We start from the raw sequence: 43,092 nt of genomic DNA, 5'->3' as shown, positions 1-43,092 counted from the left end.
TTCCCCGGCGACAAGAAGATGCCGGCCATGCTCAGGCAACTCGACGCGCTGCCGGAAGGCTTTGCTGCGGCTGTGCTCGACTTTGGTGGCGAGGACGACAGCGCTCGCTGGCGGGCGCGTTTCGACGCGGTGTTTGCGGCGGGCCAGGGGCTGGCCCGCCAGCTGAACCCTTAGGGATTTTTCGGCGGCACGTCGCGGAGGTGATCGAGAAGATAGGCATGGGTCGCCGCATTGGCGACGACCAGTGTGCCGGTCTTTTCAAAGACCTCAGGACCGCGGCCCCACCAGTCGGTGACCACACCGCCCGCTTCTTCGACCAGCAGGATGCCGGCGGCGGTATCGACGAAGCCGGTTTCTTCAAAATAGCCGGTGAGGCGCCCGCAGGCGACCCAGGCGCAGGAATTGGCGGCGCTGCCGACTATGCGCACGGCCCCGATGGGGGCGCGGATGGCGTCGAGCCTCGTATAAGCGCCCGGGTGCAGCGAGAGATTGGGGGTCGGCAGGCCGGTGCCGACGCACATCATAGCGATATCGGTCGAGCGGCTGACATTGAGGCGCTCGCCATTGAGGAAGGCACCGCCGCCCTTGAGCGCGGTGAACATCTCGTCGGCGACGGGATTGTAGACGAGGCCACACATGGTCTCGTTGCCGCGGCGCAGCGCGATAGTGATCGTATAGTGCTGACCGTTGAGGAAATTGGTGGTGCCGTCGATGGGGTCAACGAGCCAGCGATGGGTCTCGTCGTCGCGTTCGGCCGGGGCGAATTCCTCGCCGGTGAGGCCCCAGGGATAGCGCGTAAGAAGGCGATCGCGGATGAGGGTTTCCGAATCCCGGTCAGCATCGGAGACGAAGTCGCCCGGGCCCTTCACACCGATCTCGATGTCGCGAAAACGCGCGAAATGCTCGAGGGTGAGCGCGCCGGCCTCGCGGGCGACGGCGACCATGTCGGCGAGTATCGTGTTGTAATCGTGCGTCATGATGCGAGGGCCGCCTTCAGCCCCTCTGGGTCGTCGGTGGTGATCTGGTCGACTTTGAGCGCCAGGAGGCGCCCGACTTGGGGCAGTGTGGTGCTATCGAGCGTGCGGATGGTCCAGGCATCGATACGCCGGCCGGCCGCGTGAATGGGCGCGACGATGTCGAAGCCGGCATCCTCGGCCGCCAGCACGATCTCATAGGCGAGATAGATCATCTCGGCATCGGGCGCGGTGGCGAGTGCGTTGTTGATGAACTCGGCATAGTCGCCCGTGGCTTTGAGGCGCGCGAGAGAGCCGCCATAGCAGGGGTCGTAGCCCGATTTGAGGTTCGGCGTTGCCCCGGCAAGGGTGCTGATGGCGTTGAAGTCGCCGCCCGAGAGAATCATCGAGCCCGCAACGGGACCGACAGTGGCACCGAAATTGGCAACGACGTCGGGCGTGAGGGCAGAAGAGTCTTCCTTGAAGTCGAGTTGTAGCAGCGCATCGGGGTGCGGCGCTTCCTTGGCAAGCAGCGCGCAGAGATCTTCGAGAAGCATGACGCGATCGGGCAGCACGGTGCCGTCATTGCGCCTCAGGTGCAACTGGCGGAGCGTCTCGGCCGGGGTTTGGCGCACGAGGCCGGTGCCGGTCGTTTCTTCGTCGAGCGAGAAATTGTGGAGGATCGCGCAGCCATGGTCGGCATGGATGACGAGATCAACCTCGACGCTGGCGCCGAGGCGCATGGCTTCGAGAATGCGGCTGCCGGTGAAGACCGGGTCGGACGCCTTGCGGCGGCCACGGTGCCATTTGAGCCAGGTGCGGTGACCGTTCCGCTCAAGATAAAGCGGATCGCTCATGCTTCGCTCCGGAAAATCTGGGCATTGTTGCGATAGGCCGAGACGGCGCGCGGCGTCAGGTTGACGCCCATGCCGTGACGGTACTGGGCGGGATGGGAGACCATGGCCTTGAGGCGGGTGTCATCGGGCAGGTCGAGATCGAGAAGGCCATGGGTGCCATAGTCGGTCACGCGATGGACCTTTGCAGCGCCGGGTTCGGCTGGCGTCACATCGAGCGCTTCGGGGCGGATGGCAAGGGTCGCCGGGCCATCGGCAACCGCGAGCGGATGACTGAAGCTGGCGCGGGTGAAGATGCCATTGGCCACCGTGCCTTCGAGAAGGTTCATCGTGCCGATGAAGCCGGCGACGAAAGGGGTCTGCGGGTTGCGATAGACGACGTCCGGGCGGTCGATCTGCTCGGTGCCGCCATCGCGCATGACCACGATCCGGTCGGCCATGGAGAGGGCTTCGTCCTGACCGTGGGTCACAAAGAGCGTGGTGATGCCGACACGCTGCTGAATGTCGCGGACTTCTTCGCGCAGACGCTCGCGCAGGTGCTGGTCGAGGCTGGCAAAGGGCTCGTCGAGGAGCAGGATTTTGGGCTCCAGCACCAGCGAACGGGCCAGGGCCACGCGCTGCTGCTGGCCGCCCGAAAGCTGGGTGACGCGGCGCGAGCCATAGCCGCCGAGGCCGACGAGTTCGAGCACCGCCTCGACCTTGCGCTTGATTTCGGTCGCCGGCAGGCGGCGGAGTTTGAGGCCAAAGGCGAGGTTCTTGAACACATCCATATGCGTCCAGAGTGCGTGGCTCTGGAACACCATGCCGGTCGGGCGCTTTTCCGGCGGCATGCGGGTGATGTCTTCGCCATCGATGGCGATAAGGCCAGCGGAGGGCGTTTCAAAACCGCCGACCATGCGCAGCAGCGTGGACTTGCCCGAGCCCGAAGGGCCGAGGAGGCAGACGAGTTCGCCGTCGGCCACTTCGAGGGAGAAGGAATCCACGGCCTTGGTGCCGCCGGGAAAAAGCTTGGTGACGTCTTTTATGGTGAGGACGGACATTTTTACTCCCGGTCCAATTGGATCGGTTGGGATTTTGAACGGGTCGTCATTGCCGGGCTTGTCCCGGCAATCCACGGCAGGCGCTGCGGGTCAGCCATCCTGTGGATGGCTGTGGACCACCGGGACAAGCCCGGTGGTGACGATAGATGGGTGGGATTGGCGGCGCCCATCACGCCCCAAAACCCTTGGCGAAGGAGCCGGAATTGACGACGCGGCGGGCAAAGAGCAGGGCGATGAAGCTTGGGACCCAGAGAAGGACCGAGAGCACCGCGCCATATTGGATGACCGGCTGGTTGTTGATGAAGGAGATCATCAGCACCGGCAGGGTGCGCACCTGCGGCGCGCCGATGAGCCAGGCGCCTTCGGTTTCATAAAAGGTGCCAACAAAGCTCAGCAGAAGGGCCGCGGCGATGGTCGGGCCGGCCTGGGGCAGGGTGATTGACCAGAAGACGCGGAACGGCGAGGCGCCGACATCCCTTGCGGCTTCTTCCATGCGGCGGTCAACCGACTGGAAGGCGGCAACCGGAATCCAGATCATGAAGAGCAGCGTGCCCACGAGCTGGATGAGGACGACGCCCCAGAAGGTGCCGATGAGGTTGAGTTGCAGGAAGATACCGGCAATCGCAACCAGCAGCCCGAATTTGGGGAAGGCGTGGCCGGCGAGGAACGAAAAGAACAGGATATCGCGGCCGGGGAAGTCCATGCGGGCAAAGGCATAGGCGGCTGGCAGGCAGATCACGGCCGAGATCAGCGTGACCGTGGTGGCCAGCGTCAGGCTCATGGTGATCGAGCTCCAGACGTCGGCGCGGGCCAGCGTCTGGTACCAGAACTTGAGGCCGAATTCCTGCGGGATGACCGAAGGAAAGCGCCAGACATTGGTGAAGGCCCAGGTGCCGACGACCAGCAGCGGCACGACGATGACGAGGGTGAGGACGACGGCGAAGAAGATGCCGGTCCAGTCAACCGGGCGGGCGACCTTGATGGTTGTGCTCATGTCAGGGCGTCCTGTTCTTGGCAACGGACCGGACATAGAAGAGCCCGAAGAGGATACAGAAGCCGAAGGTGATGACGGCCTGGGTGATGGCATTGGTGGGATCGAACAGATCGCGGAAGGTGCGCTGCATGAAGGGCCCCATCATTTCCGGCGCCGCAGGGCCCAGAATATAGGGCAGGGTGAAGGCCGAGAAGATGCCGAGCACGGCAAAGGAAATGGCAACCAGAATGGAATTGGACACGCGCGGCAGGATGATGTGCCAGAGGAGCGCGAAACGCCCCGCGCCAACATCGCGTGCCGCTTCGATCGCCTGATTGGACACATTGCCCAGCCCCGAAAGCAGGATCAGCACGGTCAGCGGGATATTATCCCAGACAAGGCCAATGACCGGACCCCAGGGGGTGAGGTAAGGCGACTTGATCTTGGGGAGTCCCACCGAATTGAGCAGGAGATCGACGGTGCCGTTCGGGCCCAGCACGCGGATGAAGGCGAAGCTGAGGATGATCGAGGGCACGAACATCGGGAAGATGGCGAGGCCCTGCACATAGGCGGCGAGCTTTGAATCGGAAAAGCGCAGATAGAGCGCGATGGGCAGACACACGACGAGGAGCAGGACGGCACACACGGCCGTGGTCCAGAGCGTGATCGACAGGTTCGCGCGGCTATAGGGGTCGTTGATGAAGAACTCGTAGCTCGAGACCGAGAGCGAGCGCCCGCCCTCGGGCGTGGGCAGCCAGATGGTCTGGATCATGGCCGAGATGATCGGCCAGATGATGAGCCAGAGAACGAGCAGGACGGGGACGGCCACGAGCAAGAGGCCAATCGGCCTCTTGCGTTGCGTGGGTGCGGGCGCCAGGGCGCCCGCTTCTGTTGCGGTCACGAGGCCGGGTCCACGTTCGGTGCAACGGCGCGGTACCAGCCATCATTGATGGCGGTTTCCCACTTGCCGCTCGGGAAGTTCGGGATCGAGGCCGGGATGATGTCGGCGAACTTGGTACGCAGGTCAGCCGATACATAGTCCCAGGACACGCCGGGGAAGCCACCGAGCTCGGTGAGCACGGCCGACTGGATTTCCTCGGTGAGGAGGAAGTCGGCGAGCTTGAGAGCGGCGTCCTTGTTGGTGCCGTTGGAGAGCACGGCGAGCTTGGTGAAGCCGCCGGGCAGGCCGAGGTCCTGCAGCTGGACGAGGCCGGTGGTCTCGGGCAGCACGCCCTGATCGATGGCCGAAAGGGCCTGGTCGGACCAGGCCGGGATCATGGTGACGGCCGACTGGCCGAGCAGCTGCAGCGACTGGGTGTTACCCGAAGTGTAGGCGCCACCGTCAAAGAGCGACGGAGCGAGGTCCTTGAGCACGTCCCAGGCCGGGTTGAGGGCCGACTCGGCGAATTCAGGGGTAAAGTTGTCGACGGTAAACTTGGACGGATCCTTGCCGTTGACTTCATAGATGGCGCGACGGACGAAGTTGCCACCCGAACCGCCCTTGTTGGGACGGTTGTAGATGAACTGACCCGGGTTTGCCTTGATCCAGGTGACGAGGTCGGCCCAGGTCTTGGGCACAGAGGCCGGATCGAGCTTGGTGGTATCGTAGGCGAGCAGAACCTGGCTGCCGCGATAGGGCAGGTTGGTCGGAATGTCGAAGGCCAGCGGGTTGATCTTGGAATAGTTCGACAGACCAGCCTTTTCGAAGTCGACGTAGAGGCCCTTGGCGATACCGTCGACGGTGACGCGGGTATCAAAGCCTTCGAACAGGTCAGCCTGCGGATCAGCACCGCTGGCGAGCGCTGCGAGAGCGCGGTCACCGATGGCGGCAACGCCGGCGCTGTCGCCACCGTCAACCAGGTTCAGCGTGACGCCAGCATGGGCGGCTTCGAATTTGGGCTTCACCACATTGGTCCAGAAGTCGATGACGTTCTGGTCCGAGGTGAAATAAACGTCGATCACGCCTTCGGCGGCGAAGGACATGCGCGGCATAATGGTGACGCCGGCCGTTACGGCAGCGGCGGAAATCAGGAAGTGGCGGCGTTTCATCAATCTCTCCCGTGTCGGTAGCCCAGGGGTGAGCCACCTTCGCTCTTGCTGGCGACGGAGTCCATGAACCGGCCATCAGGCCGACTGGTAGATGCAAGCCAGCGCGCATCCACCCACTCCATGGGCTCCCCTCCTCGTCTGCGGCAGCATGCGGAGGGCATCCCAATCTATGTCGGGTATGCCCGGGCGCATCACTGCGACACCAGACAACACCGAATGACGATTGCACACAAGTGCATTTGCGTCTCTTTCGGCGAATGTAGATATTTGGCTTGGATAACGCTTTGATGACAGCGTGTTCATTGCGCACGTGTGCAAGGCGGTGCGCATATCGAAATGGCGTGAGCCCGGCGGTCTAGTCCGCTGACGGCCTTACACTTTTTCGCCAGATGGGAACGGGTTCGAAAACCTGCCTGCCGGTCTCGGCCGGGCTCGATTGCGCGAGCAGTTCAACCACATGATCGCCCATGGCGGTGAAGGGCTGGGCAAAGGTCGTAAGCTTGTAGGACTGCCAGTCGCCCTCTTCGATATCGTCGAAGCCGACGACGCAGAGATCGCCCGGAAGCGAGAGGCCGAATTCGTGCCGGGCGGCGTCCATGAAGCCGAGGGCCAGAAGGTCGGTGACGCAGAAAACCCCGTCCGGCCCCTGCGAGCGTCCGAAGAGGCGGCGCGCGCTTTCATAGCCCGATGCATAGGTGGTGGGGCCTGACGCCATGACCGTAACGCTCATGCCGGCGGCGCGGGCGACATCGACAAAGACGCGCTCGCGTTCGAGCAGGCTTGCCGTGCGGGCGGTCGAGGTGACGAGGGCAAGCCGCTTGCAGCCGGCGCGGCGGAGCAGAAAGAAGGCCTCGCGCCCCGCCATTTCGTTGTCGACGCTGAGATTGTGGCAGCCCGAGAGCGGGTCGTCGCGATTGATCAGCACCACCTGCTGGCCGTTGGCGAGGCTGGTTTCGATCAGCTTGGCCGAGGGCGTGCCGGAGAGCACGACTGTGGCATCGGCGCGATAGTTGAGGGTTTGGCGCAGGGCCGAGGCGGTGCTTTCCTCGTCGGTGCCGGTATTGATGATCATGATCACCTTGCCGGCCGCCTGCAGTTTTCGCGTCAGCACATCGACGAGACGAGCGCGGATCGGGGTCGTGATGTCGGCAACCAGCAGGCAGACGATATTGCTGCTTTCGCGTAGGCCCCGGGCGAGGTGATTGACGTGGTAGCCGAGTTCGCCAGCTGCCTCGAGCACCTTGCGGCGGGTCTCTTCGGAGACGCTGGCCCCATCGGTAAAGGTGCGCGACACGGCCGAGCGCGACACGCCGGCGCGTTCGGCCACCATGCGGGCACTGACGAAGGGACGGCGTTCCGGCTCGCTCATGGGGTGGGCCTTTGTTTGACCGCCGCGATAGTGCTTTCTATGCGGCGGTCGTCAAGAGGCGTCAGCTTTTGAGCGCTGCAGCATGATGCGCGATGTGATCGCCGATGAAGCTTGCAATGAAGTAGTAGGAGTGGTCGTAGCCGGGTCGCAGGTTGAGTTTTACCGGGTGATTGTAGCGCGCGGCTTCGGCGGTGAAGATTTCGGGCTTTAGCTGTTCGGCGAGGAAATCGTCGGCTTCGCCCTGGTCGATCAGGATGGGCAGGCGTTCGGTCGCGGAAGCGAGGAGCGCGGTTGCGTCGTGTTGTTTCCAGGTCTCGCGGTCGGGGCCGAGATAGGCGGTGAACGCCTTTTCGCCCCAGGGGACCTGGCTGGGTGCGACGATCGGCGAAAAGGCCGAGACGGCGCGGTAGCGGCCGGGATTTTTCAGCGCGATGGTGATGGCGCCGTGGCCGCCCATGGAGTGGCCCATGATCGAGCGGCTCTCGCTGGCCGGGAAATTGGCTTCGATGAGCGCGGGGAGTTCTTCCACGATGTAGTCGTACATGCGGAAGTGCGCGGCCCAAGGTTCTTCTGTGGCGTTGAGATAGAAGCCGGCGCCCTTGCCGAGATCGTAGGCGGGGTCATCGGCAACGTCATCGCCGCGGGGCGAGGTGTCGGGGGCGACGACGATGACGCCGTGCTCAGCCGCATAAGCCTGCGCGCCGGCCTTGGTGACGAAATTCTGCTCGGTGCAGGTGAGGCCAGAAAGCCAGTAGATTACGGGGAGGCGGGCGCCTTCGGCGTGCTGGGGCACGAAAATGCCGAAGGTCATGTCGCAGTTGAGGGTTTTCGACGTGTGCCGGAAAACGCTCTGCGTGCCGCCGAAGGAGGCGTGCTGTTCGATGAGGTTCATTGGATTGGGGTCCTCTGGGGGAGGGCTGTAATAAGGCCGCCCGTGCCAGCGGCGTCATCCCCGCGAAAGCGGGGATCTCCGGTCGGAAGAGAGATTCCCGCTTTCGCGGGAATGACACCGTGGTTGGGGCAGAAATCAGTACTTGATGACCGAGCGGATCGACTTGCCTTCGTGCATCAGGTCAAAAGCGTGGTTGATGTCGTCGAGACCCATGGTGTGGGTGACAAAGGGCTTCAGGTCGATCTTGCCGCTCATGGCGTCTTCGACCATGCCGGGGAGTTGGGTGCGACCCTTGACGCCGCCGAAGGCGGTGCCCATCCACTTGCGGCCGGTGACCAGCTGGAACGGGCGGGTGGAGATTTCCTGGCCGGCGCCGGCAACGCCGATGATGATCGACTGGCCCCAGCCGCGATGGGCGCATTCGAGCGCGGCGCGCATGACGTTGACATTGCCGATGCACTCGAAGGAGTGGTCGACACCCCAACCGGTCATTTCGACGATGACCTGCTGGATCGGTTTTTCATAATCTTTTGGATTGATGCAGTCGGTCGCGCCAAATTCTTTGGCGAGATCGAATTTCCCCGGGTTGGTGTCAATTGCAAAAATGCGGCCGGCCTTGGCCTGGCGGGCGCCCTGGATGACGGCGAGGCCGATGCCGCCGAGACCGAAGACGGCGACGGTATCGCCTTCCTGAACCTTGGCGGTGTTGTGGACGGCGCCGATGCCGGTGGTGACGCCGCAACCGAGGAGGCACACGTGCTCGTGGTTGGCTTCGGGGTTGATCTTGGCGAGGGAGACTTCGGCGACGACCGTATATTCGGAGAAGGTCGAGCAGCCCATATAGTGGTAGAGCGGCTGGCCGTTATAGGAAAAACGCGTTGTGCCATCGGGCATGACGCCCTTGCCCTGGGTGGCACGGACGGACGTGCAGAGATTGGTCTTGCCCGACTTGCAGAAGAGGCATTCGCCGCATTCGGCGGTGTAGAGCGGGATGACGTGATCGCCCGGCTTGACCGAGGTGACGCCTTCGCCGACTTCGATCACGACGCCAGCGCCTTCATGGCCAAGGACGACGGGAAAAAGGCCTTCTGGGTCATCGCCCGACAGCGTGAATGCGTCGGTGTGGCAGACGCCGGTATCGGTGATCTTGATCAGCACTTCGCCCTTCTTGGGCGGGGCGACGTCGATCTCTACTATTTCCAGGGGCTTTCCGGCTGCGAAGGCAACGGCTGCACGGGATTTCATCTGGGGAGCTCCTTATTGAGGTTTGGGCCCGCGAGGGAGCCAGTCATTTGAGGTAACTGCGAACCAGGGTCAGCAATTCCTGAACCTTTTGCCCGCCGCTGTCATCGGCATGGGCGAATTCTTCGTGCATGTAGGTTTCGAGCACTTCGGCCATGAGGCCGTTTACGGCGCCGCGCACGGCGGCGATCTGCTGCAGGATGGGGCCGCAATCCGTGCCGCCTTCGAGCGCCCGCTCGATGGCTTCGCATTGACCCTTGATCCGCCGCACGCGATTGAGCGCGCGCTGCTTGTCTTCGGGGCTATTGGGCATGGTGGACCCTCCACATACTATACTGGTGTATAGTATCGGCGGATGACAGTGGCAAGGCGGTCGCGGCGCACTTTCCGTGGGGCATTTGGCGACACGCTAGAACCGGGACGACGCTTGCGGCATTGTTCGAGCAAGGCGGATCACGATGGGAGCAGAACCGATGCAGCTTCGGGACGAGACACTTTTTCGGCAGGCGGCGCTTGTGGGCGATCGCTGGATCGAGGCGAATGGCTCCGGCATTGCGGTGACCAATCCGGCGACGGGCGAAGTGATCGGGCATGTGCCCAAGCTCGGCGCCGAGGAAACGCGCGAGGCGATTGAATTTGCCGAGGGCGCGCAGAAGGATTGGGCGAAGCGCACCGCCAAGGAGCGCTCCAATATTCTGCGCCGCTGGTTCGAGCTGATGATCGAGAACAAGGAGGATCTGGGCAAGATTCTCACGCTCGAACAGGGCAAGCCCGTGGCCGAGGCGACGGGGGAAATCGTTTATGGCGCGAGCTTCATCGAGTGGTTCGCGGAAGAAGCGCGGCGGGTTTACGGCGACCTGATCCCCGGGCACCGGGCCGATGCGCGGATCATGGTGATGAAGCAGCCGATCGGGGTCGTGGCGGCGATCACGCCGTGGAATTTTCCCAATGCAATGATTACCCGCAAGGCGGGACCGGCGCTAGCGGCGGGGTGTGCGATGGTGCTGAAGCCCGCGTCGCAAACGCCATTTTCGGCCATTGCCATTGCGGCGCTGGCGGAGCGGGCCGGATTACCCAAAGGGCTTTTCAGTGTCGTGACGGGTTCGGCGCGAGAGATCGGGGCTGAGATGACGGCCAATCCGATCGTGCGGAAGCTGACGTTCACCGGGTCTACCGAGGTTGGTGCCGAGCTCTACAAGCAGAGCGCGCCAACGATCAAGAAACTGGGGCTGGAGCTTGGGGGCAACGCGCCGTTCATCGTCTTTGATGACGCCGATCTCGATGCCGCCGTCGACGGGGCCCTGATCGCGAAGTTTCGGAACAATGGTCAGACCTGCGTCTGTGCCAACCGGCTCTATGTGCAGGACGGGGTTTATGATGCCTTTGTCGAGAAGCTCGGGAAAGCCGTCGGGACGCTGAAGACCGGCAATGGGTTTGACGAGGGCGTTATCCTGGGGCCGCTGATCGATCAGGCAGCGCTCGAAAAGGTGGAAGAGCATGTGGCCGATGCGCTGAGCAAGGGTGCGCGGGTGGTGCGCGGCGGTAAGGCCTCGGCGCTCGGTGGCACATTCTATGAGCCGACGGTTTTGGCCGATGTAACGGCGGATATGGCCGTGGCGCGCGAAGAGACCTTTGGGCCGGTGGCGCCGCTGTTCCGGTTCAAGGACGAAGCCGACGTCATCCGCCAGGCCAATGATACCGAATTTGGCTTGGCCTCCTATTTCTACGCGCGCGACCTGAGCCGGGTGTGGCGGGTGGCCGAGGCGCTTGAATATGGGATGGTCGGGGTAAACACCGGGCTCGTTTCGACGGCCGAGGCACCGTTTGGCGGCGTGAAACTTTCGGGGTTGGGGCGCGAGGGTTCGCGCTATGGCATCGAGGACTTTGTCGAGATCAAATATGTCTGCCTGGGTGGGATTAGCTGAGGCTGCCCTATCCATTGCCAGCGCGAACAGATGGTCCCCGCGAAAGCGGGGATTTTCGTTTCTGGACCGACAATGCTGCAGCGAGAATCCGTCTTGCCAATCCATAACCTCAACCTTATGACATATGACTTATGACATAAGTTGGAGCGATAGATGTCTGACCTTTTCAGCGTCGCTGGCAAAGTGGTGGTCCTGACCGGTGGTCTGGGGCAGCTTGGTCGCGAATTTACCACTTCGCTGGCCAAGGCCGGCGCCAAGGTGGCGGTCTACAGCCGCCGTTCGATCACGCAGGAAAAATTCGACGAGCTGTTTCCCGGGCTCGGCGAAAGCGTCCGCATCTATGAAGCCAGCGTGACCGACAAGGCCGCCATCGAAGCGGCGACCGACAAGGTGATCGCCGATTGGGGCGTGCCGGATGTGCTGGTCAACAATGCCGGCATCGACTCCAAGCCCGATGGCGGCGCCGAGCAGAATGCGCCGTTCGAGGTCTATCCGCAGAAGTTCTGGGACGAGATCATCGACACCAACCTGACCGGCGTGATGCTGTGCAGCCAGGTGGTCGGCGCCAAGATGGCCGAGAAGGGCCGTGGCAGCATCATCAATGTCGGCTCGATCTACGGCCTCGTGTCGCCCAATCAGGCGCTCTATGCCTATCGCGAAAAGCGCGACGGCGTGCCCTTCATCAAGGCGGTTTCGTATGCCGCTTCGAAATCCGGGCTCGTCAACCTGACGCGCTATGTGGCGACCTATTGGGCGGAAAAGAATGTCCGCTGCAACCTGATCTCCTTCGGCGGCGTCAAGACCGGCAGTTTCGATAAGGAATTCGTCGACAACTTCCTCGAGCGCGTGCCAATGCGCCGTCAGGCCGAGAAGGGCGAATATAACGGCGTCATCCAGTTCCTGGCGTCCGATGCCTCGACCTATATGACGGGCTCCAATGTGGTGGTCGATGGCGGGTTTACCGCATGGTGACCCCAGGCGCGTCAGACCGGGAAAAGCTCCACGCTTCGGTGGTTGCCGCCATCGAGGCGGAAATTCTCACGGGCGAATTGAAGGTGGGCGCGCGCCTGCCTTCGGAAGCCGAGCTGGCGCGCCGCTTTTCGATTTCGACGCGCTCGGTGCGCGAGGGGCTGCAGATCCTTGAAACCAAGGGTCTGGTCCGTCGCCGCCATGGCGAGCGCGCCGAGGTTGTCCGCGATGACGTGGACCAGTTCCTCGGCTCGCTCGCAACGAGCGTGAAGACGCTCTTTGCCGAAGAACCGGCCTATCTCGTGCAGCTCATGGATGTGCGGCGCATGTTCGAGCTTGAGGTGGTGGGGCGGCTCGCGGCGGGCGAGGGCGCGGTTTCCGAGGAGGTCGAGACCGCGCTGGCGGATCTCGCAGCGGCCAAGGACTTTGCGCAGTATGCCGAGGCCGACGCCAAGTTCCACCGGGCATTGGTGCAGTCGCTGGGCAATGAAATCCTCTCCAGCGTCTATGCCAATCTTTATGGGCTGATCACCGACATTATACGGCTGACGAGCCGCGTGCCGAGCAAGACGCAGGCCGACGGCGTCGCCGAGCACCAGGCCATTTTCCAATCCATTCGCAGTGGCGATGTCGAAGGCAGCCGCGCGCTGATGCGCGAGCATATCGACAATTCCACCACCTATCTCGAACAGGCGATCGACGCCGCAAAAAAGGGACGCTGAGACAATGGCGGCTTATGACTACAACAATACCGACTGGGCAGCGATCAAGCGGCTTTCCCAGTGGTATTCGGGCGATATCCACGACGTGCTCGATGGCCGCGGCCCCTATGGCTATTTGAAGGGCATTTCGCAGTTTGGCGTGCTGGCGCCTGGCCAGGTGGTGTGTGGCCCCGTCTCGACCGTGCTCTACGAAAAGAGCGCGCGCGTTGGCCAGCCGCAGGACGTCTATCACGGCGCTATTGATGCCGTGGTCAAGGGCGGCATCCTCATGGTGGACAGTTCCTGCGCCGAAGGTTCGGGCACCGGCGAACTGATGTCGAGCGGCGCCAAGACCAAGGGCGCGGCCGCGACCGTCGTCAACGGCACCGTCCGCGATCTCGCTGAAGTCCGTAAGCTCGACTACCCGCTCTTTGCCAAGGGCATGAGCCCGGTGGGTGTCTCGGGCCGCATGGAAGCGACCTATTTCCAGACCGAACTCAATATCGATGGCGTTCGCATCCGTCCCGGCGACGTCATTTTTGCTGATGTGACCGGCGTGGTGGTCATTCCCTCGGAGCTGGTTGGCGTGATTGCCGACGCTGCCGATGAGCTTGGAAAGAACGAGGTCGCCTGCCGCCAGCGCATTCTGGCCGGCGAAGACCTGCAGAAGATCTGGCCGGTCGGCAAGACCGGCGGACCAGTCTGATCTCACGAGCCGAATGAAGAAGCGCCGGCGGCACGACATGCCACCGGCGCAAAGAGCCCAAAACACGCCAACCGGAGGAGGGAGGCGATGGCGCGGTTAGCGCACGTATCCCAGACGCTGGGAAATCAGGTTGGCGTGGTAGATGACGACCTTGTTGAGCTCGTCGACCTCGGCCATTGGCAATTGCCAGGCGGGGGAACTGATGCTGATGCCGGCAAAGACGAGGCCCGACTGGTTGCGGATCGGGGCGCCTATGCACCTGAGGCCCGGCTGGTGCTCGCCATTGTCGATGGCGTAGCCGCGCTGGCGGGTGAGATCGAGTTCGGCGCGGAAGGCGTCGGGCTCGGTGAAAGTCGTCTCAGTGAACCGCTCAAGGCCGGCACCGATGACGCGTGCGATGATGTCTTCGGGCTGATGGGCCAGAATAGCCTTGCCGACGCTGGTGCAGTGGACCGGCGAGTTTTCAACCATGGTATTGCTGAGCATGGGCTCGGCTTCGGTGCGCTGGATGACGACGGCGCGGTGACCGTCGAAAACGGCGAGGTGCACGGCGCGGCTGGTCAGGCGATGGAGCGCATCGACGATGACGCGGCCTTCGCGGTTCAGTTCGAGATTGGCGAGCACGGTATTGCCGAGTTCGAAGAGCCTCAGGCCGAGGCGATAGGCGTCGCGTTCGCGCTCCTGCTCGATGAAGCCGACCTCGCGCATGGCGGCGAGCAGCCGGTGCGTGGTGGAGCGCGGATAGCCGGTTCGGGCGCAGATTTCAGCCAGGGTCAGCGAGCGGTGCGCGGTGTCGAAACAGTCGAGCACGCGCGACACCTTGGTCAGCGACTTGAGGCTTTCGTCGCTGCGGGCCGGCTTGGCTGGGGCCAGAGCTTGATCGGTATCGGTCATCGGCTGGGTCTCAACACTTTGGCTGAACAGTCGCGCACGACCGTAAAGCCTGATCCTCTTATTTCACTTCTTGGCCGCTCTCAAGCAACGGGCGTTGCGCCATGCTGAGTGGTTTTGGCCAGAGTGCGAACGATTTCGGCCAAAGCCAGCATGCCCGGATCGTCGAGACCGACGCTCTTTTCGGCGAACATGCGGGCTCGGCCCATGGCGGATGGACGATTGCGGAATTCGGCGAGGACGGCGTCCATGGCCTGTTCGGCCGCAATGGCGGCGCCGGCAGCGTCCGTCTTGCCTGCGAGGCTAGAGGCAAGCGCGTCGAGACCGTCGATGATGGTTTTGGCGCCCAGCTCGGCCTTGCCGCGGGCCATGGCGGCGTAGCGGATGGCGGCGAGGAGGCCGGAGAGGTCAGGCCAGGCCAGTTCGGTCTTGCCGGTCGTGGCTTTGCCGGCGGTCATCATGGCGGTGATGATGAGGGTGCCAAGGCTGGAGCCGGTCGAAGCGGCGCCGGCCTTGGCGAGGGCCATGAAGCCAGCGCCGAGGTTTTCGGCATTGCGCACGTCAACGGCAGCGAAGGTGCCGATGAGGCGGGCCAGCATGGTGCCGGTATCACCGTCGCCCAGTTTGGCATCGGCGGCGTTGAGCACGTCGGTCAGGCCGGACATGGCGGCGTTGGCGCGGGCGATGGCGTCGGCCAGGGTTGCAAGCGTGATGGCCATGGTTCAGCCAACCTTCCAGAAGGGGCAATCGGCGGGAGCCGCAAGCAGGGGTTCGATTTCGTTGTCGAGGAAGCACAGGCTGATCGAGGCGCCGCCCATTTCCATGGACGTCACATAGGGCCCGATCAGCGGATTGACGATCGTCAGGCCCGCCGCATCGAGCTGCTGGGCAGCTCGACGATAGAGAATGAAAAGCTCTTCGAAGGGCGTAGAGCCGAGGCTGTTGACGAGCACAGCGACGCGGTTTGCGCCGTCCGGCTTTTCGGCGAGGATCAGGGAAATCATCTCGTCGACGAGTTCGTCGGCGGGGCGGATCTTGTGCCGCCAGATGCCGGGTTCGCCATGGATGCCCATGCCGAATTCGATCTCGTCGTCGGCAATGGTGAAATTGGGGCCGGCGGCGCCGGGGATCTGGCAGGAGGAGAGCGCGACGCCGATGGTGCGGGTGCGATCGACGGTCTTCTGCGCGATTGTCGCGACCTCGTCGAGGTTGGCGCCCTGTTCGGCGAGCGCGCCGGCGGCCTTGTAGGCAAAAATCAGGCCGGCGACGCCGCGACGCTTCTGGCTCTCTTCGGGCTTGGCGCTGGCGATGTCGTCGGTGCCGAGCACGGTGCGAGTTTCGACCCCGTCCATGGCGGCGAACTCGCTGGCCATTTCGAAATTCATCTTGTCTCCGCCATAGTTGCCGAAGAGGCAGAGGACGCCCGCGCCACCATTGGCGGCTGCGATCGCGTCCTGGCAGGAATTGATGGTCGGCCCTTCAAAGACATTGCCGATGGCGCAGGCATCGAGCAGGCCTTTGCCGACATAGCCGGTAAAGAGCGGCAGGTGGCCCGAGCCGCCGCCGGAAACGACGCCGACCTTGCCCTGGCGCATCTTGGTGCTGCGGGCGATAGCGCGACGGTCATCGCCGACGCGGACAAGGCCCGGATGGGCGAGGCAGAGACCGTCGAGCATCTCGTCGACATAGTTGGCGGGGTCGTTGATCAGCTTTTTCATGTCGTCCTCCCAGGCGTCGTGGTGGGAGGCGGGCCGCTTCTGTGGCGGCCCGCCTCAGGTCAATCAGGCGGCCGACTTGGCGCGCACGCTGGTCAGTTCGAGAACCGGACCGAGCACGGCATCGATCGCAGCCTTCTGCGCATCGGTGACGCGCTCCATCGGGGCGCGCGGGTGGAAGAGCGGCAGGCCCTGGCGGTGCTGGATGTATTTTACGCAGGCCGGCAGGTTGTCGTGGCGCAGGGCGTTCCAGAGCGCGTTGAGGCGGAAGTGGATGTCCTTGGCGGTCTTGTGGTCGCCAGCCTGAACGGCGTCGAAGAGCTTTACGGTGACGCCCGGAACGGCGCAGGTGAGCGCGCTGATGGCACCGTGGGCGCCGAGGGCGAAGCTCGGATAGAGCAGCGCGTCGATGCCGGTGAGGACGATGTTTTCCGGCTTGGAGCGCAGCATGAGGTCGGACACCGACTTCACGTCGCCCGAGGACTGCTTCATGCCGACAACGCCGGGCACGGCTTCCATGATGGCGAGCATGTCATCGATGGAGAGGTAGTTCCACGGAATGACGTTGTAGATCAGGATCGGAACCTGGGTCTCTTCCCAGATGGCACGGAAGTGCTCGATGGTGGCTTCGCGGCCCGGCTTGAAGAGATAGTGGACCGGAGTGACCTGCAGGGCGTCGATCTTGATGTCGCCCAGCGCCTTGACGCGGTCTATGGCTTCGCGGGTCGACTGCACGATGAGGCCAACGACGAAGGGCACGCGACCGGCATTGGCGTCGTGCGCTTCGATCATGGCTTCGGTGAATTCGGTGGAGGAGAGCGTGTGACCCTCACCGGTCGAGCCGCCAACGACGAGGCCGCGCACGCCGGAATCGATCATGAAGTCGACCTGGGCCTTGAGCGCGCCTTTGACGAGGTTGCCCTTTTCGTCGAACGGCATGGACAGGGGCGGCAGGATGCCCGTCAGGGTGTTGCGCAGCTTGAGCGCGATGGGGTTGCTCATCGAATTCCTCCAAGGCCTGGACGGCCGCCACCATGGCGATCGACGTCCGAAATTTTTCCACCAAGCGGGGCCCGATTTGCACCCCGCATTCATGAAATTCCACAATACGGAACGTCATTCCTGCATTTGATAGGAGTGATCGCACTGTTGTGTCAACATATTTGGGCCTATTTGCGCAGAAATGCAGATTTTCCGGCCGGGGAGTTGACATGTTAGTTCCGGAATGTGGTACAGAAGTTTGCAATACGGCAAGTAATGTTCGTATGTCGGAACACCCGACTTTCCTGGGAGGACAGAAATGACCCATTTGAAGACGCTCGCTGGCGCCCTAGCGCTCTCGGTCCTGGCAATTGCTCCGGCGGCTGCGCAGTATCCTGATCACGCCATCAACCTGATCGTGCCGTGGGCTGCCGGTGGCGGCACCGACGCGACGGGCCGCATCATCGCGACGCTGCTCGAAAAGGAACTGGGCCAGCCGATCAACGTCATCAACCGCACCGGCGGTGGTGGCATCGTCGGCCACACCGAAATTTCCTACTCGCCGCCCGATGGCTATACGCTGGGCGTGATCACCACCGAACTGTCCATGTACCACTGGACCGGTGTCTCCCCGCTCAACTACGAAAACTACGAGCCGATCGCGCTGTTCAACGCCGATCCGGAAGCCGTGTTCGTGCGTGCCGATGGCCCGACGATCGAAGACCTGCTCTCGCAGATCCGCGCCAATCCCGGTTCGGTGAAAGCTTCCGGCGCCAATCTGGGCGGTATGGCGCATCTGGGCTGGGCCGGCGTACTCGTGACCAACGAGATCGATCCGGCAGCTGCTCCCTGGGTTCCCTCGGAAGGGGCTTCGGCTAGCCTTCAGCTCCTGGCTTCTGGCGCCATCAGCGTCGTGACCACCACCATGCCGGATGCCCGTCCGATGGTTGACGCTGGCGAAGTCAAGCCGCTGATCGTTGCCGCCAATGAGCGCGTTGCCGCCGCTCCCGACGTGCCGACCGCCGAAGAAGCGCTGGGGAACAAGTGGGCCGCCTATGCCTGGCGCGGCATTGCCGCTCCCAAGGGCCTGCCGGAAGACGTGAAGGTGCGCCTCTCGGAAGCCATGGAAAAGGTCGTGAACTCGCAGGAGTTCAAGGACTTCATGGCCCAGCGCAATTTCGGCATCGACTACCGTGACGCTGCAGGCTTTGAGGCCTTCCTCAAGGACGCCGACGACTCGATCGGCAAGGCCCTGCAGGCCGTCGGTCTCGCCAAGTAAGAGACCTCACCGCTCCAGGACGGCCGGGATGCACCTCCCGGCTGTCATCGGCCCAGGGCGCCATGCGATCCTCCTCCCTCATGGATCCGGCGCTCTGGTTTTTCGCTTTTCGCACCGGCCCTTTCCAAATTCGGTGCGCATGAGTTCGGTGCTTTCAGGAGAAGCGCATGAGGCAAACATTTCCATTGGACAGCGCGCTCGGCGTCGTTTTCGCCCTGGGTGGCGCAGCGATCCTGCAGCAGGCGCTGACCATGCAGACGCTGCCCGGCATGAATGTCGGTCCAGGCCTGTTTCCGTCCATCGTCGGGGCCGGCATGGCCATCATGGGGGTGGCGCTCACCATTCAGGGCTGGGTCGTGCGCGACACGCCCGAGGATGACGCGCCCCCGCTCGTCACCTGGTTCGCCATCGGCGTCGTGGCGTCGCTCATCGCCGTCATCCTCGCCATGCCCTATCTCGGCTTCCTCGTCGCCGGCACGCTGTTCTCGGTCGGCGTCGTCCTGCTCAGTGGCGGCAAATGGCTTTCGGCAGTGATTTTCAGCCCGATCGCTACGACGACCATCTATTTCGTCTTCACCGCGGCCATGCGCGTTCCGCTGCCGCGCGGTATTCTGGGGTAGCCCGCCATGGAAGCATTCGCCCTTGCGGTTGGCCTCGTTTTCAACGTCGAGACGCTGGTCACCATTTTCCTCGCGGCCGTCTTCGGCCTATTCGTCGGCGCTATTCCGGGCCTGACCGCCACCATGGCGACGGCGCTTCTCGTGCCGATCACCTTCTATATGGCGCCCATTCCCGCCATTGCCGCCATCATCTCGTGTACGGCCATGGCGATCACGGCGGGCGACCTGCCGGGCACGCTGCTGCGCATTCCCGGCACGCCGGCTTCTGCTGCCTATGTGGAAGACTCCTATCGCCTCGCCCAGAACGGCAAGGCGGGTCTTGCCATCGGCATCGGCGTTGTCGGTTCGGTCCTTGGTGGCCTCTTCGGCTTCCTGTTCCTGCTCTTTACTGCGCCCATGCTCGCCAAGGCGGCCCTGGGCTTTTCGAGCTTTGAATATTTCTGGCTCGCGGCCCTGGGTCTTTCCTGTGCGGCGCTGATCTCCTCGGGCGGTCTCGTCAAGGGCGCGCTGGCGCTGTTGCTCGGCCTCTTCATCGCCCAGGTGGGCATGGATCCGCTGACGGCCACGCCGCGCTTTACCTTCGGCAATCTCGAACTGATGGGCGGTATCAGCTTCATCCCGATCATGATCGGCATGTTCGCCGTTTCCGAAGTCATGCGTGCCGGCCGTAGGGCCATGGCCGAAGTGCCGCAGATGAACCTGAAAAACCCCTTCGAGGGGACGATGGCGGCGCTGTGGAAGTATCGCAAGAACCAGGTGCGCGGCTCAGTCATCGGTTCGCTGCTCGGCGCGCTGCCGGGCGTCGGCGGCGACCTTGCCGCCTGGATCACCTATTCGCTGGCCAAGCGCACCTCCAAGGAGCCGGAAAAGTTCGGCAAGGGCCATCCGGAAGGGCTCGTCGAAGCCGGCGCCACCAACAATGCCGCGCTCAGCGCCTCCTGGATCCCGGCCATGGTCTTCGGCATTCCCGGCGACGCGGTGACCGCGATTGCCGTCGGCGTGCTGGTGATGAAGGGGCTTGATCCCGGCCCGACCCTGATGACCATTCACCCGCAGAATTTTTATGCGGTGATGATCGTCTTCGCGATCGCCAATATCCTGATGCTGCCGCTCGGCTGGGTTGCCGCCAAATCGGCCCGCTGGATCTTTGAAGTGCCGCGTGCGCTGCTCAATGCCGCCATCCTGCTCTTCTGCATCGTGGGGTCCTATTCGATCAACAATTCCATGTTCGGCGTCTGGCTGATGCTGGGTGCGGGTGTCGTGGCCTATGTGCTCGAAGCGCGGATGATCGCCATTGCGCCGATCATTCTGGGCATCGTGCTGGGGCCGCTGGTCGAGACCAACTTCACCACCTCGATGATGATCGCCGATGGCAATCTGCTGGGCTTTTTCGGCCGACCGGTGGCCGGTGTGCTCGGTGTCGCAACGCTCCTGATCTGGAGCATTGCCATCATCCGCGCCGTGCAGGGACTGCTCAAGCGCAAGAGTGACACGGGGCTGCCGGACGAGCTGGCGTCCTGACCCCAAAAAACATCGCTGTCTTGAAGACCCCGGAGGCTCCTGTCTCCGGGTTTTTTTGTCACCACGCGAATGTGACAGTGTTTTAACGAATTGTTCACGCGCCAGTCTTTCGCCCCATTTTCCCCTTAGCCAAGCCCCGCCAGCGCGTAACGAAGTGGTGAACAGGGGGGCAAAACCCTGTTCGGCTCCTCTTCAAGGCTATGCGCGAGGCGCATGTCCGCCATGCGACAACTTTCCCGGCTTGGCGGCGTTGCCGGAAATTGATGGAAAGCAGAGAACAAATAGCGTCACAAATGCTTCACGCCCCTTCCAATCGTCTGTCTCGGCGCGCCTTCCTCTCCGGTGCCGCCGCTTCCATCGCTCTGTTGTCCAGTACCTCGCTGACCCAGGTGGTCGCTGCCCTCGAACCCATGTCGGGGGCTTTCGACTATGAGAGCTTTTCCGCGCGCATGAAGGCGCTGGCGGCCCAGCCCTATCAGAGCCCGGTGCTGATCGATTCCGATATCTATGCCGGCCTCAACTATGACGGCTATCGCCGCGTCCAGTTCAATACGGACAAGGCACGCTGGCGGGGCGACGGCCACGGCTTCCAGATTCAGGCCTTTCCTCCCGGCTGGCTCTTCAAGGAAACCGTCTCGGTCTATGAAATCACCGATGGCGACGCCCATCCCTTCGCCTTCGGCAGCGACGATTTCATCTATCACTTCGATGATGACGCAGAGCGCAAGGCGATCGAGACCGCCGAGTTTCCGGGAATTGCCGGCTTTCGCATCAATTATCCGATCAACCGGCCCGACCTTGCCGACGAACTGGTCGCTTTTCTGGGCGCCAGCTATTTCCGCGCCCTCGGCCGCGGCAATATCTATGGTTCGAGCGCGCGTGGCCTCCTGATCAATTCCTGGCGCGAAGGCCCCGAGGAATTTCCGCGCTTCTCCGAATTCTATGTCGAGCGCCCCACTGGCCCCGGCCCGCTGACGGTCTATGCCGCGCTCGAAAGCCAGAGCGTTACCGGCGCCTATCGTTTCCTGATCTCGCCTGCCAACGAAGATCAGCAGGAAACGGTGATGGATGTCACCGCGCGGCTCTACTTCCGCAGCGATATCGGGGAAATCGGCATCGCGCCTTTGACCTCGATGTTCCTCTTTGCCGAAACCAATCGTCACGAGTTCGATGACTTCCGGCCGCAGGTGCACGATTGCAACGGCCTCGTGTTCGAACCCGAGGCGGGGCTGCCGCAGTGGCGCCAGCTAAACAATACGCCGCAGTTGGGTAATTCCTTTTTCTGGGATGCCAATGTCCGGGCTTTCGGGCTCTATCAACGCAACCGCGATTTTGAAAACTATCAGGATGCCGGCGCGCACTATGAACGCCGCCCGTCGATGCGCGTGGAACCGACCCATGATTGGGGCCAGGGCCAGGTGCGTCTCATCGAAATTCCGGCAAGGTCGGAAACCGATGACAACATCGCAGCGTTTTGGATTCCGAACGATCCGCCCAAGGCTGGCCAGGAACGTGAATATGGCTACCGCCTGATTTGGGGCGATCTCGTTCCACGAGACGATGCTGAACTGGCTCATGTGGTGGAAACCCGCATCGGCCAGGGCGGTGTCTCTGGTGTCGAAAATGCCGCCAGCCTGCGGAAGTTTGTCATCGATTTCGACGGCGGACGCCTGACTGACCTGTCGCCTGACACCATCTTCGAAGTCGATGCCAAGGCATCGGCCGGTGAAATTACATCGTCGACCTTCTCGCAGATCGACGCCAACGGACTTTGGCGTCTGGTCCTCGATGTCGAGACGGAAGGTCAGAGCCTTATCGAGCTGCGGGCCAGCATTGGGTCCGGTGGCGAACCACTGACGGAAGCATGGCTTTATCAGTGGCGTGGAGAACCGGTATGAAGCACCAGCCCTTTCAGCCCATAGATGGCCTTCCCGACGCTCCCCTGGCTATGCCCAAGCAGACGCTCGAACGGGCGCCCGCCTTTGGCAGCATCATCCGGGCGTTCCTCCTCGTCTGGCAGCGCAGCTAAGGCTTTTAGTTCATGACCAATCGGCTAACCACGTGGCAGGCTGGGGGGCTTCGGTTCCTCACGCTAGGCTTCGCCGCGGCCGTCAGCCTGACCGCCGGCATCGCTTTCCTCGATCTGATCGGGGGCAACCGTCCCGGCTTTCTCGACTGGGTGCGCACGATCCTGCTGGTCCTGACGGGTTTCTGGCTCGTCTGGGGCGGCACGATCGGGCTTTTGGGCGCCCTCTCACCGGTCACGAGGCGCCGGCAGGATCTGTCGCGTCCAGAGGGAAAGACCACCGTTCTCGTGCCGATCTACAATGAAGATCCGGTCGAGACCTTTTCGCGCATCGCCGCGATGAACCGGCAGATCGTTGCCAGCGGCTATGCCGAATTCTTCCACTTCGCCATCCTCTCGGACACGACCTCGCTCGAAATTGCCGCTGAAGAAGCGAGCGAGTTCGAGCGCCTGATTGTTGAGCCGGAAGCGTCGGGGCGCATCTTCTATCGCCGCCGCGAGCGCAATGTCGGTCGCAAGGCCGGTAATATCGAGGATTTCATCGCCCGCTCGGGCGCGGCCTATGACTATGCGATCATTCTCGATGCCGACAGCCTGATGGAAGCCGACACCATGCTGGCCATGGTGCGGCGCATGGATGCCGATCCAAAGCTGGGTCTTCTCCAGACCGTGCCGGTAGTGATTGCAGCGCGCACCCTTTTCGGGCGCATGATGGCTTATTCCTCGGCCTATTTTTCGCGCTACTTCGCCCGTGGCGCTGCGCTGCTGCAGGGCGAGGACGGCCCCTATTGGGGGCACAATGCCATTGTACGCGTGCGCGCCTTCGCCTCCTGCTGTGGCCTGCCGGTGCTCTCGGGCAAGCCGCCCTATGGCGGGCACATCCTCAGCCACGACTATGTCGAAGCAGCGCTATTGGCGCGCGGCGGCTGGAAAGTGGAAGTGGACCCCGAACTCGGCGGCTCTTTTGAACAGGGCCCGGAAAACCTCATCGAATATGCCAAGCGCGATCGTCGCTGGTGCCAGGGCAACCTGCAGCATCGCCGGCTGATCGCTGCGCCGGGGTTGAAATTCTGGAGCCGGTTTACCTTCGTCCAGGGGATCATGGCCTATATCGCCTCTCCGCTGTGGCTGACGCTGATGGCGGCGAGCCTGATTGCCAGCCTCATTCCCGACAATGGCGGCGAGCGCTGGGGCGCAACGCCGTGGATCATCGGTGGTGGCGTGATGGCAACGCTGCTGCTGCCCAAGTTTGCCATTGCCCTTCGCGGCGCCATCGATGGCAACAATGCCAAGTTTGGCGGCTGGCGGATCGCGCCTGCGGTTTTGAGCGAGATCGTCATCTCGACCATCATCGCCCCGGTGCTGCTTGGCTTTCAGAGCCGCGCGGTGTTCCAGATTCTCTTCGGCATGGATGGCGGCTGGCCGGCAACCGAACGCGATGCCAAGGCCGTGTCGCCCAAGACCGCCTTTGCCGCGAGCTGGTGGATCGTGCTGACGGCCTTTGCCGCGCTCGTCTTCATGGCCTATGCCGGCCCTGATTTTCTCCCCTGGCTGCTGCCGGTAGCAGGACCGGCGCTGCTCGCGCCCTTCGTGATCTGGGCCACAGCGCGCGGCGGCGAACGTCCGGTCAGTACCTGGCTGTTCTCGGTGCCGAGCGAGCGGGCGCCGAGCCCGATCATCACCGAGGCCAATGCAATCCTGACGAGCTGGCGCGCCAGCGAGCCGCGGATGATGTCGACGCTTGCCGAAGTCGCCGTCCATGCTTGATCGCGCCCCGAGCTTTTGGGAACGCGTCCCCTTCATGCGGGCGCTTCTGGCAGGTCCGGCGCCGCTGCCGCCAGGCACGCGCGACGCGCGGCTCGACATGTTCCGCGGCCTGGCGCTGGTGATGATCTTCATCAACCACGTGCCGGGCACGGTTTTCGAAGCTTTTACCAACCGCAATTTCGGTTTTTCCGACGCTGCCGAAGCCTTTGTCTTCATGTCGGGCGCGGCGGCGGGCCTTGCCTATTCCGGCGCCTTCCTCAAGAACGTGCCGCTCTGGCTTGCCATTGCCCGGCCCTGGGCACGGGCACGACAGCTCTATTTCGTGCACCTGACGCTGACCTTCATCTTTCTCGGCACCTTTGCTGCGGCAGCGCATTTCTTCGGGCTTTTTGAGCTGCTGGAGACCAATAATCTGAGAGCGCTCGCGCGCGAGCCGCTCTCGACCCTGGTCGGCATTCCGCTGCTCACCCACCAGTTCGGCTATCTCAATATCCTGCCGCTCTACCTGACCCTGCTGCTGGCAACGCCGCTGCTGATCGTGCTGGGGCTGAAAAAGCCATACTGGCTGGTGGCGGGCTCGGTGGTTCTCTGGTTTATCGCCGGGGCGTTCCGGCTCAACTTTCCCAATTTCCCCAATTCGGGCGGCTGGTTCTTCAATCCGCTCTCCTGGCAACTGGTCTTTGTGCTGGGCCTTGTAGCCGGCATGGGCATGAAACTCGGGCAGCGCGCCTTTCCCACCCATCCGGTGGCGTTTCTGGCGGCGCTTGGTTTCCTTGTCCTCTCGGTGCTCTGGATGAAGGTGCAGCCGGTGGGCGCCATGGGCAATGGCGTGCTGCGCTGGCTCTGGCAGGCCGGCGCGCCGTTCCACATCCACTCCTTCGACAAGACCTTCCTGTCGCTGCCGCGACTGCTGCACGCGCTGTGCCTTTTCTATGTGCTGGCTTCCATTCCGAGCATGCAGGCCATTGCCGCCTCGCGCTGGGTCTCCCCGCTCCGCGCACTGCGGCGGCAGGGCCTGCCGGTCTTTGCCACGGGCACGGCGTTGAGCCTGCTGTTTCAGGCGGTCAAGGCCGGCGTGCCGGAAAACGTGCTGATCGATGCGGCGATCCTGGTGGTGGGGCTCGGCATCCAGCTGGCGCTCGCCTATGCGCTCAACCACACAGCAGCAATGAAGGCGAACCTCACCCGGGCAAAGGCGGCCTGAGCGCCTAATCGCTCCGCCAATGCGGCTGGGGTTCATCGAGCGTCTGCAGGTCTTCGACCGCCGCGCCCTCGATACGGCGCAGCAGCAGCCGGGTGAGGGCGCCGCCGGCGGCAAAGACGTCCTCACGAATACTGTCCATTTCGGGAAAGAGCGTAGGGAGGATGCCCGAGGTCTGCTTGTAAATGAGCTGCACTTCGCGCCCAATCCTCACCCCACCCTCGGTGAGCCCGCCAACCAGCGCAATGGTGCGCATTTCGCTGTCGCAGATAATGCCATCGGGCCGGTTCGGCGCCGCGGCGAGGTCGAGGCCGACCTTGCGCATCTCGGCAGGGCTGAGCCCGGCGCCCTCAAAAAGCCGAGCCTCGATACCGGCGCGCGCCGCTTCCTTGCGATAGCTGGTCACGATGTTGTGGTAATTGGTCGTGCTGTCGTCGCCGATGACCAGCATGATGTCGCGGCAGCCTTTGCCCGCGAGGCGCTTGACCGCCAGGGCGGCAAATTCTTCGGAATGGAAGTCGTGATAGGCGTGGGGCGTGTAAAACTCGGTGCGCCCGTGGCTGACAAAGGGAAAGTCTGAATCGATCATCATCTGTACGCGCGGATCGCGCGGGCCGGTATGGGTGATGATCACCCCGTCGGCCGTACGATTGCTGAGAATGTAGTCGATCGTCTCGGTGCTGCTCTGCCCCTCGAATTCGGGGATGACACTCAGGTGGTAGCGCGTGCCCTTGATGGCATGACCGATACCCTGGATCATGTTGCGGGCAAAATCGATTGAATCTTCCGACCCGTCCAGCACCAGCGCTATGACATTGGTCTTGCCGGTCCTGAGGCGCACGCCGGCGCGATCGGGCACATAGCCGAGGGCCTTGGCGGCCTCGTTGACCTTGTCGCGCGTTTCCTGCTTGAGCGTGGTGCCGCCCCTGAGGGACAGCGATACGGTGGAAAGGCTGAGCCCGGTCACCTCGGCAATGGTCTTGAGCGTTACACGCCGGTTGCCGCTGGCCATAGTCTTCGTTGTCGTCTTGCTGCTCATCACTTTCCCCGTGTTGATTTTACACGCGTCGCCGGTCAAGCCAATGCGAAATTTTTGCAACGTTGGAGAGAATTTTGACTGTCATCGAAATCGTTGTAACTCAAAAACACTATTGAAATAAAACAACAAAAAACAAGATATGTCAGCAAGGGTGACGGAAGTAGATTATGAATTGCAACGTTGCAGTTCATATGATTACGTTTACGGCGTCGTGGGATGTGGAGGTCCCTAGACAATGCCGCGGACATAAGCGGCAAGCGAGCAGAGGAGGAGTAGATGCTCAGACGTGGTTTTCTGACGACGGTTGCCGCTGTTTCCCTAATGGCTGCATCAGCGCTGCCGACCCAGGCGGAAGTATCGTTCATGTATCCCGAATGGCTCTCGGCACTGGTCGAGCCCGGCATCGCGGCCTTCCAGACCGAGACCGGCGAAACCGTGAAGGCGATAAAACTTCCGGGCCAGGGCTACGACCAGCGCATCGCGCTCGACCTCAGCGCCGGTACGGCTGCCGACGTCAACGTGATGGACTCGTTCATGGTCAGCGAACTGGCTTCGGCCGGTTATCTGCTGCCGCTCGACGAACAGCTTAAGGGCTGGGATCAGTTCCAGTACTATATGCCGGGCCTGCTCGAAGTGGCCTCCTATCAAGGCAAGGTCTATGCCCTCCCGACCGATACCGACGTGCGCATGCTCTGGTACGATCTTTCCAATTTCGCAAAGGCCGGCATTCCGACCCCATGGGAGCCCAAGAACTGGGCCGACATTCTCGATGCCGCGCAGAAGCTGAAAGATGCTGGCGTGCAGTATCCGTTCCAGCTGCCGGCCGGCACCAAGCAGGCTGAAGCTGCGACCATGCAAGGCGTCTATATGGCGCTGCTCGGCGCTGACGTGCCGGAAGGCGACCGCAATCGCCTCCTGAAGCGCGACACCAATCAGTGGATCGGTGATAGCCCCGCCCTGCGTCGCACCTTCGACCTCTACGCAAAGGTCTATGCCGAGGACAAGCTGAACCCGGCCGACCTCAATTATGCGACCGATATCGGCGCGGCCGTGCGTTCGGCGCTTGCCAATGACCAGCTCGGCATTCTGGCTTCGGGGTCTTGGGAAGACGCTTGTCTCTGGGATTGCAACAATCCCCCGAGCCGCGAAGTGCGCGACGCCGAAGTTGCCTGGACGCCATGGCCGGGTTCGGGTGAACCGGGCACCAAGAAAACGACCAATATTTCGGGTGGCTGGACCATCGGCGTCAACGCCAATGCCAGTGACAAGGATCTCGCCTTCAAGCTCGTGACCGCGATCTTTGATGAGGGCAATTTCAAGGCCTGGACGCTTGCCACGCACCGCATGGCCGTGCGCACCGACATTTCTGAATCCAAGGAATACATGGCCGATCCGTTCCTCGCCAAGGCAACGGCGCTCGCCGCTGACACGACCGGCCGCGACACGGTGCCGGGCTATCAGACGGTTTCGGCGCTGATCCAGCAGGCGACCTCGGATCTCGTCGATGGCGTGTCGGTGGATGAGGTGATCCAGACCTATCATGACGCTCTCGTCGACGAGTTCGGCAAAGAGAATGTCGTGACCTACGAGTAGTCGAACCTCCCGACGCGGCGGCGCCCAATGTCCTCCGGGTGCCGCCGTGACGGGTGTTTTTCCGACTTGTCGATCCCGCTGGGATGACATCGAGCGCATAGACGGTCTTCTGCCAATGAGAAAAAGCCCATGAGAAACCAGGCCAATCCTTGGCTGACCGGCAATCTCTTCGTCCTGGTGCTCGGCATGTTGCCGGCAATCGTTCTTATAGGGGCGTTGCTCTACTTCACCGCCTGGGCTTTTGCCTTCTCATTCACCGACCTCGCTCTGGTGGGCAGGAAAAGCGTCGAGTGGAGCTGGGTGGGGCTCGAGAATTTCGAGAGGCTGTTTACCCGCCGCGGATTCCTGGAATCGCTCTGGACCACGGTCATTTTCGTGTTCTTCTCGGCCATTGTTGGCCAATCGGTGCTGGGCTTTCTGCTCGCCGCGACCCTGCGCGGCACGCAATCGACCATTCGCAGTGTGGTGGAAGTCTGCATCATGCTTGGCTGGCTCTTGCCCGATATCGTCGCGGCATTCCTGTGGTCGGCAACGACCAGCCAGACCGGCCTGATTAATCAGTTGATCGTCGTGCCGCTCGGTTTCCGGCCGATCAATTTCATCAATGAATATGCCCTGCCCATCGTCACCGTGGCCAATATCTGGAAGGGCACGGCATGGTCCTATCTGCTGTTCTCTGCCGCGCTCGACTCCGTGTCGCGCGAAGTGGTGGAAGCGGCCAAGGTCGATGGGGCGACGCCGTTCCAGCGAATCTGGCTCGTGCAGCTGCCGATCATCCGGCCGCATATCGCGACCAACATGCTCTTCATCACCATCTGGACCTTCACCTATTTCCCGCTGATTTTCGCCATGACCGGCGGCGGGCCGGGGCGGCAGACGGAAACGCTGGCGGTCTTCCTTTACAACCAGAGTTTTGCGCGCGGTAATCTCGGCTTCGGCTCGGCTATTTCGGTCGCCATGCTGGCTATCGTCGGCGTGCTCTCGCTCTTCTATCTGCGTCTTCTGCGGGAGCCCAAGTGATGGACAATACCGGCCCCTCGCGTCTGACCGCGATTGCCCTGGCCTTCATGGCCGTCATCTGGGTGAGCCCGTTTTCCTGGCTGATCCTCAATGCCTTCAACCCGTTGTCTACGGGCCAGCTCGAAATCCCCAAAGCCTTTGGGTTTGATAATTTTGGGCTCGCTGTCAGCGGCAATGCCGGGCGGCAGTTCATCAATTCGCTGATCATCGCGGCGGGCACGGCAACGCTCTCGGTCGTCGTCGGCATTTCGGCGGCCTATCCTCTGTCGCGGCTGCGCATTCCGGGCCGCAATGCGCTGCTCTGGACGCTGGTGCTGCTGCGCATGCTGCCGTCAGCCGGCGTGCTGGTGCCGCTCTATTTTGCGGCACAGCGCTCGGGGCTGCTCAACCAGCTCGGCGTCATCATTGCGCTGACGATCTTGAACCTGCCTTTCACACTGCTGCTCCTGAAGAATTTCTTCGACACGGTGCCGATCGAACTTGAGGAGGCGGCCTATGTGGAAGGCGCCAGCCTTCTCCAGATTGTCACGAAAATCGTGTTGCCCATGTCGCGCGCCGGGATCGCGGTGGTCTGGTTCTTCAGCTTCACGGGAGCGTGGAACGAGTTCCTGCTGCCGCTGATCTTTGCGCGCGTGCAGGACGCTTTCCCAATGTCGGTGGGCCTCTATGCGGCCTTCGGGCAGCAGGGCGCCATCAACTACGGCTTCCTCACGGCCTTTTCCATTCTCTACGCTGCGCCGGCGATCGGCGTCTATTTCTTGTTGCGGCGGAACATGAACACAGGGTTCGCCGGTGTCGGAGTCAAAGGATGACCTATTCCAATCCTCAATCTACCAAACTCGGTCTTCTCGACGACGACCTCAAGATGGAGGGAAAACTCCTCCGTCTCTGCAAGGATCTTGAACAGAAGATCCGCACCCCGATCGCCAATGTGCCGTTCCAATGGCATGTGCAGCGCGCCGACGGCTTTTCGGCCGAGCAAGCGCTGAAGGCCGATTGGAAGAACTGGGAAAAGTTTGGTCGCCATACGGTTTGGGCCAAGCATCAGGAACACACCTGGTTTGCCGCCGAAATCACCGTGCCCGAGGAAGCCAAGGGCAAGGTATTCGTCGCACACTTCACCAGCCAGTGGCAGGACCGGCCGGGTTCGACCGACCCGCAATGTCTCGCCTATCTCGACGGAAAAATCGCGCAGGCGCTGGATGGCAATCACACCGAGCTGGTGATCGAGCGCAATGCGAAGCCGGGCAACAAGCACGTCATTCTGGTCAACGCTTTTACGTTCTTCGATCGGCCGCTGGTTGGCTTTGAAGTCGACTTCTTCGTGCGCAATGAACGCGCTGAAAAGCTCTACTATGACCTGCAGACGCCGCTCGATGTGGCGGTGCGGCTCTACCAGAACGATCCGCGGCGCCAGGCTATTCTGAACATCGTCGACCGCGCCTTGCGGGCGCTCGATCGCCGCGATGGGCATACCGATGCGTTTGAGGCGGGGCTGCCGGCCGCCGAAAAAATTGCAAAAGAGATCTACGATCTCGTCGATACCGAAGTGCAGCCGCAGATCACGGCGGTTGGCTCGACCCATCTCGACGTTGGTTGGCTCTGGCGCGTGATGCATACGCGCGACAAGACCGGGCGCAGCTTTGCCACGGTGCTCAACCTGATGGAGGAGTATCCGCAGTTTGTCTTCATGTATAACCAGTCGGTGCTCTTCGACTTTTTGAAGCAGGACTATCCCGAAATCTGGGAGCGCATGCTCAAGAAGGTCAAATCCGGGCAATTCGAGATCGAAGGCGCCATGTGGGTGGAGCCGGACGTCAACATCGCCTCGGGTGAATCCCTCGTCCGCCAGATCATGCGCGGCCGCCGCTTCCATATCGAGCATTTCAAGGTGACGCCGAAGACGGTGTGGCTGCCGGATACGTTCGGCTATTCGGCCAACCTGCCGCAGATCATGGAAAAATCCGGGCTCGAATATTTCGTGACGTCGAAGCTGAGCTGGAACGATACCGACCGGCATCCCTATGACACGTTCTTCTGGCGCGGCATCGATGGGACCGTCACCAAAGCGCAGCTCATCACTGCGCAAAGGTATGACAGCGAACAGATTTTCACGACGTACAATGGTGACCTATCGGTCTCCGAGACCATGGGCGCGTGGAAGCGCTATGAGCCCAAGGCTGCCTATAATGAAGTCGTAATGTCCTATGGCTATGGCGACGGCGGTGGCGGCCCGACCCGCGCCATGATCGAACGCGGCACGCGCCTCGAACGCGGCATTCCCGGCGCGCCCAAGGTGAAGCTGGAGGGCATCGTTCCGTTCCTTGATCGTCTCGGCAAGGCGATGGACGCCAATCCGGCAAAGTTCCCGACGTGGAATGGCGAACTCTACCTGCAGTACCACCGCGGCACGCTGACTTCGGTCGCCAAGAACAAGGCGAACAACCGCAATGCCGAGCGGCGCTTGCGCGAGCTGGAATTTTTGGGCGCCATGGCGCTGAGCCAGGCGGGGCATGCCTATCCCTCGGAAGCCCTGGCGGAATTCTGGGAGCTGGTTCTTATCAACCAGTTCCACGATATCCTGCCGGGCACGTCCATTCCCGAAGTCTACGTCGATAGCGACGGCGAGTATGCCCAGATCTTCTCGACGCTTTCGTCGCAGAACGGGCCCTGGCATGCGGCAGCACAGGCTTTTGCCAAGCCGGGTGCCGATCAGCTTCGCGTGCTCAACTTTACCAGCCAGAACCGGGCGGAACTGGTGAGCCTCGGCAATGTCGGGGCGGGCAATGGACTGGCGACGGCTGGCGGCGCTGCGCCGGTGCAGAAGATTACGCGGGCTGATGGCTCGACGGAAAGTGTTGCGCCGGTTGGTAATATTGCGGCCTTGGGCTGGACGGCGGCTCAGGTCGTGTCCTCGGCTCCGGCCGCCAAGAGCACGCTGTCGGTTTCGGAAAAGCATCTTGAGAACGAACTCATCAAGGTGAGTTTTGACAAGGCGGGTGAAATCACCTCGGTCTTCGACAAGACGCGGCAGCGCGAAGTGCTGGCGCCGGGCGCGGCGGCCAATCGGTTGATTGCCTATGAAGACAAGCCGATGGAGTGGGACGCCTGGGATATCGACCGTTACTTCGAAGAGCAGTTCTGGCCGCTGGCTGATAGCCCGACCAAGATTTCGGTGGTCGAAACCGGCCCGCATCGCGCGGCCATCCGGGTCGAACGCAAGTATCAGAAGTCATTGATCGTGCAGGTTATTTCGCTCTCTGCCGGTGCGCGTCAGGTGGAGTTCGACACCTTTATCGACTGGCAGGAACGGCAGCAGGTCATCAAGGCGCAGTTCCCGTTCGACCTCAACATTTCCGAAATCCGCTCGGAAATTCAGTTCGGCCACGTCAAGCGTCCGACCCATCGCAACACCACCTGGGACCGCGCGCGGTTCGAGGCGTCCATGCATCGCTGGGTCGATATTTCGGAAGCCGATTTCGGCGCGGCGCTGATCAATGACAGCAAGTATGCCTATGACTGCCACGAGCAATCGGTGCGGCTGACGCTGGTGCGGGGCTCGACCTTCCCGAGCCCGGATGCCGATCTTGGCGAACATCGCATTCGCTATGCGCTGTTTGTCCACGAAGGCGTTGCCGATCTCGCGCAGGTGCATCGGGCGGCGGAACGCTTCAACAATCCGGTTGCCGTTATCGGCTCGACTTCTCCCCAGGCTCAGGCCAGCGGCAATTTCGAGCAGTTTAGCCTGGCGCAGGTGAGCGGGGATAACGTCACCATTGAAACGGTGAAGAAGGCCGAAAAATCGGATGCCGTGGTGCTGCGCGTCTTCGAGCACGCCAATATCCGCGCCGAGGCGACGATCTCGTTTGGCCTCAAGGTGAAGAGCGTGCGCACGGTCAACCTGATGGAAGAGGGGCCGAGCAAGCCATTGGATATCAAGGACAATAAGCTGACCTTGAACCTGCGGCCGTTCGAGATCGTCACGCTCCTGGTCGAAATCTGAGGAGGCTGAAATGGCCGATGTCACGCTCAAAAGGGTGCACAAGTCCTATGGATCGCTTGAGGTGATCCATGGGGTCGACCTCGACATCAAGAGCGGGGAGTTCGTGGTTTTCGTCGGACCTTCGGGCTGCGGGAAATCGACGCTCCTGCGCATGATTGCCGGGCTCGAGCCCATATCTGGCGGCGACATTTCCATCGGCGGCAGGGTGGTCAATGACGTGCCCTCGCCGCAGCGAGGCATCGCCATGGTGTTTCAGTCCTATGCGCTTTATCCGCATATGAGTGTTTATGAGAACATGGCCTTTGGCCTAAAACTCCAAAAGACGCCGAAAGAAGAGGTTGATCAGAGGGTTAGGGAGGCTGCGCGGATCCTGCAGATCGATCCCTATCTCGATCGCATGCCCAAGGCACTGTCCGGTGGACAGCGCCAGCGTGTGGCGATTGGGCGGGCGATCGTGCGCAATCCAAAGGTGTTCTTGTTCGACGAGCCGCTGTCGAATTTGGACGCTTCGCTGCGCGCGCAGACGCGCGTCGAAATTGCCAAACTGCACGATACGCTTGATGCGACAATGATTTACGTGACCCACGATCAGGTGGAGGCGATGACGCTGGCGGACCGGATCGTGGTGCTCAATGCCGGCGTGATCGAGCAGGTGGGCACGCCGCTGGAGCTTTACCGCAACCCGGTGAATACGTTCGTGGCAGGGTTCATTGCCAGCCAGCGGATGAACTTTATCCCCGTAGCGCCGGAGAGTGGCGGATTGCGGCTTCCGGGGAACAGACTGTTAGCGTTGACAGGCACCGATGTGACGAAAGTGCGAACGATTGGTGCACGGCCCGAGCATATGGAACTGGCGAGCGCGGAAACGGCGCATCTCAGCGGCACTTTGGCGGTGATCGAACAGTTCGGGGAATATGCGCTGGCCTATGTCGAGCTGCCGGATGGCGAGACCGTTACGGTAAAACTCGATGGGGCACCGGAGCTGGAATTGCACCAGCAGATGCATATCGGACTGCCGGAAGGGCAGGTGCATTTGTTCGACGAGGCGGGGCGGGCGATCCGATAGGTTGGCGCGTGTGACCCCACCCCCTCCCATCCTCCCCCATCAAGGGGGAGGTGAAGGGACAGTGGTTTTGGCTAGATCTCTTCCAGCCACCAGATGTCATCCCGGCGAAGGCCGGGATCCAACTTGATATCTCGGGATGGGCCCCGGCCTTCGCCGGGGTGACAATGGAGTGTTGGAATCAGCCCGCAGCGCGCGGCTGAATGCCAGCGGCGCGGCGCAAAAAGCCTTCGGAGTTTTCGAGGGCGGTTTCTGCGGCGGGGCGGTCCATGCCGGTGAGGGCCATGAGGATGGCGAGCTTGACGTTGTTGCCGGCGGTGACGAGGAGGCGTTCGGCGTCCTCGGCGCTACAGCCGGCGACTTCGACCAGGATACGGATGGCGCGGGCTTCGAGCTTCTTGTTGGAGACCGAGAGGTCGACCATCAGGTTCTGGTAGGTCTTGCCGATGCGGATCATGCTGGCCGTGGTCAGCATATTGAGCACCAGTTTCTGCGCCGTGCCGGATTTGAGACGGGTCGAGCCGGTGACGGCTTCGGGGCCGACGACGGGCGAAATGGCGATTTCGGCCTGGCGGGCAATGGTCGAGTCCGGATTGCACGAGAGGGCAACGGTGGTCGCGCCGACGGACTTGGCGTAGTCGAGCGCGCCAATGACATAGGGCGTGCGGCCGGAAACGGCGATGCCAACGACCACGTCGCGGGCTTCGAGTTTTACGCGTTCGAGGTCCTTGCGGCCTTCCTCGAGAGAATCTTCGGCGCCTTCGATGGGGTGGCGCAGGGCGTGGTCACCGCCGGCGATGAGGCCGACAACCATTTCGGGCGGCACGCCAAAGGTCGGCGGGCATTCGGAGGCATCGAGCACGCCGAGACGACCGCTGGTCCTGGCGCCCATATAGATGAGACGCCCGCCATTGCGGAAGGCATCGACGATCTTGTCGACGGCCTGGGCGATTTCGGGCAGAACCTTTTCGACGGCCTCGGGAGCCTTGCGGTCTTCCCGGTTCATGGCCGCAAGAATTTCGCGGGTCGACATCAGATCGATCTCGACCGTGTCGGGATTGCGTGCCTCGGAAACCAGCGTTTCCAGCTCCGCCATCAGAGCGCTTTTTGCCATTAGGAGGTCCCTCTGTTCGACCAAAATGCTAGAAGCGAATATTCCGCTTGTCAATGAAATCAGGAATAGAATATTCCTTTATCGACGAGGTACCTTAGACCTCCACACTGCGTCATTCCCGCGACAACGGGAACTCCCTTTGCCAGAAAATCCTGCCCTTGTGGGATGGGCGTTGTGGGTGGAGCGAAGCTGAGGTGGATTGACCGGCATCGACTTTCGGGAGATGCCGTTTCTCCGGGGGTAAAAGCCATGTCCATCCTGAAGATTATCGATGCCAAGCTCGAGTCCATGACGCAGGCCGATCGGCAGATCGCCCGCTTCATTCTCGACCACCCCGAGAAAATGCTGGCCATGTCTTCCGCGGCGCTGGCCGAGGCCACCGGGCGTAGCCAGTCGAGCGTGGTCAAGTTCAGCCAGAAGCTGGGCTACGAGGGTTATCAACAGCTCAAGCTCGATGTGAACAAGGCCAAGGCGCAGGAATTCCATGCGCCGGCCGGGGTGATCCACGGCACGATCGATGCCAGCGACAGCTACATGACGATCCTGCAAAAGCTGATCGGCTCAAAGCTGCTGTCGATGCGCGAGACCTCGGCGGTGAACACCGAGGCGACGATCGATTCCGCGCTCGATGCATTGATGTCGGCGCGACGCATCCAACTCGCCGGCGTGGGCGCTTCATCGCTTGTGGCGCGGGATTTTTCTTACAAACTGCTGAAGCTGGGGCGAACCGTGCTGGTCGATAGCGACAGCCACATTCAGATCTCCAACGCCTCGGCGCTCAACGACCAGGACCTGATCATTGCCCTTTCCCATTCGGGCCGCAGCATGGAAACGCTGCGCATTGCCGAACTGGCCAAGAAACGCGGGGCAACATTGCTGTCGGTGACGGGGCTCCAGCCCAATCCGCTGCTCGATATTGCCGATATCAGCCTCTTTACCGTCGCCGACGAAGAGCGGGTGCGCTCCTCGGCGATCACCTCGCGTGACGCCCAGCTCATGCTCACCGACATGCTGTTCATCCTGCTGTTGCGGCGTCAGGCGGATGCTTACGATTACATCCATCGCAGCGAGGCAGCGGTGACGGTGTTGAAGGCCTGAGGGCTCTTTCCCCCGTCGTCATTGCCGGGCTTGTCCCGGCAATCCAGCGATTTCGCAACACCCCATGGACCACCGGGACAAGCCCGGCGGTGACGATGGGGGAGGGATCCTGCCCTTCAGCGGCGCGGCGATTGGCGGAAGGCCCCCTCACCCGTCCTTCGGGCGACCTCTCCCCCAGGGGGAGAGGAGGGAGTGCGCCATAGTCGCGGAGCGACACCTCTCCCTTTGGGGGAAAGGTCGAATTGCGCAGCAATTCGGGTGAGGGTGCCTTTCTCACGGCGTGCGGAGTTCCCATTCCGCCCGCCATTCGAGCGTAGCTCTCATGGCCTTTCTCTGCCTAAAGGCTCTCAAGGAGCCTTTAGGCGACTTCAAATCGCTCCGCTGGAGCGACTTGTCCTACGGGATAGTTCAAAGCCTTATCGGATTCTTGTCTGTCACCGATCTGATGTAATTTTCTATTCTTGACAGTGTTCAATTTTGGAATTTAGTATTCCAGCCCAAGGTGCTCACCTGGAGGGCATCGAGGGATAAGCGGAGAGGCATCTTGGCTCGACTATCGCTGCGCGACATCAAGAAGCGCTTCAAGACCACCGATGTGCTCCACGGCATCGACCTCGAAATTGGGGACCGGGAATTCGTCGTTTTCGTTGGCCCCTCGGGCTGCGGCAAGTCGACCTTGCTGCGTCTGATCGCTGGCCTCGATCCGATTTCTGGTGGCGACTTTTTCCTCAACGACCAGCGCATGAACGATGTGCCGCCCTCGCGGCGCGGCATTGCCATGGTGTTCCAGTCCTATGCGCTCTACCCGCATATGGATGTGTACGAGAACATGGCCTTCGGCGCCCGCCTGATGGGCCTGACCAAGGACGAGGTCGAAAAGCGCATTGCCGATGCCGCGCGCATGCTGCGGCTCGAAGCGCTCCTGAAGCGCAAGCCGCGTGAGCTTTCGGGTGGGCAGCGTCAGCGCGTCGCCATCGGCCGCGCTCTGGTGCGCAAGCCTGAAGTTTTCCTGCTCGACGAGCCCCTGTCGAACCTTGATGCGGCGCTCCGCTCGGAAGTGCGTCTCGAGATCGCAAAGCTGCACCGCGATATCGGCGGCACCATGATCTATGTGACCCATGATCAGGTGGAAGCCATGACGCTGGCCGACAAGATCGTGGTGATGAATGCCGGTCGCATCGAGCAGGTGGGCAGTCCCCGCGAACTCTATGAAACCCCGGCCAATACGTTTGTGGCGACCTTTATCGGCTCGCCGCGCATGACGCTGGTCGATGTCACCCGCGATGGCGAAAAGCTGGCCGTTGCCAATGGCGGCTCGATCGCCACCGGTGCCCTGCCGGCCGGCGATACATTCAAACTGGGCCTGCGGCCCGACGCGGTAAAGCTGCACCGGGGCCATGCAGGTGATGGGCTTACCGCGCAGGTGGTCTATACCGAATATCTGGGCGACAACGCCTATGTCTATTCGCGCCTTGCCGACGGCACTCTGGTCTCGGCCCGCACAGGCCCCAACGACATCTATGCGCCGGATGAAGCGGTGACCGTCACGGTCGAGCCGGGCTCTGCGCATTACTTTTCCGCCGAGGATGGACGGCGGCTGACCCCATAAGGGGCGGAACAAACTATCCAATAAGTTTTCAAGGGAAGGGAACACCATGAAGAAGACTATTCTCCGCGCTGGCGCCGTTTTGGGCGCAGTGCTCGTTGCGGCCCCCGCCTTTGCCCAGGAGTTGACCTTCTGGAGCTGGCGTCAGGAAGATCGCGCTGCCTATCAGCAGTTCATCAACACTTTCGAGGCTGCCAATCCCGGCATCACCGTAAAGTTCGAGACGTTTGAAGCGGCAAACTACAACACCATTCTCTCGACCGCTCTCGCTGGCGGCACCGGTCCGGACCTGGCACAGGTTCGCGCCTATGGTGGTCTCGAAAACCTGGCTTCGGGCGACTATCTCGAGCCGCTGACGGTCGACATGATCCCGGCGCTCGCCGATTTCGCCGCGCCGGCTCTTGCCGCTGAAAGCATGCGCGCCGACGGCACGCTCTACGCTGTGCCCTTCGCCAGCCAGAGCCAGCTGGTCATCTACAACAAGGCCATTTTCGACGCCAATGGCATCGAAGAGCCCCAGACCTGGGACGAGCTGAAGGCCGCTGCGCAGAAGCTCAAGGACGCTGGCGTCATCCCCTTCGCCAACGGCACCGCGACGGCCTGGCAGAACGAAACCGTCACCTTCGGCCTCGGCTCCTCGCTGATGGGCAAGGATTTCTATAACGAGCTGATGGCCGGCAAGACCGACTTCACCGACGCGCGCTTCACCGATGCGCTCGGCGCCGTGGCCGAAGTCGCCGCCAGCTACTTCCCGGATGGTTTCGTCGGTCTCGACTACCCCTCCGCCCAGCAGCTTTTCTCCTCGGGCATGGCCGGCATGTTCATCGGCGGTTCCTATGAACTGTCGACCTTCAAGTCGCAGAACCCGGACATCGAACTCGGTATCTTCGCCGCTCCTGGCAAGACCGCGGAAGATGCCAAGCTCGTTGGTCTCTACTTTGACGGCGGCTACGCCATCAACGCTGCCGGCACCAACAAGGAAGCTGCGACCAAGTTCATCAACTACCTCGCCAGCCACGAGTTCGGCCAGGCCATGGCCAACACGCTGAACACCGTTTCGGCCGTGCCGGGCGTGACCTTCGAGAACCCGCTGCTCGCTGAAGTTGCCGAGCTGAACACCTCCTCGATCCCCTACCTGATGCTGGTGCACTTCCGTTTTGGCGAGCCTTCGGGTTCGGTGCTCATCCAGGGCGAAATGCAGAAGCTGTTTGCCGGCGAAACCAACCCGGCAGCCATCGGCGAAGCGCTGACCAACGGCCTTGCCGCCTGGTACGAGCCCTTCAAGAAGTAAGGCGGATCTCCCTCCGCCGAGGGGGTGGGGCGAAATGGCCCCACCCTCACTCTCTCCCCACGAGGGGGAGGCAAGTGCGCCGGTGATTATCTGAAATCACGCGCCAGATTAGGTTCCTTCGTCTCCCTTCTCCTGGCGGGGAGGGACCAAGGGTGGGGGTGCGCTCCCACTCGCTCAATCGCAAGGCGAGCCCCAAATGCCCCAACTTCGGATGACAGGCCGCGGCCTCTGGATCACCGCGCTCATCGTGCCGCCACTGGCCTTTGTGGCTCTCTTTATCGTCTACCCCATCATTTCGGCCTTCGCCTATGCCTTCTTCGACTGGCAGGGCTTGAAGCGGCTCGACTTCGTGGGCCTTGAAAATTTCCATACCGTGCTGTTCGTCGAGCCCTATCGCAGCTGGACGCTCAATGCCTTCAAGAACAACGTCATCGTCTTTTTCGCGCTGATGGTGCTGCAGAACGGCCTGGGATTCATCCTCGCCTATGCGCTCTGGCGCGAACTGCCCGGCGCGCGCTTTCACCGGATTGCGGTGTTCCTGCCGGTGGTGCTCTCGACGATCATCGTCGCCTATCTCTTCAAGCTTTTTTACCATCCGCTCTTTGGCGTCGTGAACATCAGCCTCAAGAGCATCGGGCTCGGCTGGCTGGCTCAGCCCTGGCTCGGGCAATCGGGCACGGCGCTTGGCAGCATCATCGTGGCCCAAGCCTGGCATATGGTGGGTTTCCCGACTCTCGTCTTCCTTGCCGGCATGCAGCGTATCCCGAGCGAAATTCTCGATGCCGTGCGCATGGAGACCGAGAGCGAGTGGGTAAAGATCACGAAAATCGTCTGGCCGCTGGTGGCACCGAGCGCGACCATCGTGTTCACGCTGCTCTTTGTTGGCGCGTTCAACTGGTTTGAGCTGCCCTATATCATGGGCGGTCTCGATGGCTCGCCGTTCGGTTCGACCGACGTCTTGGGGCTCTATTTCTATCGCACGGCCTTTGGCAACGTCTCGGCCGGCCAGCAGGACTTTGGGCTCGGTTCGGCCCTCGCCGTGATCATCTTCCTCTTCATTGCCGTGGTTGCCGGCGTCATCACCACGCGCCTGCGCGCCCGGGAGATCCAGCTATGAGTGCGACCGCGACCAACTACTACGATCGCAAGGGGCTGTTCGCGACGCTCGGTCGCGATGGCATGCTGCAGATCATCCTGATCGCCAATACCGTGCTGATGCTGGCACCGATCATCATCATGGTGTTCTCGGCCTTCAAGACGACGCCGGAAATCTTCAAGTCGCCCTTCGGCATTCCCGATTTCGCCCAGGTGGCGAATTTCGTAAAAATCTGGAGCGAGACCAATTTCCTCCGGTATCTGCTCAACTCCTTCATCGTCACCGGCGCCTCCATGGTGCTGATCCTGACGCTGGGGACGATGGCCGCCTATGCCATTGGGCGTTATGCCTTTACCGGCTCGAATTTCATTCTGATGTTCTTCCTGGCGGGGCTTACACTGCCGCTGAAGCTTGCGATCATTCCGCTCTTCATGCTGATGCGGGACCTGTCGATCCTCAATAATCAGCTCTCGCTGATCTTCGTCTATACGGCCATGGGCCTGCCGACGACGATCTTCATCATGACCGGCTTTATCCGCAGCTTGCCCAATGAGCTGGAAGATGCGGCGCGCATGGATGGGGCGAGCGAGGCGCGGATCATGTGGGCGATCATGCTGCCGCTGGTGCGCCCTGCAATGGTCATTGCCGGCATCCAGAATGTGGTGCCGATCTGGAACGACTTCTTCTTCCCGCTGGTTTTCATCCAGAACGATAGCTTGAAGACGCTGCCGCAGGGGCTGACGACGTTCATGGGCGAATATACGACCGACTGGGGTGTGCTGTTCTCGGGGCTGACGCTGTCGGCCGCGCCGATCATCCTGATCTACATCGTCCTCTCCAAGCAGTTCATTGCCGGCATGACTTCGGGAGCGGTGAAGTGAGTTTTGCGCTGCCCAGCGGCCTGATCGTTTCCTGCCAGGCGCGGGCGGATAATCCGCTGCACGGCCCGGTCTTCATGGGCGCGATGGCCCTCGCCGCCCGCGATGGCGGGGCGAAGGGACTGCGGGCCAATGGCCCGGCCGATATCCGCGCGGTGAAGGGTGCGGGCCTGCCGGTGATCGGCATCCACAAGGTGTTTTCGGACGAGTATTCGGTCTACATCACGCCGGACTTCGATGCCGCTGCGGCAATCGTCGAGGCGGGGGCGGAGATCGTGGCGCTCGATTGCACCATGCGGCCGCGCAATGGGCAAAGCCCGGACGTGCTGGTGCGGCGCATCCGCGAGGAGCTGAAGGCGGAGGTTTTCGCCGACATTTCCACATTCGAAGAAGGTGTGGCCGCGGCCGATTGGGGCGCGACCTATCTGGCGACGACGCTGTCGGGCTATACCGAGGCGACCCAGCCCAAGCCCGAGCATCCCGACCTCGAGCTTCTCGAAAAACTCGCCAAGCACGTGTCTGTTCCCGTGGTGGCCGAGGGCCGCTACAATACGCCGGAATGGGTGAAGCGCGGTTTTGACGCCGGCGCTCATGCTGTTGTGGTGGGCACGATGATTACCAATCCGCGCGAAATCACCAAGATGTTCGTCAGGGGCGGCGTGCCTGCATGATTTCGGTGCATCTCGGGATTGATGTCGGCGGCACGGCCAGCCGCTGGGTGGCCTGTGACGATTCTGGCGTGGTGCTGGCGCGCGGCAAAACGTCGGGCGCGACGGGCCATCTGTTCAATCCGGTCGAAAAAGAGCGGCTGCGCACGGCGCTGGGCTCCATTGCGGCGGACCTTCGGGCGCAGGGCCTTGTCGCAAAATCGGCGACGACGGGCCTGACCGGCTTTGGCGCCGGGGTCTCTGGCACCTTGCGCGAGCTTCTCGGCGAATTCTTTGGCGTTGCGGCTGATGGCTGCGTCACGGTCGACGACATGACGCTGGCCTATGCCTCGATCTTCAAGCCCGGCGAGGGGCACCTGATCTCGGCGGGGACGGGCTCCATCGCGCTCCATATCGGGACTGGCGACACCTATGTGCGCGTCGGCGGACGCGGCATTCTCATTGACGATGCGGGGTCGGGCAGCTGGATTGCGCTGAAGGCGCTCGACACGCTGTTTCGGCGGCTGGACCATGATGGGTCGTTCGAGGGTGTGGCGATCCTGGCGGAAGAGATTGCCGCCCGGCTCGGCGGCATTGAATGGCCGGCGGTGCGTGAATTCGTCTATGGCGGGGATCGCGGGCGGATCGGCACGCTGTCGGTGGCCGTCGGCGCGGCGGCGGAGCGCGGCGATGCTACGGCACGGGATATTTTGCGCGCGGCGGGGCAGGAACTGGCCTTGCTGGGCACGGCGCTGACGGGACGGGTCGGCGCGCGGCCGATCGGCTTTGTCGGTGGTGTGCTGGCGTTGCCGGGGATTCGGCAGGCTATTGCCGAGGCGCTTGCGGGCGCTGAGGTGGTTTTCCCCGAGGCGGATGCGGCCTTGGCTGCGGCGCGGATGCAGACAAGCGCGAGCACAGAGTGGCGCGCAGCGTTGGCTGAGAATACCGGGCTGGCTTGAGCCTGCTCTTC

39 protein-coding genes are annotated in these 43,092 nt (G+C 62.2%); 23 read left to right on the top strand and 16 right to left on the bottom strand.

The window, feature by feature from the left end; genetic code table 11:
* Positions 1-170 precede the first annotated feature (170 nt).
* From J0I64_RS01755 to J0I64_RS01710, 10 genes are all read right to left on the bottom strand, one after another.
* Complete coding sequence (locus J0I64_RS01755) at positions 171-977, bottom strand: inositol monophosphatase (protein ID WP_291405827.1); 807 nt, start codon at positions 975-977, stop codon at positions 171-173.
* Positions 974-1,810: a glycerophosphodiester phosphodiesterase family protein gene (locus tag J0I64_RS01750; RefSeq protein ID WP_291405825.1), complete on the bottom strand. Its 837-nt coding sequence runs from the start codon at positions 1,808-1,810 to the stop codon at positions 974-976. Before J0I64_RS01750 ends, J0I64_RS01755 begins: the two co-directional genes overlap by 4 nt.
* Positions 1,807-2,847 carry an ABC transporter ATP-binding protein gene (locus tag J0I64_RS01745; RefSeq protein ID WP_291405823.1) on the bottom strand — a complete coding sequence of 347 codons (1,041 nt, stop codon included), beginning with the start codon at positions 2,845-2,847 and terminating at the stop codon, positions 1,807-1,809. Before J0I64_RS01745 ends, J0I64_RS01750 begins: the two co-directional genes overlap by 4 nt.
* A gap of 169 nt (positions 2,848-3,016) precedes the next feature.
* The gene (locus J0I64_RS01740) at positions 3,017-3,841 is read right to left on the bottom strand and encodes an ABC transporter permease (RefSeq protein WP_291405820.1); all 825 of its coding nucleotides are present in this window, start codon (positions 3,839-3,841) and stop codon (positions 3,017-3,019) included.
* Between the two features lies 1 nt (position 3,842).
* Positions 3,843-4,721, bottom strand: coding sequence for an ABC transporter permease (locus J0I64_RS01735; protein WP_291405818.1), 879 nt, complete (start codon positions 4,719-4,721; stop codon positions 3,843-3,845).
* Positions 4,718-5,869 (bottom strand): extracellular solute-binding protein, encoded by a 1,152-nt coding sequence (locus tag J0I64_RS01730; protein WP_291405816.1) that lies wholly within the window; start codon positions 5,867-5,869, stop codon positions 4,718-4,720. Before J0I64_RS01730 ends, J0I64_RS01735 begins: the two co-directional genes overlap by 4 nt.
* Positions 5,870-6,224: 355 nt before the next feature.
* On the bottom strand, positions 6,225-7,238 hold the full coding sequence (locus tag J0I64_RS01725) for a substrate-binding domain-containing protein (RefSeq protein ID WP_291405814.1): 1,014 nt from the start codon (positions 7,236-7,238) through the stop codon (positions 6,225-6,227).
* 61 nt (positions 7,239-7,299) lie between these two features.
* A complete protein-coding gene (gene fghA / locus J0I64_RS01720) occupies positions 7,300-8,130 on the bottom strand; it encodes an S-formylglutathione hydrolase (RefSeq protein ID WP_291405813.1) in 831 nt (276 codons plus the stop codon).
* Positions 8,131-8,265: 135 nt separating this feature from the next.
* Complete coding sequence (locus J0I64_RS01715; protein ID WP_291405811.1) at positions 8,266-9,375, bottom strand: S-(hydroxymethyl)glutathione dehydrogenase/class III alcohol dehydrogenase; 1,110 nt, start codon at positions 9,373-9,375, stop codon at positions 8,266-8,268.
* Positions 9,376-9,418: 43 nt separating this feature from the next.
* Positions 9,419-9,685, bottom strand: a complete 267-nt coding sequence (locus tag J0I64_RS01710; protein ID WP_291405809.1) for a metal/formaldehyde-sensitive transcriptional repressor — start codon at positions 9,683-9,685, stop codon at positions 9,419-9,421.
* 160 nt (positions 9,686-9,845) lie between these two features.
* Between J0I64_RS01710 and gabD the strand changes: the two genes are divergently transcribed.
* The 4 genes from gabD (at position 9,846) to J0I64_RS01690 (ending at position 13,673) form a co-directional block, all read left to right on the top strand.
* Positions 9,846-11,297, top strand: coding sequence for an NADP-dependent succinate-semialdehyde dehydrogenase (gene gabD, locus J0I64_RS01705; RefSeq protein WP_291405807.1), 1,452 nt, complete (start codon positions 9,846-9,848; stop codon positions 11,295-11,297).
* A 153-nt stretch (positions 11,298-11,450) separates the two neighbouring features.
* Complete coding sequence (locus J0I64_RS01700) at positions 11,451-12,269, top strand: SDR family oxidoreductase (protein WP_291405805.1); 819 nt, start codon at positions 11,451-11,453, stop codon at positions 12,267-12,269.
* On the top strand, positions 12,263-12,988 hold the full coding sequence (locus J0I64_RS01695; protein ID WP_291405803.1) for a FadR/GntR family transcriptional regulator: 726 nt from the start codon (positions 12,263-12,265) through the stop codon (positions 12,986-12,988). The genes J0I64_RS01700 and J0I64_RS01695 overlap by 7 nt, the downstream gene beginning before the upstream one ends.
* Positions 12,989-12,992: 4 nt before the next feature.
* A complete protein-coding gene (locus tag J0I64_RS01690) occupies positions 12,993-13,673 on the top strand; it encodes an RraA family protein (protein ID WP_291405801.1) in 681 nt (226 codons plus the stop codon).
* A 96-nt stretch (positions 13,674-13,769) separates the two neighbouring features.
* On the opposite strand, the gene J0I64_RS01685 is transcribed toward J0I64_RS01690, so the two are convergent.
* From J0I64_RS01685 to J0I64_RS01670, 4 genes are all read right to left on the bottom strand, one after another.
* Entirely contained in the window at positions 13,770-14,567 is a 798-nt protein-coding gene (locus tag J0I64_RS01685; RefSeq protein ID WP_291405800.1) for an IclR family transcriptional regulator, read from the bottom strand.
* Between the two features lie 80 nt (positions 14,568-14,647).
* Entirely contained in the window at positions 14,648-15,283 is a 636-nt protein-coding gene (locus tag J0I64_RS01680) for a DAK2 domain-containing protein (protein WP_291405798.1), read from the bottom strand.
* 3 nt (positions 15,284-15,286) lie between these two features.
* Positions 15,287-16,282 (bottom strand): dihydroxyacetone kinase subunit DhaK, encoded by a 996-nt coding sequence (locus J0I64_RS01675; protein WP_291405795.1) that lies wholly within the window; start codon positions 16,280-16,282, stop codon positions 15,287-15,289.
* A 63-nt stretch (positions 16,283-16,345) separates the two neighbouring features.
* A complete protein-coding gene (locus J0I64_RS01670; protein ID WP_291405793.1) occupies positions 16,346-17,281 on the bottom strand; it encodes a dihydrodipicolinate synthase family protein in 936 nt (311 codons plus the stop codon).
* A 298-nt stretch (positions 17,282-17,579) separates the two neighbouring features.
* On the opposite strand from J0I64_RS01670, the gene J0I64_RS01665 reads away from it, so the two are divergent.
* From J0I64_RS01665 to J0I64_RS01635, 7 genes are all read left to right on the top strand, one after another.
* The gene (locus J0I64_RS01665; protein WP_291405792.1) at positions 17,580-18,539 is read left to right on the top strand and encodes a tripartite tricarboxylate transporter substrate binding protein; all 960 of its coding nucleotides are present in this window, start codon (positions 17,580-17,582) and stop codon (positions 18,537-18,539) included.
* A 167-nt stretch (positions 18,540-18,706) separates the two neighbouring features.
* Entirely contained in the window at positions 18,707-19,159 is a 453-nt protein-coding gene (locus J0I64_RS01660) for a tripartite tricarboxylate transporter TctB family protein (protein ID WP_291405790.1), read from the top strand.
* A gap of 6 nt (positions 19,160-19,165) precedes the next feature.
* Positions 19,166-20,680: a tripartite tricarboxylate transporter permease gene (locus J0I64_RS01655; protein ID WP_291405788.1), complete on the top strand. Its 1,515-nt coding sequence runs from the start codon at positions 19,166-19,168 to the stop codon at positions 20,678-20,680.
* Between the two features lie 293 nt (positions 20,681-20,973).
* Complete coding sequence (locus J0I64_RS01650) at positions 20,974-22,578, top strand: glucan biosynthesis protein (RefSeq protein WP_291405786.1); 1,605 nt, start codon at positions 20,974-20,976, stop codon at positions 22,576-22,578.
* A complete protein-coding gene (locus J0I64_RS01645; RefSeq protein WP_291405784.1) occupies positions 22,575-22,709 on the top strand; it encodes a hypothetical protein in 135 nt (44 codons plus the stop codon). The genes J0I64_RS01650 and J0I64_RS01645 overlap by 4 nt, the downstream gene beginning before the upstream one ends.
* A gap of 12 nt (positions 22,710-22,721) precedes the next feature.
* Complete coding sequence (gene mdoH, locus J0I64_RS01640; protein WP_291405782.1) at positions 22,722-24,473, top strand: glucans biosynthesis glucosyltransferase MdoH; 1,752 nt, start codon at positions 22,722-22,724, stop codon at positions 24,471-24,473.
* Positions 24,466-25,677 carry an OpgC family protein gene (locus J0I64_RS01635; protein WP_291405780.1) on the top strand — a complete coding sequence of 404 codons (1,212 nt, stop codon included), beginning with the start codon at positions 24,466-24,468 and terminating at the stop codon, positions 25,675-25,677. The genes mdoH and J0I64_RS01635 overlap by 8 nt, the downstream gene beginning before the upstream one ends.
* A gap of 4 nt (positions 25,678-25,681) precedes the next feature.
* Here J0I64_RS01635 and J0I64_RS01630 read toward each other — a convergent pair whose 3' ends face one another.
* Positions 25,682-26,713, bottom strand: coding sequence for a LacI family transcriptional regulator (locus tag J0I64_RS01630; protein WP_291405778.1), 1,032 nt, complete (start codon positions 26,711-26,713; stop codon positions 25,682-25,684).
* 276 nt (positions 26,714-26,989) lie between these two features.
* On the opposite strand from J0I64_RS01630, the gene J0I64_RS01625 reads away from it, so the two are divergent.
* The 5 genes from J0I64_RS01625 to ugpC (J0I64_RS01605) all read left to right on the top strand — a co-directional run bounded on the left by J0I64_RS01625 (position 26,990) and on the right by ugpC (J0I64_RS01605) (position 34,395).
* Complete coding sequence (locus tag J0I64_RS01625) at positions 26,990-28,306, top strand: extracellular solute-binding protein (protein WP_291405776.1); 1,317 nt, start codon at positions 26,990-26,992, stop codon at positions 28,304-28,306.
* A 129-nt stretch (positions 28,307-28,435) separates the two neighbouring features.
* On the top strand, positions 28,436-29,326 hold the full coding sequence (locus J0I64_RS01620) for a carbohydrate ABC transporter permease (RefSeq protein ID WP_291405774.1): 891 nt from the start codon (positions 28,436-28,438) through the stop codon (positions 29,324-29,326).
* Positions 29,326-30,138 carry a carbohydrate ABC transporter permease gene (locus tag J0I64_RS01615; protein WP_291405772.1) on the top strand — a complete coding sequence of 271 codons (813 nt, stop codon included), beginning with the start codon at positions 29,326-29,328 and terminating at the stop codon, positions 30,136-30,138. The genes J0I64_RS01620 and J0I64_RS01615 overlap by 1 nt, the downstream gene beginning before the upstream one ends.
* On the top strand, positions 30,135-33,329 hold the full coding sequence (locus J0I64_RS01610; RefSeq protein ID WP_291405770.1) for a glycoside hydrolase family 38 C-terminal domain-containing protein: 3,195 nt from the start codon (positions 30,135-30,137) through the stop codon (positions 33,327-33,329). The genes J0I64_RS01615 and J0I64_RS01610 overlap by 4 nt, the downstream gene beginning before the upstream one ends.
* 10 nt (positions 33,330-33,339) lie before the next feature.
* The gene (gene ugpC, locus J0I64_RS01605) at positions 33,340-34,395 is read left to right on the top strand and encodes a sn-glycerol-3-phosphate ABC transporter ATP-binding protein UgpC (protein ID WP_291405767.1); all 1,056 of its coding nucleotides are present in this window, start codon (positions 33,340-33,342) and stop codon (positions 34,393-34,395) included.
* 178 nt (positions 34,396-34,573) lie between these two features.
* On the opposite strand, the gene murQ is transcribed toward ugpC (J0I64_RS01605), so the two are convergent.
* A complete protein-coding gene (gene murQ, locus J0I64_RS01600) occupies positions 34,574-35,506 on the bottom strand; it encodes an N-acetylmuramic acid 6-phosphate etherase (RefSeq protein WP_291405765.1) in 933 nt (310 codons plus the stop codon).
* A 249-nt stretch (positions 35,507-35,755) separates the two neighbouring features.
* On the opposite strand from murQ, the gene J0I64_RS01595 reads away from it, so the two are divergent.
* From J0I64_RS01595 to J0I64_RS01565, 7 genes are all read left to right on the top strand, one after another.
* Positions 35,756-36,604 (top strand): MurR/RpiR family transcriptional regulator, encoded by an 849-nt coding sequence (locus J0I64_RS01595; protein WP_291405763.1) that lies wholly within the window; start codon positions 35,756-35,758, stop codon positions 36,602-36,604.
* Positions 36,605-37,148: 544 nt separating this feature from the next.
* Positions 37,149-38,213 carry a sn-glycerol-3-phosphate ABC transporter ATP-binding protein UgpC gene (ugpC, locus tag J0I64_RS01590; protein ID WP_291405762.1) on the top strand — a complete coding sequence of 355 codons (1,065 nt, stop codon included), beginning with the start codon at positions 37,149-37,151 and terminating at the stop codon, positions 38,211-38,213.
* Between the two features lie 46 nt (positions 38,214-38,259).
* Positions 38,260-39,501 (top strand): extracellular solute-binding protein, encoded by a 1,242-nt coding sequence (locus J0I64_RS01585; RefSeq protein WP_291405760.1) that lies wholly within the window; start codon positions 38,260-38,262, stop codon positions 39,499-39,501.
* Positions 39,502-39,697: 196 nt separating this feature from the next.
* Positions 39,698-40,618: a carbohydrate ABC transporter permease gene (locus J0I64_RS01580; protein WP_291405758.1), complete on the top strand. Its 921-nt coding sequence runs from the start codon at positions 39,698-39,700 to the stop codon at positions 40,616-40,618.
* Positions 40,615-41,478 carry a carbohydrate ABC transporter permease gene (locus J0I64_RS01575; protein WP_291405756.1) on the top strand — a complete coding sequence of 288 codons (864 nt, stop codon included), beginning with the start codon at positions 40,615-40,617 and terminating at the stop codon, positions 41,476-41,478. The genes J0I64_RS01580 and J0I64_RS01575 overlap by 4 nt, the downstream gene beginning before the upstream one ends.
* The gene (locus tag J0I64_RS01570; protein ID WP_291405754.1) at positions 41,475-42,146 is read left to right on the top strand and encodes an N-acetylmannosamine-6-phosphate 2-epimerase; all 672 of its coding nucleotides are present in this window, start codon (positions 41,475-41,477) and stop codon (positions 42,144-42,146) included. The genes J0I64_RS01575 and J0I64_RS01570 overlap by 4 nt, the downstream gene beginning before the upstream one ends.
* Positions 42,143-43,081 carry an N-acetylglucosamine kinase gene (locus J0I64_RS01565; RefSeq protein ID WP_291405753.1) on the top strand — a complete coding sequence of 313 codons (939 nt, stop codon included), beginning with the start codon at positions 42,143-42,145 and terminating at the stop codon, positions 43,079-43,081. Before J0I64_RS01570 ends, J0I64_RS01565 begins: the two co-directional genes overlap by 4 nt.
* Positions 43,082-43,092 lie beyond the last annotated feature (11 nt).

Source organism: Devosia sp., assembly GCF_017307565.1.
Lineage (GTDB): Bacteria > Pseudomonadota > Alphaproteobacteria > Rhizobiales > Devosiaceae > Devosia.
Note: the sequence above shows the minus strand (reverse complement) of the source record. Positions and strands in the feature narration are given on the sequence as shown.

Bases quoted from the DNA above. Each gene is read 5' to 3' on its own strand.
- J0I64_RS01755 (WP_291405827.1), bottom strand. From the start codon at position 977: ATGACGCACGATTACAACACGATACTCGCCGACATGGTCGCCGTCGCC.
- J0I64_RS01750 (WP_291405825.1), bottom strand. From the start codon at position 1,810: ATGAGCGATCCGCTTTATCTTGAGCGGAACGGTCACCGCACCTGGCTC.
- J0I64_RS01745 (WP_291405823.1), bottom strand. From the start codon at position 2,847: ATGTCCGTCCTCACCATAAAAGACGTCACCAAGCTTTTTCCCGGCGGC.
- J0I64_RS01740 (WP_291405820.1), bottom strand. From the start codon at position 3,841: ATGAGCACAACCATCAAGGTCGCCCGCCCGGTTGACTGGACCGGCATC.
- J0I64_RS01730 (WP_291405816.1), bottom strand. From the start codon at position 5,869: ATGAAACGCCGCCACTTCCTGATTTCCGCCGCTGCCGTAACGGCCGGC.
- J0I64_RS01725 (WP_291405814.1), bottom strand. From the start codon at position 7,238: ATGAGCGAGCCGGAACGCCGTCCCTTCGTCAGTGCCCGCATGGTGGCC.
- fghA (WP_291405813.1), bottom strand. From the start codon at position 8,130: ATGAACCTCATCGAACAGCACGCCTCCTTCGGCGGCACGCAGAGCGTT.
- J0I64_RS01715 (WP_291405811.1), bottom strand. From the start codon at position 9,375: ATGAAATCCCGTGCAGCCGTTGCCTTCGCAGCCGGAAAGCCCCTGGAA.
- J0I64_RS01710 (WP_291405809.1), bottom strand. From the start codon at position 9,685: ATGCCCAATAGCCCCGAAGACAAGCAGCGCGCGCTCAATCGCGTGCGG.
- gabD (WP_291405807.1), top strand. From the start codon at position 9,846: ATGCAGCTTCGGGACGAGACACTTTTTCGGCAGGCGGCGCTTGTGGGC.
- J0I64_RS01700 (WP_291405805.1), top strand. From the start codon at position 11,451: ATGTCTGACCTTTTCAGCGTCGCTGGCAAAGTGGTGGTCCTGACCGGT.
- J0I64_RS01695 (WP_291405803.1), top strand. From the start codon at position 12,263: ATGGTGACCCCAGGCGCGTCAGACCGGGAAAAGCTCCACGCTTCGGTG.
- J0I64_RS01690 (WP_291405801.1), top strand. From the start codon at position 12,993: ATGGCGGCTTATGACTACAACAATACCGACTGGGCAGCGATCAAGCGG.
- J0I64_RS01685 (WP_291405800.1), bottom strand. From the start codon at position 14,567: ATGACCGATACCGATCAAGCTCTGGCCCCAGCCAAGCCGGCCCGCAGC.
- J0I64_RS01680 (WP_291405798.1), bottom strand. From the start codon at position 15,283: ATGGCCATCACGCTTGCAACCCTGGCCGACGCCATCGCCCGCGCCAAC.
- J0I64_RS01675 (WP_291405795.1), bottom strand. From the start codon at position 16,282: ATGAAAAAGCTGATCAACGACCCCGCCAACTATGTCGACGAGATGCTC.
- J0I64_RS01670 (WP_291405793.1), bottom strand. From the start codon at position 17,281: ATGAGCAACCCCATCGCGCTCAAGCTGCGCAACACCCTGACGGGCATC.
- J0I64_RS01665 (WP_291405792.1), top strand. From the start codon at position 17,580: ATGACCCATTTGAAGACGCTCGCTGGCGCCCTAGCGCTCTCGGTCCTG.
- J0I64_RS01660 (WP_291405790.1), top strand. From the start codon at position 18,707: ATGAGGCAAACATTTCCATTGGACAGCGCGCTCGGCGTCGTTTTCGCC.
- J0I64_RS01655 (WP_291405788.1), top strand. From the start codon at position 19,166: ATGGAAGCATTCGCCCTTGCGGTTGGCCTCGTTTTCAACGTCGAGACG.
- J0I64_RS01650 (WP_291405786.1), top strand. From the start codon at position 20,974: ATGCTTCACGCCCCTTCCAATCGTCTGTCTCGGCGCGCCTTCCTCTCC.
- J0I64_RS01645 (WP_291405784.1), top strand. From the start codon at position 22,575: ATGAAGCACCAGCCCTTTCAGCCCATAGATGGCCTTCCCGACGCTCCC.
- mdoH (WP_291405782.1), top strand. From the start codon at position 22,722: ATGACCAATCGGCTAACCACGTGGCAGGCTGGGGGGCTTCGGTTCCTC.
- J0I64_RS01635 (WP_291405780.1), top strand. From the start codon at position 24,466: ATGCTTGATCGCGCCCCGAGCTTTTGGGAACGCGTCCCCTTCATGCGG.
- J0I64_RS01630 (WP_291405778.1), bottom strand. From the start codon at position 26,713: ATGAGCAGCAAGACGACAACGAAGACTATGGCCAGCGGCAACCGGCGT.
- J0I64_RS01625 (WP_291405776.1), top strand. From the start codon at position 26,990: ATGCTCAGACGTGGTTTTCTGACGACGGTTGCCGCTGTTTCCCTAATG.
- J0I64_RS01620 (WP_291405774.1), top strand. From the start codon at position 28,436: ATGAGAAACCAGGCCAATCCTTGGCTGACCGGCAATCTCTTCGTCCTG.
- J0I64_RS01615 (WP_291405772.1), top strand. From the start codon at position 29,326: ATGGACAATACCGGCCCCTCGCGTCTGACCGCGATTGCCCTGGCCTTC.
- J0I64_RS01610 (WP_291405770.1), top strand. From the start codon at position 30,135: ATGACCTATTCCAATCCTCAATCTACCAAACTCGGTCTTCTCGACGAC.
- ugpC (WP_291405767.1), top strand. From the start codon at position 33,340: ATGGCCGATGTCACGCTCAAAAGGGTGCACAAGTCCTATGGATCGCTT.
- murQ (WP_291405765.1), bottom strand. From the start codon at position 35,506: ATGGCAAAAAGCGCTCTGATGGCGGAGCTGGAAACGCTGGTTTCCGAG.
- J0I64_RS01595 (WP_291405763.1), top strand. From the start codon at position 35,756: ATGTCCATCCTGAAGATTATCGATGCCAAGCTCGAGTCCATGACGCAG.
- J0I64_RS01585 (WP_291405760.1), top strand. From the start codon at position 38,260: ATGAAGAAGACTATTCTCCGCGCTGGCGCCGTTTTGGGCGCAGTGCTC.
- J0I64_RS01580 (WP_291405758.1), top strand. From the start codon at position 39,698: ATGCCCCAACTTCGGATGACAGGCCGCGGCCTCTGGATCACCGCGCTC.
- J0I64_RS01575 (WP_291405756.1), top strand. From the start codon at position 40,615: ATGAGTGCGACCGCGACCAACTACTACGATCGCAAGGGGCTGTTCGCG.
- J0I64_RS01565 (WP_291405753.1), top strand. From the start codon at position 42,143: ATGATTTCGGTGCATCTCGGGATTGATGTCGGCGGCACGGCCAGCCGC.